Source organism: Roseateles flavus, from assembly GCF_039872765.1.
GTDB classification, from domain to species: domain Bacteria; phylum Pseudomonadota; class Gammaproteobacteria; order Burkholderiales; family Burkholderiaceae_C; genus Roseateles_B; species Roseateles_B flavus.
Window position 1 is genome coordinate 1 of sequence record NZ_JBDPZC010000010.1, and the last position, 54360, is coordinate 54360.

Genomic DNA, 54360 nt, shown 5'->3' on the forward strand with positions numbered 1-54360 from the left:
CGTGATGGACCACCCCCTACCGGCTTCGCCGGCCCCCTCAAGGGGGCAACACCGGCCGCCCGGCGGAGCCGGATCGGCGGTGTTCGCGCGGGGCGAGCGCCGGCTGCGCCGAGCGCTCTTTGCGTGGAGCGAGGTGACTGGCCATGAGTGATGAGACTGGCGTGATGGCCCCCCTACCGGCTTCGCCGGCCCCCTCAAGGGGGCAACACCGGCCGCCCGGCGGAGCCGGATCGGCGGTGTTCGCGCGGGGCGAGCGCCGGCTGCGCCGAGCGCTCTTTGCATGGAGCGAGGTGACTGGCCATGAGTGATGAGAGCTGGGGATTCGCGCTGCCGGCCTTCAAGCCGGAGGAGGCGCTTCTGAAACTGCGGCGGGACCTGCGCGAGCTGGGCCTGACGGAACGGGACGGGTGCTTCGAGCGGCGCGGCTCGGCGATCGCCCGGGCAGCGGTGGACGGCTCGACGCTGAAGGTGGCGATCGTGAAGCGGCCGGCGCGCACGCCCGAATGGACTGAGAAGACGGTCAAGGACAGCGCGCAGCAGCGCGACTTCCTGGCCCTGGTGAAGAAAAACCTCTCTGGCTGGAGTGATGCCGATGAGTGAGTTCTACGATGCCCTGGAGGCCCGCGACCCGCAGCTGCGCGAGGCCGCGCTGATGGCGGCGCTGCCGCGGCAGGTGGCGCAGGCGCAGGCGAACACAAGGGCCTTTGCGGAACTGCTGGCCGGCGTTGACGCCGCCCGCATCGATTCCCGTGCAGCCCTGGCCCGGCTGCCGGTCACGCGCAAGTCCGAGCTGCTGGCGCGCCAGCAGGCGGTGCGCGCCGGGGGCGGCGATGCCTTCGGGGGCTTCTCGGCCATCGGCTGGGGCGCGGCGCGGCGGGTGTTCCAGTCGCCCGGCACGATCTATGAGCCTGAAGGCGCGAGGCCCGACTACTGGCGCATGGCTCGCGCCCTGCATGCCGCCGGCCTGCGCGGCGGGGAGCTGCTGCACAACTGCTTCAGCTACCACCTGACCCCGGCCGGCTCCATGATGGAAGGCGGCGCGCATGCGCTGGGCTGCACGGTCTTCCCGGGCGGCGTGGGCAACACCGAGCTGCAGCTGCAGGCCATGGCCGAGCTGCGGCCCACCGGCTACATCGGCACGCCCAGCTTCCTCAAGATCCTCGTCGAGAAGGCCGCGGAGTCTGGCCAGGCGCTGAGCCTGCGCAAGGCCCTGGTCAGCGGCGAGGCCTTCCCCTCGGCTCTGAGGGACTGGTTGCTGGAGCGAGGCATTGCCGGCTACCAGTGCTATGCCACGGCCGATCTGGGCCTGATCGCCTACGAGACCCCGGCCCGCGAAGGCCTGGTGCTGGACGAGGGCGTGATCGTCGAGATCGTGCGCCCGGGCACCGGGGATCCGGTGGCCGAGGGCGAGGTGGGCGAGGTGGTGGTGACCACGCTGAACCCGGACTATCCGCTGATCCGCTTCGGCACGGGTGATCTCTCCGCCCTGATGCCCGGCACCTGCCCCACGGGCCGCACGAACGCCCGCATCAAGGGCTGGATGGGCCGAGCGGACCAGAGCGCCAAGGTGCGCGGCATGTTCGTGCACGCCGGTCAGGTGGGCGAGGTGCTCAAGCGCTTCCCCATGCTGGGCCGGGGCCGCCTGGTGGTGGAGGGCGAGCTGGCCCAGGATCGCATGCGCCTCGAAGTGGAGCTGGCCAGCGTGCCGGAAGGCCTGGCGGATCTGCTGGTCTCGGCCCTGCGCGACGTCACCAAGCTGCGCGGCGAAGTGCAGTTCGTGCCTCCCGGCCGCCTGCCCAATGACGGCCGGGTGATCGAGGACCGGCGCAAGTTCGACTGAGGGACCCGCGGCGGGCATCCGGCCGTCGCTTGTGTGCACTAGGTGCCCACATTCGTAGTTTCCGATGTGCGGATCAGCAGCGGCTCAACTAGCATGTCGCTGCCCCTGGCCACAACAAAGGAGACAGCCATGCGAACCCGTCCGACTGCCCTCGGCATGATCACCCTTGCCAGCCTGATGGCGCTGCCCCTGGCTGCCCGGGCCGACTACCCCGAGAAGCCCATCACCATCGTCGTGCCCTTCTCGGCCGGCGGCCCCACCGACAAGGTGGCCCGCGACCTCGCGGAGTCCCTGCGCAAGACGCTCAATGCCACGCTGGTGATCGAGAACGTCGGCGGCGCCGGCGGCACCCTCGGCGCCACCAAGGTGGCCAAGGCCGCGCCGGACGGCTATACCGTGCTGCTGCACCACATCGGCATGGCGACCTCGCCGGCCCTCTACCGCAACCTGCAGTACAAGACCCTGGACGACTTCGAGTACCTGGGCCTGATCAACGAGGTGCCCATGACCCTGGTGGCCAAGCCCACCATGGCCGCCGCGAACTACGGCGAGCTGGCCAAGTGGATCGCCGCCAACAAGGAGAAGGTCAACCTGGCCAATGCGGGCCTGGGCTCGGCCTCCCATCTGTGCGGCCTGCTGTTCCAGAGCACCATCAAGATCGACATGACCACCGTGCCGTACAAAGGCACCGGCCCGGCCATGACGGACCTGATCGGCGGTCAGGTCGACATCATGTGCGACCAGACCACCAACACCAGCTCGCAGATCGAAGGCGGCAAGATCAAGGCCTATGCCGTGACCTCCACCAAGCGCCTCGGCAGCCCGGCCCTGGCCAAGCTGCCCACGCTGGACGAGCTGGGCCTCAAGGGCTTCAACGTGGCCATCTGGCACGGTCTCTATGCGCCCAAGGGCACGCCCAAGCCCGTGCTGGACAAGCTCAATGCCGGCCTCAAGAAGGCCCTGCAGGACCCGGATCTGCACAAGCGCCAGGAGGCCCTGGGCGCGGTGATCGTGCAGGACGGGCGCGTCAACCCGGCCGAGCACAAGAAGTTCGTGACGGACGAGATCGCCAAGTGGGGCGTGGTGATCAAGGCGGCCGGCCAGTACGCAGATTGAGGGGCCGCGTCCCGATGAGCGCTTCTCTTCACGCCAGCGACGTGACCGATGCGGCGAGGCTGCCGCGTCGCCACTGGCTGGGCCTGAGCCTGGGCCTGGGGCTGGCGCTGGCCGCGCGGGGCGGCCTGGCCACCCCCGCTGCCGGCGTGCCCGCCACCGACAAGCGCCTGCCCGCCCTCATTCCCGACGACGTGCTGCTGGACTACCAGCGCTTCCTGGCGGGCCGGGACGCTGTGGGCATCAGCGACTTCGGCGGCCCGCATGCGCGCCGTGACGTGATCGAGGTGCTGCTGATGCAGCAGGCCCTGGCCCTGCAGGACAGCGAGCTGCGCCTGGGCCTGACGCCCATGCCCACCAGCCAGCGCCTGCAGGCCGAGCTGCGCTCCGGCCATGCCGCCTGCAGTGCGACCAGCTACTGGCGCGAGGACTTCCCCCAGGCGGACGGCCTGCTGTTCAGCGACGCCCTGCTGGGCGAAGGCGAGTTCGAGGTCGGCTTCTACACCACGCCGGAGAACGAACGGGCCCTGTCCGCCCGCAGCCTGCGCGATCTGCAGGGCCTGCGCGTGCTCAGCAACCGCAGCTGGCGCGTGGACTGGCTGACGCTGGAGCAGCTGGGCTTCACCGAGCTCCAGCACGTGGCCAGCTGGAATCTGATGCCGCGCATGGTGCAGCAGGGCCGCGCCGACCTGCTGCTGGCGCCCTTCCAGCCCACGTCGGATCTCTCCATGACCGTGGAGGGCGTTCGCCTGGTGCCGGTGCCCGGCCTGAAGCTGCGCATGCGGGGCACGCGGCATTTCCTGGTCTCCCGCACGCACCCGCTGGGGCCACGGCTGCGCGAGCAGCTCAATGCGGGCCTGGCCCGGCTGCGGCAGCAGGGCGTGGTCCGCCGCGCCTACGAGCAGTGCGGCTTCTTCAATGCCCGCGTGGCGGGATGGGCGCGGCTCTGAGCCGCCCGCTGCCGCAGGTCTTCAGCCCGGCAGCTCCACCAGCACGAACTGCTTTCGCACCGGCTCGATCACCTCGAACTCGCCACGAAACCCGGGCGGGATGACCGCACCTTCGCCAGGACCCACCTCGGTGCGGCTGCCGTCGGTGCCATGCAGGCAGACGCGGCCCTCCAGCACGTGGAAGTACTCCTGCTTGCCGGGCGCGAACTCGATGCGCCAGCGCCCCACCTCGCAGGCCCACACGCCCGCGCTCATGGGGCCGGCCTCGTGCATCAGCCAGGTCTGGCGCTGCGGCGCGCCCTCGACGCGGCGGTCCTCGCGCGGCTGGTCCCGTTGCGGGGGCAGGCCCTCGGTGCCGGTGATGGGGATGATGCGGGGAGCGGTGCTCATGGGATGCGCCTCCTCTCAGGCCTCGGCCGCGGTGCAGACCACGGCGAGCTTGTTGCCGTCGAGGTCGCGGAAGTAGGCGGCGTAGAAATTCGGGGCGTAGTCACGCAGGCCCGGCTTGCCCTCGCAGCGGCCGCCAGCGGCCAGGGCGGCCGCGTGCACCGCGTCCACCTGGGCGCGCGTGGCGGCGGCCAGGGCCAGCATGCTGCCATTGCCCGCCGTGGCGGGGGCGTCGTCGTAGGGCTTGCAGATCCAGAGGAAGGCCTTGGCATCGGGGGCGTCCGGGCCGTAGCCGCAGAACTCGTCGTCGGCATAGGTGGACTTGAGGCCCAGCGGTGCCAGCACGGCGTCGTAGAAGCGCCGGGCGGCCTGGCGGTCGTTGCTGCCCAGGGTGGCGTAGGAAAGCATGGCGGGTCCTTCTGAAACGGGAGCAGGCGGAGAGGGGGTCAGGTCATGCGCAGCGGAATGGTGACCGGGCCGTCGTTGACCAGGTGCACCTGCATGTCTGCGCCGAACTCGCCGCTTTGTACCAGCGGGTGCTGGCCGCGCGCGAAGCTCAGGCAATGCTCGTAGAGCCGGCGGCCCAGCTCGGCCGGCGCGGCGCCGGTGAAGCTGGGGCGGTTGCCGCTGCTGGTGTCGGCCGCCAGGGTGAACTGCGAGACGATCAGCAGGCCGCCGCCGACGTCCTGGACGCTGCGGTTCATCTTGCCCGCCTCGTCGCTGAAGACGCGCAGCTTGAGCACCTTCTGGACGAGCTTCTCGGCGACGGCCTCGGTGTCGCCAGGCTCGGCGCAGACCAGCACCAGGAAGCCGGCACCGATCTGGCCCGTGATGCGGCCGGCCACTTCGACGCGCGCTTCGCGCACGCGCTGCAGGATCGCGATCATGGGCCGATGCCCTCCTGGTCCTTGGGGTCGTTGAAATGCGCCTCGACGTCCATGGGCAGCAGCTGGATGCTGGCCCGCAGGCCCGGCACGGCGGCCATCAGCGCGCGCTCCACGGCGCCGCGCTCGGCCGCCGCCTGGCCCAGGGACCAGCCGGCGGGCATGTGCATGTGCATGTCCACGTAGCGGCGCGCGCCCGAGACGCGGGTGGCGATGTGGTCGAAGCGCACCTGCTGGTGGCTGCAGCGCTCCAGCACCGCGTGAATGGCGGCCTGGCTCTCGGCGTCCAGGGCCTCGTCCATCAGGCCCGCGGCGGATTCCATCACCAGCAGCGCGCCCTCGCGCAGGATGTTCAGGGCCACCAGCACCGCGATCACCGGGTCCAGCCACAGCCAGCCCGTGAGCATCACGCCGATCAGGCCGGCGACCACGCCGATGGAGGTCCAGACGTCGGTGAAGAGGTGGCGGGCGTCGGCCTCCAGGGCCATGGAGCGGTGCTCGCGGGCCTTCTTGAGCATGGCCCAGGCCAGGCCGCCGTTGAGCGCCGAGCTGACCAGGGACAGCACCATGCCCAGCCCCAGCTGTTCCACGGGCTGCGGGCTCAGCAGCCGGTGCACGGCGGCCCAGATGATGCCGGCCGCCGCCGCGAAGATCAGCACGCCCTCGAAGCCGCTGGAGAAGTACTCGGCCTTGTGGTGGCCGAAAGGGTGGTCCTCGTCCGGCGGGCGCTGGGCCACGGTCACCATGGCCAGCGCGAACATGGCGCCGGCCAGGTTGACCAGGGACTCCAGGGCGTCCGAGAGCAGGGAGACGGAGTCCGTCCAGTACCAGGCCCCGGTCTTCAGGGCGATGGTGACGGCGGCCACCGCGATGGAGAGCTTGAGGTAGCTGCTGACTTGCATGATGGACCGGATTCTCGCCGCAGGCAGGCTTGCCTTTTTGCAATGCGAACGGTTCGTCTTTCGTGAATGCTGCGTCCGCTGCCGCCAAGGTGGCGGTCCTACAATCGCCGCGAGTTCCGCGGGCTCGTCTGTCCCTCCCGCGTTTTCTGCCGAGCAGCCCCATGAAGAACGATCCCGCCCTGCACACCGACGTGTCCCACATCGCCCCGCGCGAGAAGGCCGAGATCCTGTCCCAGGCGCTGCCCTACATCCGCAAGTTCCACGGCAAGACCATCGTGATCAAGTACGGCGGCAACGCCATGACCGACCCGGTGCTGCAGCAGGACTTCGCCGAGGACGTGGTGCTGCTCAAGCTGGTCGGCATGAACCCCGTGGTGGTGCATGGCGGCGGCCCGCAGATCGAGGAACTGCTGACCAAGCTGGGCAAGAAGGGCCACTTCATCCAGGGCATGCGCGTCACCGACAAGGAGACCATGGACGTGGTCGAGTGGGTGCTGGCCGGCGAGGTGCAGCAGGACGTGGTCGGTCTGATCAACGCCGCCGGCGGCAAGGCCGTGGGCCTGACCGGTCGTGACGGCGGCATGATCCGCGCCAAGAAGCTCAAGGTCCAGGACAAGGACGACCCCAGCAAGGAGCACGACATCGGCCAGGTCGGGGACATCGTCTCCATCGACCCCAGCGTGGTGAAGGCCCTGCAGGACGACCAGTTCATCCCCGTCGTCAGCCCCATCGGCTTTGGCGAGAACAACGAGAGCTACAACATCAACGCTGATGTCGTGGCCGCCAAGCTCGCCACCGTGCTGCAGGCCGAGAAGCTGCTGATGCTCACCAACATCCGCGGCGTGCTGGACAAGGAAGGCCAGTTGATGACCGAGCTCACGCCCCGCCGCATCGACGAGCTGGTGGCCGATGGCACCATCAGTGGCGGCATGATCCCCAAGATCGCCGGCGCCATCGACGCGGCCAAGAGCGGCGTCAACGCGGTGCACATCATTGACGGCCGCGTGCCGCACGCCATGCTGCTGGAGATCCTGTCCGACCAGGCCTACGGCACCATGATCCGCTCGCACTGAGCCGCGGGCCTGATGCGGCGCCCACCCCTGCGCCACGCCGGCCGGGCTCGCCAGCATGGCGAGGGGCCGGTCTGGCTCTTCGATCTGGACAACACCCTGCACAACGCCTCGGACCGGGTGTTCGCCGCGCTCAATGTGGCCATGACGGCCTACATCGAGCAGCACCTGGGCGTCGACACGGCCGAGGCCAACCGCCTGCGCCGCCTCTACTGGGCCCGCTACGGCGCCACGCTGACCGGCCTGGTGCGCCACCACGGCGTGAACGCCGCGCACTTCCTGGCGCAGACCCACGCGCTGCCCGGCATGGAGGCGCACCTGCACGGCCATGCCCATGACCTGGCGGCACTGGCCCGCCTGCCCGGCCGCAAGTTCCTGCTGACCAACGGGCCCGGCGCCTATGCCTGGCGGGTGCTGCACGCGGTGGGCCTGGCCCATGCCTTCGAGGGCGTGATCGCGCTGGAGCAGATGGCCATGTTCGGCCAGCTGCGGCCCAAGCCGGATCGGCGCATGTTCCGCCATGTCCTGGCGCGTCTGAAGCTGGAACCCACGCGCTGCGTACTGGTCGAGGACAGCCTGATGCACCAGAAGGCCGCCCGCTCGCTGGGACTGCGCACCGTCTGGATCCAGCGCTGGACCAAGGCCTCCGTGCATGGCCCCGAGGCCCACCTGCCGCTGCGGCGCCGTCCGGCCTATGTGGACCAGCGCATCCACGGCCTGGGCGATCTGCGCTGGCGTGCACTCGTCCACGCTCCCGGCCGGCACGGAGGGGGTTTTCCATAGCCCCCCGATCACCCGATGCCAACGGCCTGTTTTTGACGGTAGCATCCGCCACGCAGAAGCAGCGGTGCGTCTGCCCCGCACAGCCGGGTACAGAAGAACGACAAGCCCATGTCATTGTTCAGCGTTCTGATCGTCGAAGACCAGGTCCGGTTCCGGGAAGCCTTCGAGAAATCCCTGTCCCAGGCCAGTGACATCCGTCTGCTGGGCATGGCGTCCGACCTGCAGCAGGGCCGGCGCATGTTCGACCAGCTGCGCCCCGACGTGCTCCTGGTGGACCTGGACCTCCCCGGCGGCAGCGGCATCGAGCTCATCCGCCATGCGGCCCAGGCCCATCCCGACTGCGAGGTCATGGTGATCTCGGTCTTCGGTGACGAGCAGCACGTGCTGTCCAGCATCGAGGCCGGCGCCACCGGCTACCTGCTCAAGGACAGCCTTGCCCTGGACCTCCCCGACCAGCTGCGCGCGCTGCGCAGCGGCGGCAGCCCCATCAGCCCCGTCATCGCCCGCCGGCTGCTGCTGCGCCTGAATGCCGGCACCCAGCATCTGCAGGGCCTGCCGCCCGAGACGGGCGCGGCGCCGCTGGACGAAAACGTCATCGCCCTGTCCGAGCAGGAATCCCGCGTGCTGCACCTGGCGGCCAAGGGCTTCACCTTCGACGAGATCGCGCAGTTCCTGCAGGTCTCGCCGCATACCGTCATGACCTATGTCAAGCGCATCTACCGCAAGCTGCAGGTGCGCTCCAAGGTCGAGGCCATCTACGAGGCGCGCCGCCTGGGCTGGCTGCGCGACTGAATCGACGGACCCACACAGGCCCGCGAGGGCCTGAAGATGGCCGAGGGCGCCACGGGCCTGTGCCAGAATCCACAGCGCCATGCACGTCGCCGCCTCCCCCGATCTGGACCCCGAAGACCCTGCCGCCGGTGCCCCCGAAGCGGCAGCGCCCGAGACCAAGCGCCGCACCCGCCCGAAGCCGGGCGAGCGCCGGGTGCAGATCCTGCAGACCCTGGCCAGCATGCTGGAGCAGCCCGGCGCCGAGCGCGTGACCACCGCCGCGCTGGCCGGCCGCCTGGAAGTCAGCGAGGCCGCGCTGTACCGCCACTTCGCCAGCAAGGCCCAGATGTTCGAGGGTCTGATCGAATTCATCGAGTCCAGCATCTACACCCTGCTGAACCAGATCACCGAGCGCGAGGCCACCGGCCTCGTGCAGGCGCAGCGCATCGTCTCGGTGCTGCTGCAGTTCGGCGAGCGCAACCCGGGCATGAGCCGGGTGATGGTGGGGGACGCCCTCGTCTACGAGAACGAGCGGCTGATCCAGCGCATGAACCTGTTCTTTGATCGCGTCGAGGCCACGTTGCGGCAGGTGCTGCGTCAGGCCGCCGAGGCCGAGGGCTCCGAGACCCCGACGGTGCAGGCCAATGCCCAGGCCTCGGTGCTGGTGAGCTTCATCATCGGCCGGCTGCAGCGCTATGCCCGTTCAGGCTTCAAGCGCATGCCCACCGAGCAGCTGGACGTCGCCCTGGCCCTGCTGACGCGTTGAGTCAGTGGCCCGCGCGGGCCGCTTGGGCCGCTTGGGCCGCTTGGGCCGCTTGGGCCGCTTGGGCCGCTTGGGCCGCTTGGGCCGCGTTTTACCTCTCATGCCCCGGTCCGCCGGGAAGACTGCCATGTCCACCGATGCCCTTGCCCAGTTCCTGAACCGCGCGGAAAGCCTGCTGGCCCGCGCGGAGTCCCTGCTGCCGCCGCAGCTCGGCGCGCCCGACTGGTCCGCCTCCAGCGCCTTCCGCTACCGCCGCCGGCGCGGCGTGCCGGTGCTGGAACCGGTGCGCCATGTGGCCACCATCCGGCTGGAGGCGCTGAAGGAGGTCGACGCCCAGAAGGAGCGCCTGTTGCAGAACAGCCGCCAGTTCGTTCAGGGCCGCCCGGCCAACAACGTGCTGCTGACCGGCGCGCGCGGCACGGGCAAGAGCTCGCTGATCAAGGCGGTGCTCAACGAGTTCTCGGACCAGGGCCTGCGCCTCATCGAGGTGGACAAGGCCGACCTCGTGGACCTGCCCGACCTCGTCGACCTGGTGGCCGAGCGCCCCGAGCGTTTCATCATCTTCTGCGACGACCTCAGCTTCGAGGAAGGCGAGGCCGGCTACAAGGCGCTGAAGTCCATGCTGGACGGCTCCATCGCCGCCGCGAGCGACAACGTGCTGATCTACGCCACCAGCAACCGCCGCCATCTGCTGCCCGAGCAGATGCGCGACAACCTCGCGGCCCGCGTCGACGAGAACGGCGAGCTGCACCCCGGCGAGGCCATCGAGGAGAAGGTGAGCCTGTCCGAGCGCTTCGGCCTGTGGATCAGCTTCTATCCCTTCAGCCAGCAGGAATACCTGGCCATCGCGGCCCAGTGGCTGCGGCACTTCGGCCTGGACGAGGCCGCCATCGCGGCCGCACGCCAGCCGGCGCTGGTCTGGGCCCTGGAGCGCGGCTCGCGCTCCGGCCGCGTGGCCTACCAGTTCGCCCGTGACCTGGCCGGGCGAGGGGGCCCCGACGCCGCGGCAGCGGCCCCTGCGGGCGACGCGCCCATCCCCGATGACCTGGACCAGGCCTGACCCCATGAAGAACGAATCGACGACGACCGCCTACCCCGCCGACCGCGTGCCCGTGGACGTGGCGGTGGGCGTGCTGGTGCAGCGCGACGCGCAAGGCCGCGAGGCCGACTTCCTGCTGACCTCCCGCCCCGAGGGCAAGGTCTACGCCGGCTACTGGGAATACCCGGGCGGCAAGCTGGAGGCCGGCGAGACCGTGGAGCAGGCCCTGCGCCGCGAGCTGCACGAGGAGCTGGGCATCACCATCGGCGCGGCCCACCCTTGGAAGATCGAGGTGATGGACTACCCCCACGCCCGCGTGCGCCTGCACTTCTGCAAGGTCTACGACTGGCAGGGCGAGTTCGAGATGCGCGAGGGCCAGCAGATGGCCTGGCAGGGCCTGCCGGTGACGGTGCAGCCCGTGCTGCCGGGCACCATTCCCGTGCTGCAGTGGTTCGCCGCCGAGCGCGGCTTTCAGGGGGCCACCCACCATGGCTGAGTACACTGCCGCCATGGATTGGCTGGATCAGATCAAGTGGGACGAGCAGGGCCTGGTGCCCGTCATCGCCCAGGAGCGCGACACGGGCGATGTGCTCATGTTCGCCTGGATGAACCGCGAGGCCCTGCGCCTCACCGCGGAGAAGGGCGAGGCCGTCTACTGGAGCCGCTCGCGCCAGAAGCTGTGGCACAAGGGCGAGGAGTCCGGCCACATCCAGCAGGTGCACGAGATGCGCCTGGACTGCGACAACGACGTCGTCCTGCTCAAGATCACCCAGCGCGGCCACGAGCCCGGCATCGCCTGCCACACCGGCCGCCACAGCTGCTTCTTCCAGCGCCTGGACGGCCAGCAGTGGACCGCCGTGGAGCCAGTGCTCAAGGACCCACACCAGATCTACAGCAAGTGAGCGCGATGAACGGCAATGACATCCTGGCCCGCCTGGGCGAGACCATCGATTCCCGCAAGCCCGAGGCCGGCGGCGACCCGTCGGCGAGCTATGTGGCCAAGCTCTTCCACAAGGGCCTGGACAGCATCCTGAAGAAGATCGGCGAGGAAGCCACCGAGGTCGTGCTGGCCGCCAAGGATGGCGACCCCGCCAAGCTCACCTACGAAGTGGCCGACCTCTGGTTCCACTCCATGATCGCCCTCAGCGCCCTGGGCCTGAAGCCGGCGGACGTGCTGAACGAGCTGGCGCGGCGCGAGGGGCTGTCGGGGTTGGAGGAGTTTGCGGCGCGGCCCAAGGGCTGAGCGCAGGCGCAAGGGGACGGAACGAGCTGAAGAACAGGCCGCCGTCGAGGATCAGCACAGTCCAGGGAGGACACGCGATGGAACACACACTGCACCGGCCGGCCCGGCCCGAGATGACGGCACAGCGGGAGCAAAGCCTGCGCCAGCTGACGCTGACGATGTATCTGCTCTACGGCTTCAGCCTGTTCACCGGCCTGCCGGTGGTGGTGGCGCTGATGCTGAACTACGTGCGCCTGTCGGAAAGCCGGGGCACGATCTATCACAGCCATCTGCGCTGGGCGCTGCACACCTTCTGGTGGGGCATGGCCTGGACGCTCCTGGGCTGGTGCATGCTGGCCCTGGGTGCAGGCAGCATCCTGAACCTGATCTACGGCGGCCTTGAGCCTTCCGACCTGGTCCGGCACTTCGCGGGCTTCAGCGGAACCGGCATGGTTGTGCTGGCGTTGAACTGGCTCTGGCTGCTGTCCCGCCTTGTGCGCGGCTTGCTGAACTGGAACGAATATCGCCGCATGCGGTAACGGACCGCATGCCCAGCCCTGCAAAGAGGAACCCATGTCCCACGACCCCAACTGCATCTTCTGCAAGATCATCGCCGGCCAGATCCCCTCGAAGAAGGTCTACGAGGATGAGGAGCTGCTGGCCTTCCATGACATCCACCCCTGGGCGCCGGTCCATGTGCTGATCATCCCCAAGCTGCATATCGCCAGCATGGTGGAGCTGACGGAGGCTCATGCGCCGCTGCTGGGCAAGATGAGCGTGCTCGCACCCAAGCTGATGAAGGAGTTGGGCGTGAGCAACGGTTTCCGCACGGTGATCAACACCGGGCCGGACGGCGGGCAGGAGGTCTACCACCTGCACATGCATGCCATGGGCGGGCCCAGGCCGTGGCTGAAGGGCTGACGGCGCCTTCTTGAAACTTTGATGAATCAGGGGCATCTGTCCAGTCGCAAGGGACTGTCATGGCAGGCGCCTAGAATCGAGCATTCGCTTTTGAGGAGACCACGATGGGTGGACTGAGCATTTGGCACTGGCTGATCGTGCTGGTGGTGGTGGTGATGGTGTTCGGCACCAAGAAGTTGCGCAATGTGGGCTCGGACCTCGGCGCGGCGGTCAAGGGCTTCAAGGACGGCATGAAGGACGGTTCCGCCGCTGACGCCCCCGCTCAGCAGGTGAGCCACAACAAGGCGCAGGACCCGAACACGGTCGACGTCGACGCCAAGACCAAGTCCTGAGCTGAGCACGGATGATTGATTTCGGCTTTGACAAGCTGGCGCTGATCGGCGCCGTGGCCCTGATCGTGATCGGACCGGAGCGCCTGCCCAAGGTGGCGCGCACGGCTGGTCATCTCATGGGCAAGGCCCGGCGCTATGTGGCCGAGGTCAAGGCCGAGGTCAACCGCTCCATGGAGCTCGAAGAGCTCAAGAAGATGAAGGGCCAGTTCGAGGACGCTGCGCGCGACGTCGAACAGAGCGTCCAGCAGGAAGTCAATTCCGCCACCCAGGCCTTTGACCAGACCTGGCAGAGCATTGGCGGCGAGGGCAGCAGCTATGAGCCGCTGCCGCCCAGCTATCGCCACCCGGGCAAGAAGTGGCGCGTCAAGCGCGGCGCGGTGCCGCTCTGGTACAAGAAGCAGCAGGGAGTGCGCCGCCATGTGCAGTCCGGTGCGGCGCGCGTGGCCCGGTTCCGCCCTTCCTCGCGATTCTGATCCTGCCCTGACAAGCCGAGAAGGCGTCCCTTCCCATGAGTTCCTCTCCCGAAGACGAACTGGCTGGCACCGAGCAGCCCTTCGTGTCGCACCTGATCGAGCTGCGTGATCGCCTGATCCGCGCGCTGCTGGCCATCGGCGTGGCCTTCGGCCTGCTGTGCCTCTATCCCGGCCCTGCCGGCCTCTACGACCTGCTGGCGGCGCCGCTCGTGGCGCATCTGCCCAAGGGCTCGTCGATGATCGCCACCAATGTGCTCTCGCCCTTCCTGGTGCCGCTGAAGATCACGATGCTGGCGGGCTTCCTCGTGGCGCTGCCGGTGGTGCTGTACCAGGTCTGGGCCTTCGTGGCGCCTGGGCTCTATTCGCACGAGAAGCGTCTGGTCCTGCCCCTGGTGGTCTCCAGCACAGTGCTCTTCTTCATCGGCGTGGCCTTCTGCTATTTCTTCGTCTTCGGCCAGGTCTTCAAGTTCATCCAGGGCTTTGCGCCCAAGAGCATCATGGCGGCGCCGGACATCGAGGCCTACCTGGGCTTCGTGATGACCATGTTCATCGCCTTCGGTGCGGCCTTCGAGGTGCCCGTGGTGGTGGTGGTGCTGGCCCGCATGGGCCTGGTGACGGTCGAGAAGCTGCGCGAGTTCCGGGGCTACTTCATCGTGCTGGCCTTCGTGATCGCGGCCATCATCACGCCCCCGGACATCGTCTCCCAGCTGGCCCTGGCCATCCCCATGTGCCTGCTGTACGAGCTGGGCATCTGGTCCGCCGGCGCCTTCATTCGCGCCACCAAGGCCCCCGACGACACCGACGACGCCAAGGACGCCGCGGGCTGACCGCCCGCCCCGGCAAACGGCCAAGCGCGGGCCTTCCCGCTGCCTGACGCCTCAGTTCGGGTTGTCTTCCGCCTTGGGCCGCGGCCGCTGGCCGACCTTCAGCACGAAGGCCTTGCGCTCGGCGCCGCGCTGTACTTCCAGCCTGGCCTGGCTGCCGGGTGTCAGGGCCGCCACGGTCGTCAGCAGCTCGTTGGGGCTCTGCACGGTCTTGCCGGCCACGCTGAGCACCACATCGCCCGGCTTGATGCCGGCCTGTTCCGCCGGCCCCTTGAGGATCACGCCGCTGACCATCACGCCGCGCAGCTGCGGCAGATGGAAGGCCTCCAGCACCTCGGGGGTGATCTCGCGCGTCTGCACGCCCACCCAGCCGCGCAAGACCTGACCCTGCTTGATCAGCGCCTCCATCACCTCGCGGGCCAGGCTCACGGGGATGGCGAAGCCGATGCCCATGCTGCCGCCGCTGCGCGAGTAGATGGCGGTGTTGATGCCCAGCAGCTGGCCTTGCGTGTCCACCAGGGCGCCGCCGGAGTTGCCGGGGTTGATGGCGGCATCGGTCTGGATGAAGTTCTCGAAGGTCGACAGGCCCAGCTGCTTGCGACCCAGGGCGCTGACGATGCCCGAGGTCACCGTCTGGCCCACGTTGAAGGGGTTGCCGATGGCCAGCACGGCGTCGCCCACCTGCAGGCTGTCGGCTTCGCCCAGGCGCATCACCGGCAGATTGGGCAGGCGGATGCGCAGCACGGCGAGGTCGGTGTCGGGGTCGGTGCCGATCAGCTCGGCGGTGGTCTCGCGGCCGTCGCTGAGCTGGATCAGGATCTCGGTGGCGTTCTCGACCACATGGTTGTTGGTGAGCACATAGCCTTCGGGCGACACGATGACGCCGGAGCCGGTGCCGCGCGGGCCATCGGGCTCGTCCTCGTCGGGGCTGCCGCCGTGGTAGCGCAGCCAGGCTTCCTCCTCCTCGCTGAGCGGCTGGCCGGGCTTGCTGGCGCTGATGCTCACCACGGCCGGCGCCGCCAGGCGGGCGGCCTCCGCATAGCCGGGGCGCTTGCCGCTGCTGGCGCCTTGCTGCAGGCTGGGGGCCGGATGCAGGCTGCCCTGCAGCCATTGCGGCTTCAGCGTGGCCACCACGAAGTAGCCGGCCAGCGCCACGGTCGTGGCCTGGGAGAAAATCAGCCAGGACCGGCGCAGGGGCGAGGGCGCTCCCGCAGGCTGGGAGGAAGACGAGGACGATGTGGACATGAAGGAAGACATTGCAACGACCGGGCGGATCAGGCCCCAGGCCCTGCCGCGCGAGGCACTGCTGCGCTTGCTGGACGGCTGGCTGGAGCCGGGTCGTTTCAAGGATTATGGGCCCAACGGTCTGCAGCTTGAGGGTAAGCCCGAGGTGCGGCGCGTGCTGTGTGGCGTGACCGCCAGCCTGGCCCTGATCGAGGCGGCCATCGAGCGCGGCGCTGATGCGCTGCTGGTCCACCACGGCCTCTTCTGGCGCGGCCAGGAGCAGCGCTTGACGGGCTGGATGAAGACCCGCGTGCAGCGCCTGCTGGCCCACGACATCAACCTGATCGCCTACCACCTGCCACTGGACGCCCATGCCGAGCTGGGCAACAACGCGCAGCTGGGCCGCCAGTTCGGCTGGACGGCGGATGCCCGCTTCGGTGACCAGGACCTGGGCTTCTCGGGCCCCCTGCCCGAAGGTCAGCAGACCCTGGCCGGCCTGACGGGCGTGCTGGAACGGCAGCTCGCGCGCCCCGTCCTGGCCATCCCGGGCGATGGGCGGCCGCTGCGCCGCGTGGCCTGGTGCACCGGTGGGGCGCAGGGCTACTTCGAGGCGGCGATCGCCAGCGGGGCCGACGTCTTCCTGACCGGCGAGATTTCCGAGCCCCAGGCCCATTACGCGGCCGAGACCGGCGTGGCCTTCGTTGCCGCCGGCCACCATGCCACGGAGCGCTACGGTGTGCAGGCCCTGGGCCGGCGCCTGGCCGATGAAGCCGGCCTCGACGTCGAGTTCCTGGACCTCCCCAACCCTGCATGAAGCCGCGAGCGATGAGCCATCTCAAGCCCTTGCTGATCACCCAGGGCGATGCCTGCGGGATCGGTCCCGAAGTCGCCGTGGCAGCCTGGGCTGCCGAACAGACCGCGCCTGGCGCCCGCCCCCTGTGCCTGGTGGGCGACGCCGCCGTCTGGCGCCGGGCCCTGCGCCTGGCCGGCCTGGAACGCCCTGTGGCCCTGCTGGACGATCCGTCGGAGGCCGCGGGCGCGCCCGTGCGCTGTCTGCCCGTGTGGCAGCCGCCGGGCCTGCCCCCGGGGCTGGTGGACGAGCCTCTGGGGCGGATCAGTGCCCAGGCTGGTGCAGCCGCGGCGTGCTGCATCGAGGCGGCGGTGGCCGCCGTGCAGGCGGGGCAGGGCGCCGGCATCGTCACCGCGCCCATCCACAAGGAGGCCCTGCATGCGGCGGGCGTGCCATTTCCCGGCCACACGGAGATGCTGCAGGCCCTGGCCACCGCGCCGGGTGCCGAGCCGCCTGCGGTGCGCATGATGCTGGCCAACGAGGAGCTGCGCACGGTGCTGGTGACCATCCACGTGTCCCTGCGCCGCGCCATCGAGCAGGTCACGCGGGAAGCCGTGCTGCAGACCCTGCGCATCACCCAGGACTCGCTGCGCCGCTTCGGCCTCGCGGCGCCGCGCATCGCGGTGGCGGGCCTGAATCCGCATGCCGGCGAAGGCGGCCTGTTCGGTGACGAAGAGATCCGGGAGATCATCCCCGCCATCGCCGCGGCCCGCGCCGAAGGCATCGACGCCCAGGGGCCGTTCCCGCCGGACACCATCTTCATGCGCGCCCGCCACGCGCCCCCGCATCACCCGGGCGCCTTCGACGTGGTCGTGGCGATGACGCACGACCATGGCCTGATCCCCGTGAAGTACTTGGGCGTGGAGCAGGGCGTCAACGTCACCCTGGGCCTGCCCTTCGTGCGCACCAGCCCGGACCATGGCACGGCCTTCGACATCGTCGGCCAGGGCCGGGCCGATCCGGCGAGCATGCGGGCGGCGTTGCGGATGGCGTGGCAGCTCTGCGGTGCCTGAGCGCGAGGGCTCCGCCTCGGCAGGGGTGGGGGGACCACGTGCACGGATCAGGCGGCTCTGAGGTCCTGATCGAGCGCCGCAGGGGGGCGACGCCAGTCGCCCCGCCGCCGACTCACTGCTGGGTATTGAGCGCCGCCAGCTGCTTGCGTGCACGCGCGGTGGCGCGCTCGAGCAGGTAGGCGTTCTCGAAGGCGCGCAGTCGGCCGGTCTCGCAGAGCTTGCGCAGCATGCGGGCGGTCATGGTGACCGTCTGCTGGTGCTTGTGGCCCTGGGTGAAGATGAAGAAGCTGCGGCCGGCGCTGATGTGGGCCAGGCGCACCTTGCGCCAGTGCTCGCCGGTGTTCATCTGGTAGGCGAAACCCAGCTGGAGGTGGTCGATCAGCAGGACGCCGGAGCTGGGCTCGGGCTCCTCGGTCGCGGAGGGCAGGCCGTCGATGCTGATGTCCACGGCCTGCAGGGGGGCCTCCTGGGCGGTGATGTCGATGTCGACCTCGCCCTTCCAGTCCACCGAGGCCTCCTGGACCAGGCCCAGGCTGGACGCTTCCTTGGCATTGAGGCCCTGGGCCAGGTCGATGTCGACCTCGCCGGATTCGGTGTCCCGGAATTCGTCCGGCTGCACCGGGGGCAGGTCTTGCTCCTTGGGGGCCTCGATGCCGAAGACCGCCTCCAGCTGCTTGACCAGCAGGTTGTAGTCCAGGGCGGACAGGCCCTGGCCCTTCAGCGATTCGGCATGCACAGGCAGCAGCTGGCCGATGAAGGGCTTGCGCAGGGCCTCGGGCCAGGCGATCAGGTCCAGGCCCTCGTTGAGCGTCTGCATCATGCGGGGCAGGGCGCTCAGGAAGGCCTGACGCTGCGGCCCCGGGGCCTTGGGCTGCACGCTCAGGACCAGGTCGCGCCCGAACTGGCGGAAGCGCTTCTCGCGGTCCACGCTGCCGCCCTCGTGGCGGGAGGCCTGCACGATCGCACCGCTCCAGGTCTGGGAGAGGAACTCACGCAGGAAATCCGGCATGGGCACCTTGGCCAGGTTCTGGGCCAGCTGCTTGGCATAGCGCTGCTGCAGGCGGAGATCGGTTTCCTTGCGCTCGACCAGGGCCGCGGCATCGCCGTGGGCCTGCAGCACCTCGGCGGTCTGGGCGCTGACGAAGGCCTCGAGGTCGTCGAGCTTCTGTTCGTAGATCTCGATGCGCTCGAAGTCGCCGCCGCTGACGTCATGGACCAGGGCGCGCACATGCTCCAGGAATTCCTTGCCCGGGGACTCGGCGAAGTCGTCGTAGGCGCAGGCCAGGGAGGCCAGGCGGTTGATGAAGCGGCGCACCGGATGGCGGCGCGAGGAGAAGAAGGTGTTGTCCCCCAGCGCGGCGCGCAGCACGGGCAGCTGCAGCTGGGCCAGCAGGCGCGCCATCTGGGGCGGTACCTTGGCATCGGAGAGGATGTGGTCGAAGAGGCTGCCCACCACGTCGATCACCATGTGATCCAGGGAGCCGGTGGCGGCCTGGCGCAGGGCGTCGCGGTGCAGGTGGATCAGATTGGGGGGCAGGGGCAGGGCGCCGCCCGGGACGGTGTCGTCGCCCCATTCCCCGGCACCCAGTGGCATGCCGGCACTGCCTGCGGCGCCGCCGGTCAGGGTGCCCGGCACCGTGCTGCCGCCAAAGCCGGAGCCCATGCCGCCCGTCAGGGTGCCCGTCATGCCGCTGCCTGCCGGCATGGGCAGGCTGGACAGGCGCCGCAGCAGGTCCATCAGCTGGGGGTCGACGCTGCCCATCACGCCCGCCGGCGCATAGCCGCCGCCATAGCCCGGGGCATAGCCGCCAACGCCCGTGCCGTAGCCGCTGGGCACATTCATGCCGCCGCCGAAGCCACCACCCTGCATGGGCGCGCCATAGCCCGGCGCGCCATAGGTGCCCACGCCGCCGAAGCCGCTCTGGCCCGCCGGCCCGAGGCCACCGAAGCGCGAGTTGCCGATGGGGCCGCCGAGGTCGCCGGCCACGCTGTTGGGGCCGCCCATGCCGCCCATCGCACCGGCCGGGTTCATGGCCCGCACGCGCAGGTCCTGCTGGCGCAGGCCGCGGTTGCGGAAGAGGGTGGCGATGTCGGCGTAGCAGGCGCGCATCTCCGTGGTGAAGGCGCGGGTGAGCTCGTCGACCAAGGCCTGGCGGATGTCCTGCTCCTCGGTCAGGCTGTGGATGCCGTCCAGCAAGGCCTGCGCGATCAGCTCGGGGCGCAGGGGGTTGCGGTCCAGACCGCCTTCGGACGAGCTGAGGCCGGCCAGGAAGGATTCGACGTCCCGCAGCTCCCACTCGCTCTGGTGGCCGATGGCCATGCCGATGCGATCGGCCGCGACCATGGCATCGACCTGCTCGTCGTCCATCAGCGAGAGCTCGCCCCAGGCCTTTTTGGCGGCGGGGGCGGCCTTGTCGCGCTGCTCGCCGGCCATCTGGCGGCGCAGGCTGGCCTGGAACTCCTGGATGAACTTCGGCAGGTTCTCGCGGAACAGGTACTGGGCGGCCAGCAGCGCGTCGCGGCGCTTGGCATAGCCGGCCGAGAGCGCCGCCAGCCCCAGGCCTTCGGCGCAGCGCTCAGCCGCCTGCTCGGCGGCTGCCCGGACGCGCTGGAAGGCGGCTTCGAGATGCGGGTTGAGTCGTGACTCGGGCTGGTTCATGGACGAGGGGGCCGGGCGCGCGCCACGTCAGGGCACACGACGCTTGCCAAGTATCCGTGGATTTGAGGACTCATGTTGTGACCAAGCGCAGCCTGCACGCGCCGGAAGGCACGGTACCGCAATTCCCGGGCCGGCAGGCGTGAAGGCTTTCTCAGCGCTTGAGCGAATCGCGGATCTCGCGCAGCAGCACGATGTCCTCGGGGGTCACCGGCTCGGCCGCGGGGGCCGCTGCAGGCTCGCTGCGCTTCAGGCGATTGATCTGCTTGACCATCATGAAGATGATGAAGGCCAGGATGATGAAGTTGAGCAGAACGGTCAGGAAGCTGCCGTAGGCGAAGAGCGGCACCCCGGCCTTGGTCAGGGCCTCGTAGGTCTGCGGGCCCTTGAAGTCCGCTGGCACATTGCCCAGCACAAGGAAGTAGTTGGAGAAATCCAGGCCGCCGACGACCTTGCCCACCAGGGGCATGATCAGGTCCTTGACCATCGAGTCGACGATCTTGCCGAAGGCGCCGCCGATGATCACGCCCACGGCGAGATCCACCACATTGCCCTTGACGGCAAACTCCTTGAACTCGCTCAGCATTCCCATCTTCATCTACTCCTGCGGGAGGATCCCGGCTGTGTTGTGGCGCTATTGTCTACGTTTGCAGGCGTCGCAAATCGGGCCAAACACGGGGATTTCCGTCGCTGATGCCTGCGGTAGCGCCGAACTGATGCCTTGGCGAGACGATTTGCGTATTCCCGGAGGTGCATCAAGTCAGGGTGGGGGTGGGCGTCCGCTAGAATCCGCGGTTGCTCCCGATCAGAAGTCTCCTTTGAGGACCCTCATGAGTGACCAGCAAGTGGATCAAGGCAAGCGCACGTGGCTCATTGCCACGAGTTGCGCCGGTGCCGGTGTCGGCGTCGCGACCGCCGTGCCCTTTGTCAGTACCTTCGCGCCGTCCGAGCGCGCCAAGGCTGCCGGTGCAGCCGTGGAAGTCGATATCAGCAGCCTGAAGCCGGGCGAGAAGCTGACGGTGGAGTGGCGCGGCAAGCCGGTCTGGATCGTCCGCCGCACGCCCGAGCAGCTGGAAGCCCTGAAGAAGAACGATCCGCAACTGGCTGATCCGGACTCCAAGCGCACCGCCTACCCGACGCCTGATTACGCCAAGAACGGCTACCGCTCGATCAAGCCCGAGTACTTCGTTGGCGTGGGCATCTGCTCGCACCTGGGCTGTTCTCCCTCCGACAAGTTCCAGGCCGGTCCGCAGCCCTCGCTGCCCGATGACTGGAACGGCGGCTTCCTCTGCCCCTGCCACGGCTCGACCTTCGACCTGGCCGGCCGCGTGTTCAAGAACAAGCCCGCACCCGACAACCTCGAGGTGCCGCCCCACATGTACCTGTCCGACACCAAGCTTCTGATTGGTGAAGACAAGGCTGCCTAAGCGAGAGGACAGAGGTCGATATGGCTGAATTCAAAGAAGCTCCCGCGGGCGCGTCCGTGGGCGAGCAATTGCTGACCTGGGTGGACAACCGCTTCCCGCTCAGCAAGATGTACCGGGAGCACATGTCGGAGTACTACGCTCCGAAGAACTTCAACTGGTGGTACATCTTCGGCTCGCTGGCCATGCTGGTGCTGGTGATCCAGATCGTCACCGGCATCTTCCTGGTGATGCACTACAAGCCGGATGCCGCCGTGGCCTTCGCCTCGGTCGAGTACATCATGCGCGACGTGCCCTGGGGCTGGCTGATCCGCTACATGCACTCGACGGGCGCCTCCGCCTTCTTCGTGGTCGTGTACCTGCACATGTTCCGCGGCCTGCTGTACGGTTCCTACCGCAAGCCCCGCGAGCTGGTCTGGATCTTCGGCTGCGCCATCTTCCTGTGCCTGATGGCCGAGGCCTTCATGGGCTATCTGCTGCCCTGGGGCCAGATGTCCTACTGGGGCGCCCAGGTGATCGTGAACCTGTTCGCTGCCGTGCCCTTCGTCGGCAACGACCTGGCCCTGATGATCCGCGGCGACTACGTCGTCGGTGACGCCACCCTGAACCGCTTCTTCAGCTTCCATGTGATTGCCGTGCCCCTGGTCCTGCTGGGCCTGGTGGTGGCGCACATCATCGCGCTGCACGAAGTGGGTTCGAACAACCCGGACGGCGTCGAGATCAAGGCCAAGAAGGATGCGCAGGGCCGCCCGCTGGACGGCATCCCCTTCCATCCCTACTACAGCGTGCACGACATCTACGGCGTGGGCCTGTTCCTGATGGTGTTCTCGGCCATCATCTTCTTCGCGCCTGAGCTGGGCGGCTATTTCCTGGAGTACAACAACTTCATCCCGGCCGACCCGCTGAAGACCCCGCCGCACATTGCGCCGGTCTGGTATTTCACGCCGTTCTACTCGATGCTGCGCGCCACGACCGACGTGATGGTCAACGTGCTGTCGGTGATCGTGGGCCTGGGTGCCGTGCTGGCCGTGCTGAAGGGCACGTTCTCCGGCAAGGGCAAGATCGCCACGCTGGTGATCGCCGCCGTCGCCATCTTCCTGCTCAAGACCTTCGACGCGAAGTTCTGGGGCGTGGTCGTGATGGGTGGCGCCGTGGTGATCCTGTTCTTCCTGCCCTGGCTGGACCACAGCCCGGTCAAGTCGATCCGCTACCGCCCGGACTGGCACAAGTACGTGTACGGCATCTTCGTCGTGGTGTTCCTGGTGCTGGCCTACCTCGGCATCCAGCCCCCGACCGAGATCGGCACCCTCGTCGCCCAGATCGGCACCCTGTACTACTTCGGTTTCTTCCTGCTGATGCCGTGGTGGAGCAAGCAAGGCGTGTTCAAGCCTGTGCCTGACCGCGTCACCTTCCACCCCCACTGATCAGTCCAGGAGTTGCATCTCATGAAGAAATTCATCGCTACGCTGCTGATCGGTCTGGGCCTGGCCTCGGGTGCCATGGCCAACACCGGCGGCATGGAGTGGGACAAGTTCCCCAAGGAAAAGATGACGGACGTGGCGTCCCTTCAGAACGGCGCCAAGATCTTCGTCAACTACTGCCTGAACTGCCATGCGGCCGCGTTCATGCGCTACAACCGCCTGCGGGACATCGGCCTGACCGAAGCGCAGATCAAGGGCAACCTGATGTTCGCCACCGAGAAGGTGGGCGACGTCATGAAGGTCTCGCTGGACCCGAAGCAGGCCAAGGACTGGTTCGGCGCCACCCCGCCGGACCTGACCGTGATCGCCCGCTCGCGCGCTGACGGCGCCAAGGGCTCCGGCGCCGACTACCTCTACACCTACATGCGGACCTTCTACCGCGACGAGACCAAGGCCACCGGTTGGAACAACCTGGCCTTCCCCAGCGTCGCCATGCCGCATGTGCTGTGGGAGATGCAGGGCCAGCGTGCCGCCAAGTTCGTCGAGGAAGCCGACCCGCATGACCACACCAAGAAGGTCCACGTCTTCAAGGGCTTCGAGCAGCTGACCCCCGGCACCATGGACGCACGCGCCTATGACAGCGCCGTGGGTGACCTGGTCGCCTACCTGCAGTGGATGGGCGAGCCGGCGCAGGCTCAGCGTTTCCGCCTGGGTGTGCTGGTGCTGCTGGGTCTGGGCATCTTCACGCTGTTTGCCTGGCGCCTGAATGCGTCCTACTGGAAGGATGTGAAGTAAACCTTCGGGCCCTGGCCGCCAGCCGGGCCCTGTTGCGCAGTGGGAGGCCTTTGCGGGCACCCACTGCGTTTGCCTTTTGTGTGCCGCTACCATGTCGGGCACACGGAATCGATTGTTGACCTGAACTCAGGAGTCCGCCGCCATGATGGTGCTTTATTCTGGAACCACTTGCCCCTACTCGCACCGTTGCCGCTTCGTGCTGTTTGAAAAGGGCATGGACTTCGAAATCCGTGACGTCGACCTGTTCGCCAAGCCGGAAGACATCGCGCTGATGAACCCGTACAACGAGGTGCCCATCCTCGTCGAGCGTGACCTCATCCTGTATGAGTCGCACATCATCAACGAGTACATCGACGAGCGCTTCCCGCATCCCCAGCTGATGCCCGGCGACCCCGTCGCCCGTGCCCGCGTGCGCCTGTTCCTGCTGAACTTCGAGAAGGAGCTGTTCGCCCACGTCAATGTGCTGGAGAACCGCGGCCAGGCCGTCAAGCCGACGGACAAGCAGCTGGAGAAGGCCCGTTCGCAGATCCGCGATCGCCTGACCCAGCTGGCGCCCATCTTCCTGAAGAACAAGTACATGCTGGGTGACGACTTCTCCATGCTGGACGTGGCCATCGCCCCGCTGCTGTGGCGCCTGGACTACTACGGCATCGACATGTCCAAGAACGCCCTGCCGCTGCTGAAGTACGCCGAGCGCATCTTCTCTCGCCCCGCCTACATCGAGGCGCTGACGCCCTCGGAAAAGGTGATGCGCAAGTAAGTCGCTACTGCCATGGACCAGACCCCTGACGGTGGCGCACCCACCGGCACCCCCACGAGGCCCTATCTGATCCGGGCCCTGCATGACTGGTGCACCGACAACGGCTTCACGCCCTACATCGCGGTGCAGGTCGACCGTTCGGTGCAGGTGCCGCTGGAGTACGTCAGCAACAACGAGATCGTGCTCAACGTGGGCTTCGATGCCACCAATGGCCTGGACCTCGGCAACGAGTTCATCCAGTTCAAGGCCCGCTTCGGCGGCGTGGCGCGCGAGATCATCGTGCCGGTGGACCATGTCGTGGCCATCTATGCCCGTGAGAACGGGCAGGGCATGGCCTTCCCCGCGCCTTCCGTCGAGACGGATGCGACGGCGGTGAAGCCCGCGCCCAGTGCCGTGCCGAAGCCGGCGTCCAAGCCTGCCTCCGCGGGCCTGCGCCTGGCGCCGGCGCCCGCGGTGCAGGGGGCGGACGAGTCCACTCCTGAGGTCGCGGCGCCGGAGTCCTCGGGCGAAGGGCCGGACCCGGGGCCGGGCGACGGTCCGGGCTCGCGCCCCACGCTCAAGCGCATCAAGTGAGGACTGCGGGGTGCGCTGCGACAGGTGAGCAAGCCTTCGAATTGCCCCTACAATGCGCGCCTGCCAGGGACTCCGGTCCCGGGCGTTCACGAAAGCCGGCTTAGCTCAGTTGGTAGAGCAACCGCCTTGTAAGCGGTAGGTCATCAGTTCGAATCCGATAGCCGGCACCAGACCCCATGAAGACACAGGCCTCGCGCCTGTGTTTTTATTTGTGGCGCCGAAAGGGGCCAGTGCTGGCCAGAGGCGGGTGCTGGCACATGGCCAGAAATGGCCGAACGGGGCTTCAGCCCTGCACCTTGATCCGCACCCGGCTGGGCTGCAGCCCCTGCTCCTGCAGGCGGGCTTCCAGCCGAGGCTGCAACTGGCGCAGCTTGGCGGCCACGGCGGCATTGGCGGCGAGCAAGGTCCAGCCGTCCTCGTCAATGGGGCCGGGCTTGACGAAGCGGGTCATGGCGCCGGGCAAGGCGGGTGCCACCAAGGCCATGCGCCGCTGTGACTCCTGCATCAGCAGACCCAGGCGCGCCAGACCCTGGTGCTGGGCCAGCGCCTGGCTGATGGGCGTGGGGTCGGGCACCGCAGGGCCGCCGGGTTTGGGGGCGGGAGGGGCGTCGGTTCTGCGCATGGCGCTCAGTGTAGACCCGGAGGGCGGGGCGGGCGTCCGGACGCAAGGGGAGGGGAGCCGGATGCTAAACTCCGCCGGTTGTCCTCCGCCCTGGTCCAGCTGCCTGGCGGGCCTTTCGGGCTGATCCCTCCCGCGCCTCCTGCGACCCAGGTCGGGCGCCGCGCCTGGGGCTGTCGCGATGGGCCTTGCAAGTGGCCGCTGCGCCCCGAGATGGAGGAACGGAAATGTTCCCGGGTCTCTTGCGCGCAGGCGCAGCGGGCCTGCCGTGCCAGCCCGCCTGCCCAGCACAGAAAAACCACGAGCCTGGCGGGCCTGGTGCCACCTTCTTACCGTCCAAGAATCACTGCATGTTGCCCTCGCTTCTCACCAAGATCTTCGGTAGCCGCAACGAGCGTCTGCTGAAGCAATACCGTCGCATCGTCCAGCAGATCAATGCATTGGAGCCCCAGATGGAGGCCCTGGACGACGACGCGCTGCGGGCCAAGACCCAGGCATTCAAGGACCGCATCGCCAAGGGCGAGACGGTGGACCAGATCCTGCCCGAGGCCTTTGCCGTCGTGCGCGAGGGCGGCAAGCGTGCCCTGAAGATGCGCCACTTCGACGTGCAGCTGATCGGCGGCATGGTGCTCAACGCCGGCAAGGTCGCCGAAATGCGCACCGGCGAAGGCAAGACGCTGATGGCCACGCTGCCCGTCTACCTCAATGCCCTGACCGGCAAGGGCGTGCACGTGGTGACGGTCAACGACTACCTGGCCCGCCGCGACGCGGAGTGGATGGCCAAGCTCTACAACTTCCTGGGCCTGACGGTGGGCATCAACCTGCCCCAGATGAGCCGGGAAGAGAAGCAGGCCGCCTACGCCGCCGACATCACCTACGGCACCAACAACGAATACGGCTTCGACTACCTGCGCGACAACATGGTCCACGACGTGCGTGACCGTGTGCAGCGCCAACTGGCCTATGCCATCGTCGACGAGGTGGACTCCATCCTGATCGACGAGGCCCGCACGCCCCTGATCATCTCCGGCCAGGCCGAGGACCAGACCGAGGTCTACCTGGCCATCAACCAGGTCGCGCCCAAGCTGAAGAAGCAGATCGGCGAGATGGACCCGCGCACGGGCGAGGGCGTCATCGAGCCGGGTGACTTCACCGTGGACGAGAAGTCCCACCAGATCTACCTGACCGAAGACGGCCACGAGAACGCCGAGCGCCTGCTGGCCGAGGCCGGCCTGCTGGCCGAGGGCGCCAGCCTCTACGACGCTGGCAACATCACGCTGATGCACCACCTGTACGCAGCCCTGCGTGCACACCATGTGTTCCACCGCGACCAGCATTACGTGGTGCAGAACGGCGAGGTCACGATCGTCGACGAGTTCACCGGCCGCCTGATGACGGGCCGCCGCTGGAGCGACGGCCTGCACCAGGCCGTGGAAGCCAAGGAAGGTGTGGCCATCCAGGCCGAGAACCAGACAATGGCCTCCATCACCTTCCAGAACTACTTCCGCATGTACGGCAAGCTGTCCGGCATGACCGGCACGGCGGACACGGAAGCCTACGAGTTCCAGGAGATCTACGGCCTGGAGACCGTGGTCATCCCGCCCAACCGCCCGACCATTCGCAAGGACGAGCTGGACCTGGTCTACAAGACCGCCCAGGAGAAGTTCAACGCCGTCATCCTCGACATCCGCGACTGCCACGAGCGTGGCCAGCCGGTGCTGGTGGGCACGACCTCCATCGAGAACTCCGAGCTGATCTCCCAGCTGCTGACCCAGGCCAAGCTGCCGCACCAGGTGCTCAACGCCAAGCAGCATGCCAAGGAGGCCGAGATCGTCGCCCAGGCCGGCCGCCCGGGCGTGATCACCATCGCCACCAACATGGCCGGCCGTGGCACTGACATCGTGCTGGGCGGCAACGTCGAGAAGCAGATCCAGTTCCTGGAGGCCGACGACTCGGTGCCTGCCGAAGAGAAGGCCGCCCGCATCCAGCAGCTCAAGGACGAGTGGGCCGACCTGCATGCCAAGGTCAAGGCCGAGGGGGGCCTGCGCATCATCGCCACCGAGCGCCATGAGAGCCGCCGCATCGATAACCAGTTGCGCGGCCGTTCCGGCCGCCAGGGCGATCCGGGCTCCTCGCGCTTCTACCTGTCGCTGGACGATCCGCTGATGCGCATCTTCGCCGGCGACCGCGTGCGCGCCATCATGGACCGGCTGAAGATGCCCGAGGGCGAGGCCATCGAGGCCGGCATCGTGACCCGCTCCATCGAGGGTGCCCAGCGCAAGGTCGAAGCCCGCAACTTCGACATCCGCAAGCAGCTGCTCGAGTACGACGACGTGTCGAACGACCAGCGCAAGGTCATCTACCAGCAGCGCAACGACATCCTGGAAGCCGAGCAGCTGACGGCCCAGATCGGCAACCTGCGCCGCAGCTCGCTGGAGGACGTGGTCCGCACCTTCGTGCCCGCCGAGAGCCTGGAAGAGCAGTGGGACCTGCCCGCCCTGGAGCGCGTGCTCAAGGACGAATGGCAGCTGGATGTGCCCCTGGTGGCCGAGGTCGCCAAGCGCGATGCCGTGACCGACGAGGACATCGTCGAGATGGTCGTGAAGGCAGGCGATGCGCTGTTCGAATCCAAGCTGGCCCTGGTCGGCGAAGAGCAGTTCACCCCCTTCATGCGCATGGTGCTGCTGCAATCCATCGACCAGCACTGGCGCGAGCACCTGGCCTCGCTGGACTACCTGCGCCAGGGCATCCACCTGCGCGGCTACGCCCAGAAGAACCCCAAGCAGGAGTACAAGCGCGAGGCCTTCGAGCTGTTCTCCGCGCTGCTGGACGTGGTGAAGATGGAAGTCACCCGCGTACTGATGAACGTACGCATCCAGTCGCAGGAAGAGGCCAGTGCCGCCGCCGAAGCCATCGAGCAGCGGGCCGAGAACGTCAGCAACGTCACCTACACCCATCCCAACGAGGATGGCTCGGTGTCCCAGGACATCGACCCCGCCACCATCGCCGAGCAATTCGGCCATGTGGGCCGCAACGATCCCTGCCCCTGCGGCAGCGGCAAGAAGTTCAAGTCTTGCCACGGCAAGCTGAGCTGATCGAGGGGAGGCGGATGTCGTAATAAGGTCGACCCCCGTCAAAAGCGTGCGTTATTTGGCGGCTTTTCAAGGGCCGCCACACGCTTGAGGGGGATGCGAATTGTTGCAACTCCTCTACAGTCGGGCCATCGCAAAGGCAAGGAGTACAGCCCTTGCGATGCCAAAAAACTGAATCGTTGGGTTTACGAAATGTCGATCAAGACCTTTGTTGCTGCCGCTGCGTTCGCCGGCTTCGCGCCCCTGGTGCATGCTGATCCGGTCTACACCCCCCTGAGCCCGACGGCCGCGGGTGTCGATTTCAGCGTCCTGGGCCTCGCCAAGGGTGCCTTCACCCAGTACTACAGTTTCAATGTGCTGACGAAGCAGACCTACCACGGCGAGCTGCACACTTTCAGCAAGGTCGAGGACGACGTCCACATCAGCAGCATCGTGCTGAGCAATGGCGTCCAGTCCTTCGCCTTCACGCCCGCTGCCGCCCTGAGCACCGGCACCGAATTCTGGAAGCTGGCCCCCGTCGACCTCAGCGCCGGTGAATGGCACCTGACGATTTCCGGCGTGGACACCGTGAAGAAGGCCGCTGGCAACTTCCAGGGCTTCCTGCACGTTCCCGAGCCGGGCTCCCTGGCCCTGGCCGGCCTGGCCGCCGCCGCCCTGGTGGGCGCGCGTCGCCGCCGTCAGGCCTGAGCAGGCACGCCTGCCTGTGTGAGTGAGGCCTGGATTCTTCGGAATCCGGCCGTGTCTCAGCCTGCTGTCGGGGATCGATGATGAATGTCACGAAATTTGCTGTGTCCTGTGGCGTGGTGCTTACCGCGCTCGCGGGACTGAGCCTGTCTGCGCGGGCCCAGTCCGTGTCCCTGCTCTTCGATAGCACCCAGCCGGCATCGATCAACCTCACCACGAGCGGGTCCGACGTCTACGACACCGGCATCCTGAACTACACCTCTTCCACCGGGGCGAGCTTCGCCGCCTTCTGCGTGGAGCTGAAGCAGGATTACGCCACCCACGACAACGGCTACCAGACCTTCACCTTCGGCAGCTTCTCCGGCCGTGAGGCCTCTGCGCTGCAGGGTCTGTACTCCACCACCTGGACCAGCGTGGACACGGACGTCGAACGCGCCGCCTTCCAGACCGCCATCTGGGAGATCACGCACGAGAAGAGCAGTGGCGCCTTCAACGTGTCGACCGGGGCCGGCTCCTTCTACTTCAAGGAGCTGACCGACGGCACGTCGGCCGACAACAGCAGCTTCGTCAACCTGGTCAACGGCTATCTGCACAATGCCGAGGCCTATCACGGGCCGGCACTCTACGAGCTGAGCCGCCTGAGCAATCCCACCTACCAGGACCTGATCGTCGCCCAGATCGCGCCGGTGCCGGAACCCAGCCGCATGGCCATGATGCTGGCAGGCCTGGGGGCCGTCGGCTTCATGGCCGGGCGCCGCCAGCGCCGCTGAGCGCCGCGGCGGGTCAGCCTGCCAGACTTCAGAAGGGCGGCGCTCGCAAGGGCGCCGCCCTTTTCCTTTGCCCTTCCTTTTTCCATGCTGCGCTGCACCCATGCCGCCGAGGTGCGGTCCTACAATCGCCGGCGAACGGCGCCATGGGGCGCCACCTGAAGCCTGCCGCACCATGCCCGTCAATCTCACCGCTCCCGATCCTGCCTCGCTCCACCCTGTTCCCGGCGTTCGCCTGGGCATCACCATGGCGGGCATTCGCAAGGCCAACCGCCGGGACCTCAGCGTGATCGCGCTGGATGAAGGCAGCTCGGTCGCCGGCGTGTTCACCAAGAACCGCTTCTGTGCGGCGCCGGTGCAGATCTGCCGTGAGCACCTGGCCGCGGGGCAGGGCATCCGTGCCATCCTCGTGAACACGGGCAATGCCAACGCCGGCACCGGTGAGGACGGCCTGGCGCGCGCGCGCCAGAGCTGCGAGGCTCTGGCCGGCTTGATGGGTCTGCAGCCCGCGCAGATCCTGCCCTTCTCGACCGGCGTCATCATGGAGACCCTGCCTGTGGACCGCATCGTCGCGGGCCTGCCCAAGGCCGTCGAGGCCCTGCGCGCGGACGCATGGGCTGAGGCCGCCGAAGGCATCATGACCACGGACACCCTGCCCAAGGCCGCCTCGCGTCAGGTGCAGATCGGCGGCCGCACCGTGACGGTCACGGGCATCTCCAAGGGCGCCGGCATGATCCGCCCCAATATGGCCACCATGCTGGGCTATGTGGCCACCGACGCCCACATTGCGCCCGAGCTGCTGCAGGGCCTGGTCCGCGACGCGGCCGATGCCTCCTTCAACCGCATCACCATCGACGGCGACACCTCCACCAACGATTCCTTCGTGCTGATCGCCACGCACAAGGCCGGCCATGCGCGCATCGAGTCGCTGGCCTCGCCCGAGGGTCAGGTCTTGCGTGATGCCGTCATCGCGGTGTCCCAGCAGCTGGCGCAGGCCATCGTGCGCGACGGCGAGGGTGCGACCAAGTTCATCACCGTCAAGGTCGAGGGGGGCCGCGACGAAGCCGAGTGCCAGCTGGCCGCTTACGCCATCGCCCACTCGCCCCTGGTCAAGACCGCCTTCTTCGCCAGCGACCCCAATCTGGGCCGCATCCTGGCCGCGGTGGGCTATGCCGGCATCGCCGACCTGGACCAGACGCTCATCGACCTCTTCCTGGACGACGTGCACGTGGTGCGCCAGGGCGGCCGCCATCCGGACTACCGCGAGGAAGACGGGCAGCGGGTGATGAAGCAGTCCGAGATCACGGTGCGCGTCACGCTGCACCGCGGCCTGGCCCAGGCCACGGTCTGGACCTGCGACCTCAGCCACGACTACGTCACCATCAACGCTGACTACCGCAGCTGACCGGCGCGGGCCGGGCTGGCCCGGTCGCGCTCAGAAGTCCACGGCGCGGGTGCGCAGGCCTCGGGCCACCAGCATGGCGTTGATCAGCTGGGCTTCCTCGCGGCTGGCGAAGGGCCAGACAGCGGCACGCCAGCCTTCGGGCGTCTGCAGCACCTGCTGCTCGAGCTGCTTCCTGCCCACCAGGGGCTGGATGAGGGGCTGCATCTTCTGCAGATAGGCCTCGGCCTCGGCCTTGCTGCCCATGACGGGGCCCACCAGGGCCACCAGCGGTGCGTTGTCGGGGCCGCTGGTGCGCGCACCCGTCTCGCGTGACTTGCCAGCCGGACGCTGCGAGAGCGTCTCGGCCGCGGTGGCCGCCTCGCGGCTCGCGGCGGCGGCCGCGCTGGGGGCGTCCTTGGCGTTGCCGTCCCTGCTGCCTTCGCTGAGCCGCAGGGGCGGGCGTTCGATCTTCATCGCCGGGCGCACGACCGCCGGCGCCCTCACCGAGGGGCCGGCGCTGTTGGCGCGCTCGATGATCTGGTCGGTGGTGCGGGCTTCCTTGGGCGCGTCCTTGGCGGCCGCCTGGGTGGGCTCGCGGGCCGCATCCTCGGACTTGCGCGCGGTGCCGGCCTCCCGGGGCGGCACGGCCGAGCTGCCTTCGGGGCGGGTGACCAGGTGCGGCCGGATGTCCGGGGCCGAGGCCATGGTGTCCGGGAGCTGGCTGGCGCTCAGCAGGGGGCGCGGGGCCTGCCCCTCGCCGGGCCGGACAGCGCCCGGGCTGCTCGCTCCTGCCTCGCCGGCCTCCGGGGACGCAGCGCTGGCCGCGGCCATGGGCGCTGAGGCCGCCGTCATGCCCGCAACTGCACTGCTCGCCGCGCTGCTCGCCACACTGCTCGCCGCACTGCTGGCTGAGGCCGGGGCGGCCGGCGCCGGGGTGTCCGGGCGAGCCGGTGTCTTCTTCGATCCCATGCCGGCCAGCAGCACCAGACCCAGCAGCAGCGCCATCAGCAGGCCGAAGGCGCCGACCTTCAGCGGGTGCAGGCAGCGTGGACCGCGGATGTAGAGCCGCAGGCCGGCGCCCTGGGCGACCAGCACGCGGGTGCGCCCGGGGCCGGCATCGATGGCGGCGCTGAGCACATAGATTTCCTCCGGCCAGGCGCCGCCGCCGTCCACCGGTCCCTGGGCGGCCAGGGCTTCGTCGACGGGGATGTTGCGCAAGGGCCAGCTGCCATCGTCTGGGCGCTGGCTGTAGCCGTAGCGGCGTGCAAACTCACCCGCCTGCGCGGCCGACACCCCGACCACGAACTGCTCGCTGAACACCGGCCAGCGCTCCCGCGACGCCTTGCCGCCCGGCCGCCAGGCCAGCAGGCGCTGCAGCAGGCCGGGCCTGGGGGGCTGCGTGAAGGAGGGGGCCGCCGATTCGGTGCCGGGCTCGCCCAGCACCGGTTCCTGGGCCTCGCGCGGCGGGCCGCTGCGCATGAAGGGCAGGGCCACCACGCCCATGGTGTGCACGTCCTGGGCCCGCACATGGCGCGCCAGCGGATGCCTGTTGTGCCAGGCGGCCAACTGGGTGGACAGCAGCGTTTCCAGGGCTTGCATGGCGGGTGGCAGGTGTCCGGGGCGGCAGGATTGGGAGAGACGACAGGGCGTGCGCGCGGTGCACGGCGCGATATCACGACGCGACACAGGCCCCGTTCGAGGGCATTGTCGCCGCAGTGTCCCAGCCGGCGCGCAGGGCCTAAGCCATGAATAGCCGGCAAGGCAACGCCCAGATCCGGTCTGGCCGGCCCCCGCTTGCGACGCTGCAGGGGCGCATCGGGGACAATCCGGCATCCGTCCGGATTGCAACGGACCTCCGCTGTCCCAACCGCCCTCCCATGTTCAGCCACCTGATTGCCCCCGCCGCCCCGGCCCCCGATGCCGACGATGCCGTCGCCCGCTTCCTGCACAGCCTGCGCAGCGTGCTGGCGGGGCGCCAGGGCTTCAGGCTGAGTCTCTCCAGGCCCGAGGGCGGCGAGCCGGACCTGGAGCGGCTGATGGTGCGCGAGATCGAGCTGCGCGGCGAGCGCGCCCTGAGCTTTCTGTGGCGTTACAAGACCCGCGACATCACCAAGAACCACGGCCTGGAGGCCGGCCTGGACGAGCTGGCCCGCCTGCTGGGCCAGCCCTTCCAGAACGCCCACCTGCTGACCGACAGCCGCGAGCTCCAGCTGGCCTACAGCCGCAAGGGCCGGCCCACGCTGCGGGTTGGCAAGCTCAAGCCGGCGACGGCGACTGACGCGGCGCCCGACTCGACGTGCGACTCGACGCCCAACGCGGCCGCCCCGGAGGCCGCCAGCCACGACCGCAGCAAGCAGCGCCATCTCGCGATGGAGCGCCCCGTCTGGCGTGACCTGGGCCTTACGCACGAAGGGCGCCAGGGCCTGGAGCTGGTGCCGGCCATGTCCCGCAAGTGGAAGCAGATCAACAGGTTCATCGAGATCTTCGGCAAGGCCCTGTCGCAGTCGGCGCTGGCCAGCTCGCCCGATGTGCATGTGGCGGACTTCGGCTCGGGCAAGGGCTACCTCACCTTCGCCATGCACGACTACCTGCGCGAGCTGGGCAAGACCACCCAGGTGCTGGGCGTGGAGCTGCGCGAGGACATGGTGCGCCTGTGCAACGAGGTCGCCACGCGCAACGCCTGCGAGGGCCTGCGCTTCGACCAAGGCGATGTCCGCGAGTACCGGCCCGAGCGCCTGGACGTGATGATCGCCCTGCATGCCTGCGACATCGCCACCGACTTCGCCATCCACCTGGGCCTGCGGGCCAGGGCGCAGATCATCATGTGCTCGCCCTGCTGCCACAAGCAGCTGCGACCGCAGATGCAGAGCCCGTCCCTGCTCAAGCCCCTGCTGCAGCACGGCATCCACATGGGCCAGGAGGCCGAGATGATCACCGACGGGCTGCGGGCCCTGTTGCTGGAGTCCGAGGGCTACGACACCCAGGTCTTCGAGTTCATCTCGCTGGAGCACACCAGCAAGAACAAGATGATCCTGGCCGTGCGCCGCCCGCAGGGCATCAGCGCCGAGCGCCGGGCCCAGCTGCTGGCCCAGATCGAGGACATCAAGCGCTTCTACGGCATCCGCGAGCAGGCGCTGCAGGCCTTGCTGGCGGCCTGAGCCCCGCCATGAAGAAGGGGCCCGCTCGGGCCCCTTCCTGCCTGTGCAGACGCGCCGCGCAGGCTCAGTCCTCGCGGTGCAACGAGGCCCAGGAGCGCGCCGCCAGGCCCAGCAGGGTCAGGCCACCCAGCACCGGCCCCAGCAGGATCAGGGCTTCGGCCGCCTGCTGCAGCACGGGCTGGGCGTCCAACAGGGCCAGGTCCTTGCGGAAGTACACGGCCAGCAGCAGCAGCGCGCACGCGAGCGCCGGGCGGCGCAGGCGGCCGATGTCCGCCCCCATCACCTCGCGGGCGGCGAGCAGGAAGAGCGCCGAGGCCACGAAGACCAGGGTGAAGAAGGTCTGCATCAGCGGCGCGCCTTGGCCCAGCTGGCCGCGGTGCAGCCAGGCCGGCACCCAGACCAGGCACAGCAGGCCCAGCACCACGGCCGACTTGCGCGCCCGGCCCTCGGTCTTGTCATCGCTGATGCGGTCGCCTTCGGGCTTGCTCATCATAGGCAGCACCAGCAGGCAGATCAGGCCGGTGGCCACGTCGATCAGCAGGGTCCAGCGGTAGCCGAAGGCTTCGGACACCACGCCCTGCCAGGTGGCGGCGATGGCGATGGCCAGGTTCATCAGCGCCATGTAGGCGGTGAACTGGGTGGCGGCGACTTTGGGGTTGGTCACGTCCATGAAGATGGCCGCGCGCGTGCCGTACATCATGCCGTTGAAGACGTTGTAGCTGATGGACGCGATCCACAGGGCCGTGATCAGGGCCGGCACGGCCGGGCTGTTCGAGGGGCGGGGCATGTCGTAGCCGTTCAGGCGCATCTGCCACCACAGATAAAGCACCGGGCCGCTCATCAGCACGATGTACAGGCCCAGCATGCGGCGGCGCCCCAGCTTGTCGGACAGCATGCCGCCGACCACCATGGAGACGGCCCCGACGATGGTGCACCACAGATTCAGTAGGGCCACGCCCGCGTCGTCCATGCCGAACTCCACGGCCAGGTTGGACTGCAGCGCCAGGCCCAGGCACATGGCCCCGACCGGCAGCAGGCCGAAGAACATGGCCGAGAAGGCACCGCGCGAACCCAGGAAGGAGCGGAAGGACTGCACGGCGAAGGCCTTCATCTCGCTCGCGGCCTGGCTCAGGCTGGCGCGGGGCGGCTCGACGCTCGCGCCCGCATTCCCACCCTGCTGCTCCAGCTGCTGCGCCAGCGCTTCCTTCATGGGCAGCACGATGAAGCCCGTCACCAGCAGGATGGACAGGGCCACCATCACGAAGCTGGGCTGGAAGCCCACGGTGCCCATCAGGAAGAGCACGCCGCTGCCGCCGACGGCCTGGCCGACATTGGCACCGGCGAACATGAGGCCGTTGGCCAGCCCGCGCTCGTCCTCATGCAGGGTGTTGCAGGCCAGGGAGTCGATGGCCACGTCCTGCATGGCGCCGAAGGTGTTGTGGACCAGCAGCACGCTGGTGAACAGGGCCAGGCCGGTGGGCAGGGGCACGGCCATCAGCGCGAGGATGGTCAGGGCCATCATCAGCTGCGTGAAGAGAATCCAGGCGCGGCGATGGCCGAAGCGCTTGGAGCGGAACACATCGATCACGGGGCCGAAGGCCCACTTGAAGGCCCAGGGCAGGTAGAACGACGCCACGAAGGCGCCGATGGCGGCCGGGCCCACGCCCATGCGGCGAAGTTGTGTCGCCACCGCGATGGCGGCGAAGCCCAACGGGATGCCCTCGGTGACGTACAGCGCGAAGAAGGCGCCCAGGCGGCCATTGCGGGTGGCCAGCAGGTTGGGTAATGTCATTCTTGTCCTCGACGCCGCGGTGCGGCGTTCCTCATTCCAAACGGACGCGATTATCCGGCGCCTCGGCAAGCGCCCAATGCGCGTGATCCCGGCCATGACCTTTGGCGGGGCTGCCTCAGATCAAGGCAATAAAAAAGGCGGCCCCGGGTGAGGGGGCCGCCAGGAGGCGCCGACGAACGCTGCCCGAGAGACATGGCAGGAGCGATCCTGCCTGTGGGGCCGCAGCGTGGGATGGTGAGCCTGGGCGCCGAGCCGCGCAGATCAGGCGAGCCCCTGAGGGCACGCGGTCCGGGCGCGGTCGTGTGAGGAGCGGACGACTCAGCCCGACGGACAGGCCCGGGCGCAGGGATCCGCCCCGTGGGGGCAGGTCTTGCGGCCAGGGCCGCGGCGCAGGGCTTGTGGTGTGTGTCGAGGCGTCATGCATGGCATCTTCGCGCGGCGGGCGTTTTGCAAAAGCCTGAAGAAGGCGGGTCGGCAAGGCCACTTAGATGCGGGCGAGTTCCGGTGCTATTCCACGCTTTCCTGTCGGCACCCCGGCAGCCTCGCTCCCGCGGCCCGGCGTCTCAATGCGCGTGCTCGCCGCTCCCTGCCGCCTTGAGCATCAGCCGTACGGCGGGCGCCTTGAGCCCGGCCGTGCTGGAGCCGCTGGCGGGCAGATCGGCCCAGTTCCATTCGCCCTCTGTGCAGCGCTGGTGGACCTTGAACCAGACCGGTCCCACGGACTCGGGCAGGCCGCCGCGCAGCACGAACTCCTCGTACCAGCCGTCCTGCAGGTAGTGGGCCTCGTCGCGGGCCGTCCAGCTGATCTCGGTGACGTCCTCGCGGATGGTCTTGCCGTGGCTGTCATAGGGCTGGGCCAGGGGCTTCTTGCGGATGGCCAGGATCCAGCCTTCCTTGGGCTGGGGCTTGGCGCCGCGCAGGCCCTCGGGCAGGGTCACGGTGACCTGGGTCGTCGGTGCGCCGTTGCAGCCGTGGCCAATGCGCAGCACGGCCTTGTAGGGGCTGCCGGCGATGGCTTCGCCCTGCTCGAGCGAGACGTGGGCCTGGGCCTGGCTGCCCATCAGCAGGCCCAGGGCGGTGAAGAGGAAAGTCTTGGATTGCATGGTGTGCCTTGGTGCTGGGCCTTGCGGCCGTCAGAGGTCGAACTTCAGTTCCGCGTGGAAGGTGCGCTGCGGATAGGGATGGAAGTTCCAGTACCGGTAGTTGTTGAGGTTGTCGATGCCGCCGGCCAGGCTCCACTGGCGGTTGATGCGCCACTGCAGGCGCAGGTCCGTCGTGAAGTACTTGCTGGCGCCCTGGTAGGCGAAGCCGTTGGGGTCGCTGTTGTCCAGGGTGCTGTACTGGCGGCCGCTGTAGCGCGCGCCGTAGCTCAGGCTGAGCTCGGGGCTGAGCTGCCAGCTCGCCAGCAGGGTGGCACGCCAGCGCGGCACGCGGGGCTGCCACTTGCCGATCACGTCCCCCGGCACGCTGACATAGCCGCTGCTGGCGAGGATGCGCGAATCGGCGTAGGTGAGGCTGCCGCTGAGGCCCAGGCCCTTGAGCAGGCGCTCGGTCCAGCCGCCGGCGGTGTTGAAGGACAGCTCCACGCCGTTGGTGCGCACGTAGTCCACGTTCTGCACGGTGCTGGCGTTGGTCGCCACGTTCAGCAGCGAGTAGAGCGCATCACGGGTGTCCTCGCGGAACCAGGTGATGCGCAGCTGGCTGCAGGCCTCGCCCCATTCGGCGCTGAGCTCGGTGGTCCAGCCCTTCTCGGGGCGCAGGTCGGGGTTGTTGTTGATCACGCCGCCGGTCTTGCTGTCGAAGCCGCCCTGGTAGAGCTCGCTGACGGTGGGGAAGCGCACGGCGCGGCCGGTGCTGGCCTTGAGCATCCAGTTCTCGCTCAGCTGATGAGACAGCGCGGCCTTGGGCGAGAGGGCCTGCAGGCTGCGCTCGGCATGGCCCAGCACGCAACGCTGGGTGGCGGGGTTGCAGGCGCCCTTGTCGAAGGTGCCGGTGTAGGCGGCCTCTGTGCGGCCGTCCAGCGCCTGCCAGTGCTCGGCGCGCAGACCCAGCACGGCCTGCCAGTCGCGGCCCAGCTCCCAGCTGTCCTGCAGGTAGAGGGCATCGCTGCGCGTCTTGCCGGCGAAGAGCGAGGCGAAGCTGGCCGCGTCGCCCGAGCGCCAGTCGGTGGTGTTGTCCACGCGGGTGCTGAGCCTGCCTTCCTCGCGCGAGAGGCCGGCCTCCAGCACATGGGCGCCGCCCGGGCGCCAGACACCGCGGGCGCTCCAGGTCTTCCAGCCGGTGCCCTGCTGGTCGGTGAGGCGGCCGGCCTCGGGCTGGGCCTTGCTGCTGGGGGCGTAGCTGCGGGTCTGGTCGCTGAGGTAGTCGTACTGGCTCCAGGCCAGGCTGTAGTCGAAGAAGCCCATGGTGTGGGACTTCAGCGTGAGGGCCTGCATGCGGTGCTCCAGCGCGTCACGGCTGCGGCTGAAGTCCGAGGCGGCCAGGGTGTAGCGCCTGCCGTCGATGATCACGCCCTGGCTGATGTCGCCGCCGTAGCGGTGGTCCACCGTACGGCCCTGCTCGTCGCGCAGATAGCTGCGGGAACTGCCCTCGCTGCGGTTCTTCCAGTCGGCCAGCACATAGCTCAGGCGCAGGGTGGCATTGAAGTCCCAGGCGAGCTTGGCCTTGAGGTGGTCCTGGGTGGTGTCGTACTCGGTGGCGCTGCCAACCAGGTACCAGTCCTGGTTGCTGCGGTTCTTCTCCAGCACCGCGCCAGTGACCACGGGCAGGCCAGCCCCGGGGGCCGCGCCGGTGCTCGAGAGCTTGCTGGCGAAGACCAGGGGCTGGCCATGGCTCTGGCTGCGGCTGCCGTGCAGCCACCAAGCCAGTGCGCCGTCGCGGCTGCCGACCGAGAGGCTGCCCTGCGTGGCGCGGTAGGTCTCCTCCTGGCCGTACATGCGGTTGGGCTGCACGGCGGTGGCCACGCGGCCGTGGGCCTCGAAGGACTGGGGCATGCGGGTCTGGTAGTCGACCACCGCGCCGACGGCATTGCCCGAGTAGCCGGCCGAGAAGGGCCCGTAGAGCACGTCGACCCGGGCGATCTCCTCCGGCGTCACCAGGCCCCAGCGCGGGGCGAAGGTGGCGCCGTTGCCCAGCAGGTTGGACAGCTGGATGCCGTCTGCAAAGACCAGGGAGCGGGCGCTGTTGCCTGTGCCCGAGGCGCGGGTGGAGAGCACGGCGTGGTTGTAGTCGCCGATGTAGCGCTTGCGCACCAGCAGGCTGGGGAAGTACTTCAGCGCATCCTCGGCATCGGTGGCGTTGACGGTGCGGGCCAGGGTGGCGGCGTCGATGCCCTCGATGGTGGTCGGGATGGTGGTGGGCAGCGAGGTGGGCGAGTTGCCATGCACGGTGACCACGCCCAGCTGCTTGGTCTGGGAGTCGCCCTGGTCGGCGGCGGGGGGCGTGGCGGGCGGGGTGGCGGTGTCGGTCGTCTGGGCCTGGACGCTCGTGGCGAGACAGGCCAGGGCAAGGGCCTGCAGCAGGGGCTGCAGCGGGAAGGGCTTGTTCATGATGGTGGCACAGCGGTGCGCGGGGGCCCGGGCCGGCTCAGGGCGGGGGCGGCCACGCAGTCCGTCGCGACCGGCCTGGGCCGAGGGGCACGGGCAGGGCGGGACTGGGAGGGAGTTGCCGGCCGGCTGCCGCAAGACGCGGCGCCGGCGCGGGTGTCAATCAGAGAAGCAGGCTTCCCTGGGGCGGTCCGCGGGAGAGGGCGGGCTGCCAGACGCTGCGCTGTGCAGGCGAGGAGAGAAATCGTTCGGGCACCAGGGCCAGCACCCGGGCAGCCGTGGGCCGCACCTGGAGGCCCGTCGGCAGCGGGGCGAGGTCCTGCTGATGGGCTGCGCAGAACTTGCAGTGGGCCGAAAGCCCGTGGTCCTCGACGCCGCTGCGGCCACCATCGGGCCACTCGCCCTGCTGGGCGCGGGGCGAGACCAGGCTGGCACGGCAGACCTGGGTGAAGGGCGTCAGCTCACCCCGCTGGGCCGCCACCACCTGCGACAGCGCAGGCGCCAGCGCGCCGAACCAGAGGCTCAGCAGCACGAGGTAGCGCATCAGCAGGGAGGGGTGGCGGGTGATCACGGGGCGAAGTGTAGCCAAAGGCTTCCGCCAGGAACACGAACTGGATCAAGCCCGGAGGACAGGTTCAGGACAGGGTGGGATCGACGCCGTGGTGCTGCAGCAGCTCCCGCCAGGCGGGATCCTGCAGCAGGCCGGCCACGGTCCGGCGCAGCCATTCGCTCTGCTCGGCGGGCATCAGCGGCGACAGCAGCAGGCGCCGCTGGTAGCGCTGGCGGGGCGTCTCGGCAACATGGAGCCGGGCATCGAAGCCCGGCAGGCGCTGGCGCCAGCCGGCCAGTCCGCTGCGGGAGAGGAAGATGGCGTGCACCCGCCCCATCAGCAGCATGCGCAGGCAAGCCTCCTGGCTGAAGGAGTCCAGGCGCTGCACCTCGCCCGACTTCACCAGCGCTTCAGTTTCCGGGTAGACGTGGCCGAAGACGCCGCCCAGGGTCAGGCCTTTCAGCGAGGTCGGGCCCTGGTAGTCCACGGGGTAGGACCTCAGCGAGGCGACGAGGTCCTCGTCCTGCATCAGCGGCTCGGTCCAGAGGAAGCGGTGGCGGTCGGGGTCCTGGAACCAGGCCGGGCTCACCCAGGGCACCAGGCCTATCCAGTCGCTGCGCCCGACCAGGGCGGCCACCCGGCGGCGCGGTAGCAGCTCTTCATGCATCGGCGGCAGCAGCGGTCCGGCCCGCTCCTGCAGCAGTGCCAGCAGCGACTGCGTCAGGCCCTGGCCCGGGCCAGTGGAGAAGGGCGGGTAGTCGTAGTAGCTCAGGACCGGCAGGACCGACGGGCCCGCCGCCCGCGCCGGCCCGCTGCCCACCCCGGCCAGTGGGGCCAGGGCGAGGGCGAGGCAGTGTCGGCGTCGCAGGGCGGACTCGGGCATGACGGCTCCAGCGTGGGCAGGGACCCGTCTTTGGGAGTTATGCCCCTGCAGGCCCGCAGTATGCGCTCAAACCCCTGGCTGGCGACCCGCTGGCAGTGCGCCCCTGCAACGGCGGCGGTATCAGGCGCAGAGCAGATCCAGCAGCGTGCGGGCCACGACCTGGGTGGCCCGCCGCAGGTCGTCCAGCACCAGGTGCTCGTCGGCCCGCTTGGCATTGGACTCCAGCACGGTGCGCGGCCCGGCGCCGTAGATGGCGGCCGGGATGCCCTGCTCGCCATAGAGGCGCACATCGGTGTAGAGCGGCGTGCCGGAGGTCGGGATGGGCTCCCCGAACAGGGCCTGGCCATGGCGCTGCAGGGGTTCCACCAGGCGCTCGTGCCCCGGCAGCGGCTTCAGCGAACGGGCCAGCAGCAGGCGCCGGATCTCCACCGTGCCCGCAAAGCCCCGGGCCGCCTCGGCGATCACCTGGCGCAGCTCGGCCTCGACCTGCACCGGGTCCTCCTCGGGAATCATGCGGCGGTCCAGCTTCAGCACCACCTTGCCGGGGACGACGTTGGTGTTGGTCCCGCCCTCGATGCGGCCCACGTTCAGGTAGGGATGCTGGATGCCGGGCACCTGGCTGCAGAGCTGGCGGTAGCGCTCGTTCTGGGCATACAGGGCGTTGAGGATCGTCACCGCGCCCTGCAGGGCGTCGATGCCGGTGTCGGGGATGGCGGCATGGGCCATGCGGCCGTGCACCGTGAGCTCCATCTGCAGGCAGCCGTTGTGGGCGGTCACCACCTGGTAGCTGAAGCCGGCGGCCAGCAGCAGATCCGGGCGGGTGAGGCCCTGCCTGAGCAGCCAGCCCGGGCCCAGCTCGCCGCCGAACTCCTCGTCGTAGGTGAAGTGCAGCTCCACGCCGCCGCGCAGGGGCTGCTGCAGGCTCTCCAGTGCGCGCAGGGCGAAGGTGTAGGTGGCGAAGTCGCTCTTGCTGACGGCGGCGGCGCGGCCATAGAGCCGGCCATTCGCCACCTCGCCGCTGTAGGGACCGTGGGTCCAGCCCTCGCCGGGCGGCACCACGTCGCCATGGGCATTGAGCGCGATCACCGGGCCGCCCTCGCCGTAGCGGCGGCGCACGATGAGGTTGGTGATGCTCTGCAGCCCGGCGGCCTCGACCTCCTCCTGCGGCACCGCATGCGGCTCGGCCTGCAGCCCCATGGCGGCCAGCAGCTCCGCCGTGCGCTGGGCATGGGGCGCGTTGTTGCCGGGAGGCGTGTCGGTGGGGACCTGGACCAGGGCCTGCAGATAGGCCACCTCCTCCTCAAAGTGGGCGGCGATCCAGGCGTCCAGCTGCGCGTAGAGCGCCTGCCTGTCAGGGGCGGGGGGGATGATGGGGCTCATGCCTTGTGTTCCTTGCTCAATCCATCCAGCAGCGCCAGCAGGGCGCGCACGGCGAGGTCGGCATCGTCGTTGCTGACCGTTTCCAGCGGGTTGTGGCTGATGCCCAGATTGCCGCCGCGCACGAAGAGCATGGCCTGGGGCAGCGCCTCGTGGATCTTCATGGCGTCATGGCCGGCGCCCGAAGGCAGGCGGTGCACGGGCAGGCCCAGGCTCTGCACAGCGGCTTCCCAGCGTGCCTGCCAGGCCGCGTCGCTGGGCGCGGCCGAGGCGACGACGGTCGGGGTGAGCGAGCCCTGCAGGCCACGGCGCTCGCAGATCGACTGGAGGCGGGCGCGCACGGCGGCGTCCAGTGCATCGCGCTGGGTGTCGTCGCCAGCGCGGAGGTCCAGGCTGAAGCGGCAGCGGCCGGGCACCACATTGATCGAGCCGCCCGGCACCTCCAGCAGCCCCACGGTGCCCACGGTGCCAGGTCTTGCCTGCGCCTCGTGCTCGACGGCCAGCACCAGCTCGGCCGCGGCCGCGGCGGCGTCGCGGCGCCGGTCCATGGGCGTGGTGCCGGCGTGGCTGGCCAGGCCGGTGATCTCGCCCAGGTAGCGGCGGCTGCCGTTGATGGAGGTGACCACGCCCAGGGGCAGGTCCAGCTCGCACAGCACGGGGCCCTGCTCGATGTGCAGCTCCACATAGCCCCCGTAGCGGGCGGGATCGCGCCGCAGGGCCTGGATGGAGGCCAGCGTGCCGGGATGGCCGGCGGCGCGCAGGGCGTCCTGCAGGCGGATGCCCTCGGCGTCCTGCTGATCCAGCCAGGCCGGGTCGAAGCGTCCCACCAGCGCGCTGCTGCTGAGGAAGGTGGCGGCGAAGCGCTGGCCCTCCTCCTCGGCAAAGGCCACCAGCTCCAGCGTGAAGGGCAGGCGGCGGCCCTGCTGCTTCAGCTGGCGCACGGCCTCGATCGTGGCCAGCACGCCCAGCCGGCCGTCATGGCGGCCGGCGTTGCGCACGGTGTCGTAGTGGCTGCCGGTGAGCAGCCAGGGCGCGTCAGCCTGAATGCCATGGAGGACGCCCACCACATTGCCCAGCGCGTCGACGCTCACGTCGTCGAAGCCAGCTTCCTGCATCGCCAGGGTCAGGTCTTGCGCGACGGCCTGGTGGGCAGGCGTCATGTAGGTCACGCAGAGCTGGCCCTGCTCGGCGAAGGGCGGCTCGGAGTGACGGGCCAGGTGATCGGCGGCGTCCAGCACCGCGTTGCCCAGCAGGGGCGGCGCGGCGAACTTGTCGTCCAGCCGGATCTCGGCGATGCGGTGGATGTTGCGCAGGCACTCGGCGCGCTCCACATCGGGCGGTGCGTGCAGGCGGCGCTCGAAGGCCTCGATGATGGCCTGGCGCGAGAGGCCCAGGCCCCGCGGCCCGCGCACCGCCAGGATGAAGGGCCAGCCGAAGCGCTCGCCATAGGCCTTGTTCAGTGCCTGCAGCCGTTCGAACTCGGTGGGGCTGCAGTGCTGCAGGCCGGCGCGGCTTTGCTCGTCGGTGGATTCGGCGGTCAGCTGGCCCGCGACGGCGGCCTTGCCGGCCAGCTCCGGGTGGGCGCGGATCAGGCCCAGCTGCTCCTGCGGCGAGGCCTGGCTCACCGCCTGAGCCAGGGCCAGCTTCAGGGCGGCCAGGCTGGCGAAGGGCCGCCGCGCGGCGGCGCGGCGGGCGATCCAGGGCGAGTGCTCGTAGACGCCGTCCAGCGCGGCCACGAAGGCCTCGCCGTCCAGGGTGTTGAGGTGTTGGAGGTCCAGGCTCACGGCTCACTCCCAGACAAAGGCGGTGGCGGGATCGAAGGGATGCATGGCGCGCCAGTGCCGTGCGATGTCGAGGCGGCGGCAGATCCACACCTGCTCATGCGACTGCACGTGGTCCAGGAAGCGCTGCAGCGCCTTCATGCGGCCGGGACGGCCCAGCAGCCGGCAGTGCATGCCCACGCTCATCATGCGCGGGGTCTCGGCGCCCTCGGCGTACAGCACATCGAAGCTGTCGCGCAGGTACTCGAAGAACTCGTCGCCATGGCTGAAACCCTGCGGCAGGGCGAAGCGCATGTCGTTGCAGTCCAGGGTGTAGGGCACGACCAGATGCGGTGCCAGCGTGCCGTCGGACTTGCGCACTTGCAGCCAGAAGGGGAGGTCGTCGCCGTAGTAGTCGCTGTCATAGGCGAAGCCGCCGTGCTCGGCCACCAGGCGGCGGGTGTTGGGGCTGTCCCGCCCGGTGTACCAGCCTTCGGGGCGCTGGCCGGTCAGGCGCTCGATGATGGCCATGCCGCGCTGCAGGTGCTCGCGCTCCTGGGCCTCGTCCATGCCCTGGTAGTGGATCCAGCGCCAGCCGTGGCAGGCGATCTCGTGACCCAGCTCGACGAAGGCCTGCGTCAGCTCGGGATGCCGCTCCAGCGCCATCGAGACGCCGAAGACGGTCAGCGGCAGGCCGCGTCGCTCGAACTCGCGCAGCAGGCGCCACACGCCCACGCGCGAGCCGTATTCGTAGATGCCTTCCATGCTCAGGTGCCGCGCGGGGTAGGCCGCAGGGTTGAACATTTCGGAGAGGAACTGCTCGGAGCCCGCATCGCCGTGCAGCACCGAGTTCTCCCCGCCCTCCTCGTAGTTCAGCACGAACTGCAGGGCGACGCGGGCCTGGCCCGGCCATTGCGCCTGGGGCAGATTGCGGCCGTAGCCGATGAGGTCGCGGGGATAGCGTGCGTTCATAGCTGCAGGGCGGTCCTGAGGTCGGAAGAGGGTTGCTGCAGGCGCAGATGGGCCTCGACATGGCCCAGGTGGTCCAGCATCAGCTGCTCGGCGCGGGCGGCATCACCGGCCTCGAGGGCATCGACCAGGGCCTCGTGCCCGGCCTGGCTCTCGGCCGCCGAGTGGCTGCTCTGGTACATCAGCGCGATCAGGGAGGAGCGCGAGAGCAGCTCCTGAAGCAGGTCGGCCATCACCTCGTTGCCCAGCAGGCGGGCGAGCAGCACGTGGAAGTCGGCCAGCAGGCGGGTGCGGCCGCTGACGTCCTGGCGCTTCACCGCGGCGCGTTCCTCGCGCAGATGCGTGCGAAGCGCGCGGACCTGCGCGGGCGTGATGCGGCCGGCCAGCTCACGCGCCAGCTGCGCCTCCAGCATGCGGCGCAGCTCGAAGACCTGGCGGGCCTCCTCCACGCTGGGCTCGGCCACGCAGGCGCCGCGGGCAGGGGTGAGGGTGACGAGGCGGTCGCGGCTCAGCTGGTTCAGGGCCTGTCGCACCAGGGTGCGCGAGACCTGGAAGAGATCCGCCAGCTTCTGCTCCGCCAGGCGCGTGCCCGGCATCAGGCGGCGTTCGATGATGGCCTGGGTCAGGGCGGTGGCGATGCGGTCGGTGGCGCTGTCGCCGTCCTGGGAAGGGGCGGGCGCCTTGCGGCGAGACGGGCTGGGCATGTGAATTCGCTGGCTGTGTGCTGGAGTGTATACACTTTGCCCAACGCCGCAGGACGGCACCCCTGACCAGGATCGAGGAACTCCATGGGCAAGCTCACCACCCACGTGCTGGACACCATGCACGGACGACCCGCCGCCGGCATGCAGCTGCGGCTCTACCGACTGGATGCTGCGCCCGGTGGCACGCTGCAGCTGCTCAAGTCCCTGCATCTCAACGCCGACGGCCGCGTCGACGGCCCGCTGCTGGAGGGCGATGCCCTGCTGGCGGGCCGCTACCGCCTGGTCTTTGCCGTAGCGGACTATTTCCGGAGCCAAGGCGCCGTGCTGCCCGAGCCGGCCTTCCTGGACGAGGTGCCGCTGGATTTCGGCATCGCGGACACGGCCGCTCACTACCACGTGCCCCTGCTTGCCAGCCCCTGGAGCTACTCCACCTACCGCGGCAGCTGATCGATGAGCGTCTGGCAGGAACTGGCGCGGTGGCTGACCCGCGGGCCCGCGGTGCTGGTGCGTGTGGCGCAGGTGGAGGGCAGCGGGCCGCGTGAGGTCGGGGCCTGGATGGCCGTCAACGCTTCAAGCCTGCTGGGCACCATCGGCGGCGGGCAGCTGGAGCACGAGGCCATGGCCGAGGCCCGCGCCGGCCTGGCCGCAGGGCATGTGCTGCAGGCGCGTCGGCGCTTCGCGCTGGGCCCCAGCCTGGGCCAGTGCTGTGGCGGTGTCGTCCACCTGGATTTCGAATGGCTGGACGCCTCGCACATCGCCGGCCTGCGCGAGCGCCTGGGCGGCGAGGCGCAGTGGCGGCCCGTTGCGCTCTTTGGTGGCGGCCATGTGGGGCGGGCTCTGGTCGAGGTGCTGTCGCGCCTGCCGATGCGCATCCACTGGATCGACAGCCGGGACGAGATCTTCCCCGGCGGTCTGGCCGAGCGGGTGCGCACCGAGCATTCGGAGCCGGTGCAGGGCGCGGTGCCAGGTCTTGCCCCGGGCAGCCGGGTGCTGATCATGAGCTTCTCGCACGCCGAGGACCTGGACATCCTCGCCGCCTGCCTGAAGCGCCGGCGTGAACACGCGGACCTGCCCTTCATCGGGCTGATCGGCAGCCGCAGCAAGTGGGCGAAGTTCCAGGCCCGGCTGCGCGAGCGCGGTTTCAGCGAGGCCGAGCTGGCGGCGGTGCACTGCCCCATCGGCCTGCCGGGCATTGCCGGCAAGCAGCCGGAGGTCATCGCCATCGCCGTGGCCGCCCAGCTGCTGGGCCTGCCGGACGCCTGAGCTCAGTGCTTGTGCTCTTGCGGCGCAGAGGCTGCGCCGTGCTTGTGGCCGGAGCCCATGCCCATGCCGCCCTGCATCATGCCCATGCCGCGCACGCTGGCCTTGATCTCCATGGTCTCGCGCTTCTTGTCGGCGCCTTCGAAGACCAGGCTCAGGGGCACGGTGTCACCGTCCTTGACGGGGCCCTTCAGCTCCATGAGCATCAGATGGAAGCCGCCAGGCTTGAGCTCCACGGCCTGGCCCGCGGGCAGGTCCAGGGCCTCGACGGGGCGCATCTTCATCACGCCGCCGTCCATCTTCATCTCGTGCACCTCGGCCACGCCGGCCACCGGGCTGCTGACACTCACCAGCTTGACCGCCTTGGCGCTGCTGAGCTGCATGAAGGCACCGGTGCTCTTCTGCTGGGCAACGGTGGCACGCACCCAGGCGTCCTTGACGCTGACCTGGGCCTGCGCGGCCAGGGCCGCGCTGCAGAGGGCCAGGCCCAGCAGGGGGCGGGCGAAGGCGTGACGGAGAGACGTGGGGAAGGATGTCATCGACAGGGCTCCTGTGGAGGGTTCAATGCCCTCAGTATGCCGTCAGGGCGACCCGGGCCCCTGCGGCGGGTTCAGCCTTCGCACGGACGCTGGTGCGCAAGAAACTGTATACACTTTCGCTTCGGTCGCCGCGGCCGCCTGCTGCCCGATGGCAAGACATCCGGCAGCACATCCGCGACCTTCCCGGTTCACAGGGCCCGCTGTGGTGAGCCGCACTGGAGCTGATACCGCATGGAAAGCTATCTGCTGGACTGGGCCAATCTGCTGCTGCGCTGGCTGCACATCGTGACGGCCATCGCCTGGATCGGCGCCTCCTTCTACTTCGTCTGGCTCGACAACCACCTGCTCAAGCCGGAGGCGCCGGAGCTCAAGGCCCGCGGCGTGGACGGCGAGCTGTGGGCCGTGCATGGCGGCGGCTTCTACAACCCGCAGAAGTACCTGGTCGCGCCGCCCAACCTGCCTCAGCACCTGCACTGGTTCTACTGGGAGAGCTACTGGACCTGGATGAGCGGCTTCGCGCTGTTCACGGTCCTGTACCTGTTCAATGCCGAGAGCTTCCTGATCGACCGGCGCGTGCACGACTGGTCGGCGCCCGCGGCCATTGCCAGCGCGCTGGGCTTTCTCGCGGCGGGCTGGCTGGTCTACGACCAGATCTGCCGCCGCTTCGGCCACCGCAAGGACGGCAGCATTGGCAACGACGGCCTGGTGCTGGGCCTGATCGCCGTCTTCGTCGCCTTCGCGGCCTGGGCGGCCTGCCAGCTCTTCGCGGGGCGGGCGGCCTTCCTGATCGTGGGGGCCATGATCGCCACCATCATGAGCGCCAACGTCTTCTTCTGGATCATCCCCGGCCAGAAGCAGGTGATCGCGGACATGCGCGCGGGCCGCCCGGTGAGCCCGGTCTACGGGCAGCGCGGCAAGCAGCGCAGCGTGCACAACACCTTCCTGACGGCACCGGTGCTCGTCAGCATGCTCTCCAACCACTACGGCATGCTCTACAGCCATGACTGGAACTGGCTCGTGCTGATCCTGCTGATGCTGGGTGGCTCGCTGACCCGCACCTGGTTCGTCAAGCGCCACAAGGGCGTCAATGCCTGGCCGCTGCTGGTCGTCGTGGCGCTGATGCTGGCGGCCCTGCTGTGGCTGGTGAGGCCGGCGCCGCCGGTGGCCGCGGCCGGCAGCGCGGCGCCCAGTCTGGCCCAGGTGCAGGCGGTGGTGACGCAGCGCTGCGTGATGTGCCACGGCGCGGAGCTGGCCCAGAAGGGCGTGCGGCTGGACAGCGCCGAGGCCCTGCGGGCGCAGGCCCCCCAGGTCTACCAGCAGGTAGTGCTGCAGAGGACCATGCCCCTCAACAACGCCACGCAGATCACCGAGGACGAGCGCGCTCTGATCGGCCGCTGGGTGCAGGGCGGCGCGCGGCCCTGACCCCCGCGGCGGCCGGCCTACACTGGCCCGATGGACCTGACCCCCCGTGAACTGCTGACCCGGCTCTACCAGGCCGCGGTCGACCAGGCTGCGCCGCTGGAGCTCTTCCAGCCCGGCCGCATCGACTGGACCGATCTGCTGGGCGCCGAGCCGCAGGCGCTGCCCGGCCGCTGCCTGGTGATCGGTGCCGGCAAGGCCTCGGCCGCGATGGCGGCGGCCCTGGAGGCCCACTGGCCGGCCGCGGCGCCGCTGGAAGGCCTGGTCATCACCCGCCGCCTTCACACCCCACCCTGGGCGGCCTGCCGTCGCATCGAGATCGTCGAGGCCTCGCATCCGGTGCCCGATGCCGCAGGGGCGCAGGCTGCGGCCCGGATCCTGACCCTCGTGCAGGGCCTGCGGCCCGAGGACCGGGTGATCTGCCTGATCTCCGGCGGCGGCTCCGCGCTGCTGAGCCTGCCCCAGCCGGGCCTGAGCCTGGCGGACAAGCAATCGCTCAACCGCCAGCTGCTGGCCTCGGGCGCCTCCATCCAGGAAATGAATTGCGTGCGCAAGCACCTCTCGGCCATCAAGGGCGGGCATCTGGCGGCGGCCTGCGCGCCGGCGCGCGTCGCGACTCTGCTGATCTCGGACGTGCCGGGTGACGATCCCGCCGTGATCGCATCCGGCCCGACGGTGCCGGATGCCACCCGCTGCGAGGACGCCCTCGCGCTGTGCCAGCGCTACGCGCTCGAGCTGCCCGAGGCCGCCTGGGCGGGCCTGCGCAGCGGCGCCTTCGAGACGCCCAAGCCGGGCGATGCCTGCTTCACCGGCCACCGCGTGCAGATGCTGGCCACGCCGCGCCTGAGCCTGCAGGCCGCCGCCGCGCTGGCCCGCAGCCTGGGGCTGGCGGCCCATGTGCTGTCGGACCAGATCGAAGGGGAGTCGCGCGAGATCGGCCGCATGCACGCAGCCCTGGCGCAGTCGGCGGCCCGGCATGGCGAGCCTTTCAGCCGGCCCTGCGTGATCCTCTCCGGCGGCGAGACCACGGTGAGCATGGCCGCCGGTCTGCAGGGCCGCGGTGGCCGCGCCACCGAGTTTCTGCTGGGTTGCGCCCTGGGCCTGCAGGGCGAGCCGGGCGTTCATGTGCTGGCGGCCGACACCGACGGCATCGACGGTTCCGAGGCCAATGCCGGGGCCTTCATCGGGCCGGACAGCCTCGCCCGCGCGCAGGCGCTGGGCCTGTCCGCGGCCGACCTGCTCGCCCGGCACCGGGCCTACGACTTCTTCGAGGCCCTGGGAGACCTCTTCAGCCCGGGGCCGACCTTCACCAACGTCAACGACTTCCGCGCGCTGCTGTTGCCTTGATCCGGCGCAAGAGAGGCCTCAGCGGGGCTGACGCAGCTCCAGGCCGCGCCGTGCCGCCATCTCCTCGCCCATGGCCTGCTGCTGCGCCGTGCTGAGGCCGTGCTGCGCGCTGGGGAAGACCAGCTGGTTTTCCAGGCGCACATGCTCCTTGTGGATGTCGACGAAGGCGTCGCTGGCCCGCCAGAGCACCTCCTGCTGCAGGGTGGGCAGAGGGCCGTCCGGCAGGCCGTCGAGCTGGGCCAGCAGGGTGCGCAGCACCTGCCATTGCGCGTGGATGCGCTGGTGGTCGTCCCGCAGCCGGGTGCAGACTTCCTGCAGGGCTTCGTCGTCCAGCTGCTCCAGCACGGGGAAGACATGCAGTTCCTCGTCCTGGTGATGCAGGGGGGCAGCGAGGTCGAAGTAGCGCCGGATGTCCCGGGCGGCGTCACGGGCGCTGGCATCCACGCCCTGGACCTTCAGATGCTGGCACAGGCGCATCAGCAGCTGCAGGCTGCGCTCCACCCGTTCATGGCAGGCCTGCAGCAGCTCGAAGGGCTGCTCATAGCTGCTGCCGAAGCGCTGCTCCGGCGTCTGGCTCTGCGGAGCCTGGAATTTGATCTGGGCCATGCGTCCCATTGTGGCCGCGCCGGGCTGCCCCTTGCAGCCATGTCCCTTTGATTCAGCGCAAGGACGCCGGCCGGGCCATGCGGGACAGTCTGCCCATCATCCTGGCACCCTGACCAACACGTGGACACCCTCGACAGCCGCAGCCTGCAATCCGCCCACGCCACCGTGCGTCCGGCCGGCTTTGACGCCGGCGCCGTGCTGTGCCTGCCCTCCGACTGGACGCCCCTGCTGGGCTCGCCGGCACTGAGCACCTCCGAGCTGCAGGCCCTGCAGGGCATGGCGACCCAGCAATGGGTGCCGGCCGGCAGCTTCGTGTTCACCCGGCAGCAGCCGGCCACGCAGCTCTATGCCGTGCTCGACGGTTCGGTGGGCCTGGGCCTGGCCCGTGCCGACGAGCCCTTTCACCTCGAGCGCACCGTGCGCGGCCCGCAGTGGCTGGACCTGGCCAGCGCCTGGCTGGGTGCCGAGCACGCGCAGGACGCCCGGGCGGTGAACGATGCTCGCGTCGTCGGCCTGCCGCTGCAGCCCCTGCGCAGCCTGCTGATGCGCCAGCCGGCGCTGCAGGAACGGCTGCTGGTGGCCCTGGCGGGCACCGTGCACAGCCTCACCAGCGTCACCCATGACCTGATGCACAAGGACGCCGAACGGCGCCTCGCGGCCTGGCTGCTGCAGTCCTGCGAAGCCGTTGACGAACGCGAGGGTCGCGTGGCGCTGAAGGAACGCAAGCGGGACATCGCCGCCCAACTGGCCATCACGCCGGAGACGCTGTCGCGCATGATGCGCCAGCTCAACCGCAAGGGCCTGATCGAGGTGCAGGGCTACCAGGTGCGCGTGCTGGACCTGCCGGCGCTGCGCGCGCTCGCGGGCGACTGAACCTCGCCGCGCCGATTGAGGCTGCTGCGCCGCAGCATGCCTCCCGCGCCCGCCGCAGGCCGGTGGTTCCGCGGCCTGGGCCATATTCAAGCGCACCTCAAGCGTGACATTTCACAGCGTCTGCGCGGAAAAGCGTGGTGCGCCGGCGATACCTGCGCGGCACCTGCTCATCTAGACTGGATCGACAGTCTGACCCAGACCTCATCTGTCCTGGAAGGAGCGCCCCGTGCTTGCAGCCGCAGAAAAGTTCTTCTCGAACCACAACGCCCTGCCCACCATGCCCGAGGTCGCCAGCAGGCTGCTGCGCAGCTTCGACGACGACCGCATCAGCCTCGGTGCCATCGCCGACCTGGTGGCCAAGGACGCCTCGCTGGCTGCCAAGGTGCTGCGCCTGGCCAACTCGGCGCGCTACAGCCCCTCGCACACCATCGCCACCCTGCAGGACGCCGCGGCCGCGCTGGGCATGGACAGCCTGCGCAACCTGTCGCTCGCCGCCTGCATGTGCGGTGCCTTCCCTTCGGTGCCGGGCCTGGACCGGACCCTGTTCTGGCGCCACAGCCTGGCTACCGCCGGCTATGCGCGCATCCTCGGCCGCATGCTGCAGCTGGATGCCGACACCACCTATCTCGCGGGCCTCATGATGCGGACCGGGCAGTTGATGATGGCCCTGTCGGATCCCGGCCAGGTGGCTGACGTGGAGAAGCATGCCGCCGAACCCGGCAGCCGCTTCTCGCTGGAAATGCACCGCTTCGCCTGCACCCATGCCGACGTGACGGCCTCCCTGGCCCAGCACTGGCATTTCCCGCCGGCCATGGTCGAGGCCTTCAAGGATGCCAACGCCCCGATGGAGATCCGGCCTTTCTCGCTGATGGCCGCTGTCCTGCACATGGCGGAGGTGCTGGCTGATGCACAGCAGGCGCACGAGGACCCGGTCAAAGCCCTCAACGCGGCCGTGCCTGAGCTGGTGGGCCATGTCCATCTGGACCTGGACTATCTGCGCGCCCGGCTCGAGGCGGCCGGCGACCTCAGCTCAGACGCCGACCTGCTGCTGCACTGAGGTCCCCTGCCCGCCGCCCGGCTTGACCGGGCGAGGGGGTCAGGTCTTGCCGACCGGCTTGCCCATCGCGGCCAGGCGCTTGCGCGCATCCTCGGCGCCGTCGAACTTCGCGCCCGACTTGAGCGACTCCTGGTAGGCCTGCGCTGCCTGGGCCGTCTGGCCCAGCTTCTCCAGGGCCAGGCCCTGGCGGTACTTCAGGTAGGGCAGCTGCGGTGCCAGCTTCTGGGCCTGCTGGATCGAGCGCAGCGCCGCCTCGGCGTCGCCGCTGGCCAGCTGCACGGCGGCCAGGGTGTCCAGGAAGCCGAAGTTGCGCGGTTCCAGTTCCACGGCCTTGCGAGCCCATTCCTGCGCCGGACCGAGGTCCTTCTGCTGCTGGGCGGCCAGCCAGGCCATGTTGTTCCAGGCGCCTGCCAGCTTCGGATCGGCCTCGCTGGCCTTGCGATAGGCCGCCATGGCTTCCGCGGTCTTGCCCTGGCCTTCCAACAGGTTGCCCCACTTGAGGTGAAGCGCGGCGGTGTCCTCGCCCTTGCCCTGCGCGGCGAATCGCTCGTAGTCCTGCTGGGCGGCCGGCCAGCGCCCGGCGCCAGCCTGCAGGTCCAGCAGGAGCAGCTTGCTGCGAGCCAGGGCGGGGTCCAGGGACTCTGCCTGGCGGGCCAGCTCGATGGCCTTGTCCCAGCTGCGCTGGGCGGCATGGATTTCGGCGGCGGCCAGCAGGGGCAGGGGGTTGCGGGGCGCGAGGCCGCTGCACTGCTCGAAGGCCTTCAGCGCGCCGGCCAGGTCCCGTTGGGCCACCAGGGCGCGTCCCAGGCCGAAGGCAGCGGCGGGATGCAGGGGATCGGCCTGGCTGGCCATGCGGAAGCTGGCGGCAGCTTCCTTGGCCTTGCCCAGGCTGAGCTGCAGCTCGCCGAGGTCGAGCTGTGCCGGCGCGTACTTGGCATCCGACCGGGCGGCAAGCTGGAACTGACGCTCCGCATCGGCCGCCTTG

General features: G+C 69.3%; 56 protein-coding genes and 1 tRNA gene (1 of these 57 only partly in view). 36 read left to right on the forward strand and 21 right to left on the reverse strand.

Annotated features, from left to right (window positions below; translation table 11 throughout):
• Positions 1-300: 300 nt before the first annotated feature.
• From ABDJ40_RS18875 to ABDJ40_RS18890, 4 genes are all read left to right on the forward strand, one after another.
• Complete coding sequence (locus ABDJ40_RS18875) at positions 301-600, forward strand: hypothetical protein (RefSeq protein WP_347611929.1); 300 nt, start codon at positions 301-303, stop codon at positions 598-600.
• Complete coding sequence (locus tag ABDJ40_RS18880; protein WP_347611930.1) at positions 593-1840, forward strand: phenylacetate--CoA ligase family protein; 1248 nt, start codon at positions 593-595, stop codon at positions 1838-1840. The genes ABDJ40_RS18875 and ABDJ40_RS18880 overlap by 8 nt, the downstream gene beginning before the upstream one ends.
• Positions 1841-1996: 156 nt before the next feature.
• Entirely contained in the window at positions 1997-2956 is a 960-nt protein-coding gene (locus tag ABDJ40_RS18885; RefSeq protein ID WP_347612205.1) for a tripartite tricarboxylate transporter substrate-binding protein, read from the forward strand.
• A 14-nt stretch (positions 2957-2970) separates the two neighbouring features.
• Entirely contained in the window at positions 2971-3903 is a 933-nt protein-coding gene (locus ABDJ40_RS18890) for a hypothetical protein (RefSeq protein ID WP_347611931.1), read from the forward strand.
• 21 nt (positions 3904-3924) lie between these two features.
• On the opposite strand, the gene ABDJ40_RS18895 is transcribed toward ABDJ40_RS18890, so the two are convergent.
• From ABDJ40_RS18895 to ABDJ40_RS18910, 4 genes are read right to left on the reverse strand one after another with little or no spacing between them, the layout of a single operon-like run.
• On the reverse strand, positions 3925-4293 hold the full coding sequence (locus ABDJ40_RS18895; RefSeq protein ID WP_347611934.1) for a cupin domain-containing protein: 369 nt from the start codon (positions 4291-4293) through the stop codon (positions 3925-3927).
• 15 nt (positions 4294-4308) lie between these two features.
• Positions 4309-4698: a VOC family protein gene (locus ABDJ40_RS18900; RefSeq protein WP_347611936.1), complete on the reverse strand. Its 390-nt coding sequence runs from the start codon at positions 4696-4698 to the stop codon at positions 4309-4311.
• Between the two features lie 38 nt (positions 4699-4736).
• Complete coding sequence (gene dtd, locus ABDJ40_RS18905; protein WP_347611937.1) at positions 4737-5177, reverse strand: D-aminoacyl-tRNA deacylase; 441 nt, start codon at positions 5175-5177, stop codon at positions 4737-4739.
• Complete coding sequence (locus ABDJ40_RS18910; RefSeq protein WP_347611938.1) at positions 5174-6076, reverse strand: cation diffusion facilitator family transporter; 903 nt, start codon at positions 6074-6076, stop codon at positions 5174-5176. Before ABDJ40_RS18910 ends, dtd begins: the two co-directional genes overlap by 4 nt.
• A gap of 161 nt (positions 6077-6237) precedes the next feature.
• Between ABDJ40_RS18910 and argB the strand changes: the two genes are divergently transcribed.
• From argB to tatC, 13 genes are all read left to right on the forward strand, one after another.
• On the forward strand, positions 6238-7149 hold the full coding sequence (gene argB / locus ABDJ40_RS18915; RefSeq protein WP_269629953.1) for an acetylglutamate kinase: 912 nt from the start codon (positions 6238-6240) through the stop codon (positions 7147-7149).
• A 12-nt stretch (positions 7150-7161) separates the two neighbouring features.
• On the forward strand, positions 7162-7929 hold the full coding sequence (locus ABDJ40_RS18920; protein WP_347611940.1) for a pyrimidine 5'-nucleotidase: 768 nt from the start codon (positions 7162-7164) through the stop codon (positions 7927-7929).
• Positions 7930-8037: 108 nt separating this feature from the next.
• Positions 8038-8721, forward strand: a complete 684-nt coding sequence (locus tag ABDJ40_RS18925; protein ID WP_347611941.1) for a response regulator — start codon at positions 8038-8040, stop codon at positions 8719-8721.
• Between the two features lie 79 nt (positions 8722-8800).
• Positions 8801-9466 (forward strand): nucleoid occlusion factor SlmA, encoded by a 666-nt coding sequence (gene slmA / locus ABDJ40_RS18930; protein ID WP_269629951.1) that lies wholly within the window; start codon positions 8801-8803, stop codon positions 9464-9466.
• Between the two features lie 124 nt (positions 9467-9590).
• Positions 9591-10523, forward strand: a complete 933-nt coding sequence (locus ABDJ40_RS18935; protein ID WP_347611943.1) for an ATP-binding protein — start codon at positions 9591-9593, stop codon at positions 10521-10523.
• A 4-nt stretch (positions 10524-10527) separates the two neighbouring features.
• Positions 10528-10998: an NUDIX domain-containing protein gene (locus ABDJ40_RS18940; protein WP_347611944.1), complete on the forward strand. Its 471-nt coding sequence runs from the start codon at positions 10528-10530 to the stop codon at positions 10996-10998.
• A gap of 13 nt (positions 10999-11011) precedes the next feature.
• Complete coding sequence (gene hisI / locus ABDJ40_RS18945; RefSeq protein WP_347612207.1) at positions 11012-11404, forward strand: phosphoribosyl-AMP cyclohydrolase; 393 nt, start codon at positions 11012-11014, stop codon at positions 11402-11404.
• Positions 11405-11409: 5 nt separating this feature from the next.
• The gene (locus tag ABDJ40_RS18950; protein ID WP_183104954.1) at positions 11410-11745 is read left to right on the forward strand and encodes a phosphoribosyl-ATP diphosphatase; all 336 of its coding nucleotides are present in this window, start codon (positions 11410-11412) and stop codon (positions 11743-11745) included.
• 77 nt (positions 11746-11822) lie between these two features.
• A complete protein-coding gene (locus tag ABDJ40_RS18955; protein WP_347611945.1) occupies positions 11823-12263 on the forward strand; it encodes a DUF4870 family protein in 441 nt (146 codons plus the stop codon).
• Between the two features lie 34 nt (positions 12264-12297).
• Complete coding sequence (locus tag ABDJ40_RS18960; RefSeq protein ID WP_347611946.1) at positions 12298-12645, forward strand: histidine triad nucleotide-binding protein; 348 nt, start codon at positions 12298-12300, stop codon at positions 12643-12645.
• A 104-nt stretch (positions 12646-12749) separates the two neighbouring features.
• Positions 12750-12977 carry a Sec-independent protein translocase subunit TatA gene (gene tatA, locus ABDJ40_RS18965; protein ID WP_269629947.1) on the forward strand — a complete coding sequence of 76 codons (228 nt, stop codon included), beginning with the start codon at positions 12750-12752 and terminating at the stop codon, positions 12975-12977.
• A gap of 11 nt (positions 12978-12988) precedes the next feature.
• A complete protein-coding gene (tatB, locus tag ABDJ40_RS18970; protein WP_347611948.1) occupies positions 12989-13450 on the forward strand; it encodes a Sec-independent protein translocase protein TatB in 462 nt (153 codons plus the stop codon).
• Positions 13451-13485: 35 nt separating this feature from the next.
• Positions 13486-14277, forward strand: coding sequence for a twin-arginine translocase subunit TatC (gene tatC, locus ABDJ40_RS18975; RefSeq protein WP_347611951.1), 792 nt, complete (start codon positions 13486-13488; stop codon positions 14275-14277).
• Between the two features lie 51 nt (positions 14278-14328).
• Here the strand turns inward: tatC and ABDJ40_RS18980 are convergent, their stop codons facing one another.
• The gene (locus tag ABDJ40_RS18980) at positions 14329-15468 is read right to left on the reverse strand and encodes a S1C family serine protease (protein WP_430765662.1); all 1140 of its coding nucleotides are present in this window, start codon (positions 15466-15468) and stop codon (positions 14329-14331) included.
• A 49-nt stretch (positions 15469-15517) separates the two neighbouring features.
• On the opposite strand from ABDJ40_RS18980, the gene ABDJ40_RS18985 reads away from it, so the two are divergent.
• Together ABDJ40_RS18985 and pdxA are read left to right on the forward strand one after the other, a co-directional pair.
• Positions 15518-16312 carry a Nif3-like dinuclear metal center hexameric protein gene (locus tag ABDJ40_RS18985; protein ID WP_347611955.1) on the forward strand — a complete coding sequence of 265 codons (795 nt, stop codon included), beginning with the start codon at positions 15518-15520 and terminating at the stop codon, positions 16310-16312.
• 11 nt (positions 16313-16323) lie between these two features.
• Positions 16324-17361 (forward strand): 4-hydroxythreonine-4-phosphate dehydrogenase PdxA, encoded by a 1038-nt coding sequence (gene pdxA / locus ABDJ40_RS18990; protein WP_347611958.1) that lies wholly within the window; start codon positions 16324-16326, stop codon positions 17359-17361.
• 112 nt (positions 17362-17473) lie between these two features.
• On the opposite strand, the gene ABDJ40_RS18995 is transcribed toward pdxA, so the two are convergent.
• Together ABDJ40_RS18995 and mscL are read right to left on the reverse strand one after the other, a co-directional pair.
• Positions 17474-20020: a DUF1631 family protein gene (locus tag ABDJ40_RS18995; protein ID WP_347611959.1), complete on the reverse strand. Its 2547-nt coding sequence runs from the start codon at positions 20018-20020 to the stop codon at positions 17474-17476.
• 151 nt (positions 20021-20171) lie between these two features.
• Entirely contained in the window at positions 20172-20609 is a 438-nt protein-coding gene (gene mscL / locus ABDJ40_RS19000) for a large conductance mechanosensitive channel protein MscL (protein ID WP_269629940.1), read from the reverse strand.
• Positions 20610-20847: 238 nt separating this feature from the next.
• On the opposite strand from mscL, the gene petA reads away from it, so the two are divergent.
• The 6 genes from petA (at position 20848) to ABDJ40_RS19030 (ending at position 25160) form a co-directional block, all read left to right on the forward strand.
• Positions 20848-21444, forward strand: a complete 597-nt coding sequence (petA, locus tag ABDJ40_RS19005; RefSeq protein WP_269629939.1) for a ubiquinol-cytochrome c reductase iron-sulfur subunit — start codon at positions 20848-20850, stop codon at positions 21442-21444.
• A gap of 20 nt (positions 21445-21464) precedes the next feature.
• Positions 21465-22865, forward strand: a complete 1401-nt coding sequence (locus ABDJ40_RS19010) for a cytochrome b (RefSeq protein WP_347611961.1) — start codon at positions 21465-21467, stop codon at positions 22863-22865.
• A gap of 21 nt (positions 22866-22886) precedes the next feature.
• The gene (locus tag ABDJ40_RS19015) at positions 22887-23657 is read left to right on the forward strand and encodes a cytochrome c1 (RefSeq protein WP_347611962.1); all 771 of its coding nucleotides are present in this window, start codon (positions 22887-22889) and stop codon (positions 23655-23657) included.
• A gap of 142 nt (positions 23658-23799) precedes the next feature.
• Complete coding sequence (locus ABDJ40_RS19020; protein WP_183103385.1) at positions 23800-24417, forward strand: glutathione S-transferase N-terminal domain-containing protein; 618 nt, start codon at positions 23800-23802, stop codon at positions 24415-24417.
• Positions 24418-24429: 12 nt separating this feature from the next.
• Positions 24430-24990, forward strand: a complete 561-nt coding sequence (locus tag ABDJ40_RS19025; protein ID WP_347611964.1) for a ClpXP protease specificity-enhancing factor — start codon at positions 24430-24432, stop codon at positions 24988-24990.
• 94 nt (positions 24991-25084) lie between these two features.
• Positions 25085-25160 (forward strand) — tRNA-Thr (locus ABDJ40_RS19030).
• A gap of 113 nt (positions 25161-25273) precedes the next feature.
• Here ABDJ40_RS19030 and ABDJ40_RS19035 read toward each other — a convergent pair.
• Positions 25274-25612, reverse strand: a complete 339-nt coding sequence (locus ABDJ40_RS19035; RefSeq protein ID WP_269629934.1) for a hypothetical protein — start codon at positions 25610-25612, stop codon at positions 25274-25276.
• A 347-nt stretch (positions 25613-25959) separates the two neighbouring features.
• On the opposite strand from ABDJ40_RS19035, the gene secA reads away from it, so the two are divergent.
• From secA to argJ, 4 genes are all read left to right on the forward strand, one after another.
• Positions 25960-28704, forward strand: a complete 2745-nt coding sequence (secA, locus tag ABDJ40_RS19040; protein WP_347611966.1) for a preprotein translocase subunit SecA — start codon at positions 25960-25962, stop codon at positions 28702-28704.
• 189 nt (positions 28705-28893) lie between these two features.
• The gene (locus tag ABDJ40_RS19045; protein WP_347611968.1) at positions 28894-29388 is read left to right on the forward strand and encodes a PEP-CTERM sorting domain-containing protein; all 495 of its coding nucleotides are present in this window, start codon (positions 28894-28896) and stop codon (positions 29386-29388) included.
• Positions 29389-29468: 80 nt separating this feature from the next.
• On the forward strand, positions 29469-30155 hold the full coding sequence (locus ABDJ40_RS19050; RefSeq protein ID WP_347611970.1) for a PEP-CTERM sorting domain-containing protein: 687 nt from the start codon (positions 29469-29471) through the stop codon (positions 30153-30155).
• A gap of 172 nt (positions 30156-30327) precedes the next feature.
• Positions 30328-31557 carry a bifunctional glutamate N-acetyltransferase/amino-acid acetyltransferase ArgJ gene (gene argJ, locus ABDJ40_RS19055; RefSeq protein ID WP_269629930.1) on the forward strand — a complete coding sequence of 410 codons (1230 nt, stop codon included), beginning with the start codon at positions 30328-30330 and terminating at the stop codon, positions 31555-31557.
• A gap of 30 nt (positions 31558-31587) precedes the next feature.
• Here argJ and ABDJ40_RS19060 read toward each other — a convergent pair whose 3' ends face one another.
• Positions 31588-33135, reverse strand: a complete 1548-nt coding sequence (locus ABDJ40_RS19060; RefSeq protein ID WP_347611972.1) for a hypothetical protein — start codon at positions 33133-33135, stop codon at positions 31588-31590.
• Between the two features lie 278 nt (positions 33136-33413).
• Here ABDJ40_RS19060 and ABDJ40_RS19065 point away from each other — a divergent pair, with 278 nt between their 5' ends.
• Entirely contained in the window at positions 33414-34694 is a 1281-nt protein-coding gene (locus ABDJ40_RS19065; protein ID WP_347611975.1) for a class I SAM-dependent methyltransferase, read from the forward strand.
• A gap of 64 nt (positions 34695-34758) precedes the next feature.
• On the opposite strand, the gene ABDJ40_RS19070 is transcribed toward ABDJ40_RS19065, so the two are convergent.
• The 9 genes from ABDJ40_RS19070 to ABDJ40_RS19110 all read right to left on the reverse strand — a co-directional run bounded on the left by ABDJ40_RS19070 (position 34759) and on the right by ABDJ40_RS19110 (position 46274).
• Positions 34759-36486, reverse strand: coding sequence for an MFS transporter (locus ABDJ40_RS19070; protein ID WP_347611977.1), 1728 nt, complete (start codon positions 36484-36486; stop codon positions 34759-34761).
• A gap of 563 nt (positions 36487-37049) precedes the next feature.
• Positions 37050-37589 carry a YcnI family copper-binding membrane protein gene (locus ABDJ40_RS19075; RefSeq protein WP_347611979.1) on the reverse strand — a complete coding sequence of 180 codons (540 nt, stop codon included), beginning with the start codon at positions 37587-37589 and terminating at the stop codon, positions 37050-37052.
• Between the two features lie 30 nt (positions 37590-37619).
• Complete coding sequence (locus ABDJ40_RS19080; RefSeq protein WP_347611981.1) at positions 37620-40034, reverse strand: TonB-dependent receptor; 2415 nt, start codon at positions 40032-40034, stop codon at positions 37620-37622.
• A gap of 160 nt (positions 40035-40194) precedes the next feature.
• Positions 40195-40620, reverse strand: a complete 426-nt coding sequence (locus tag ABDJ40_RS19085; protein ID WP_347611982.1) for a DUF2946 domain-containing protein — start codon at positions 40618-40620, stop codon at positions 40195-40197.
• Positions 40621-40666: 46 nt separating this feature from the next.
• The gene (locus ABDJ40_RS19090; RefSeq protein WP_347611984.1) at positions 40667-41464 is read right to left on the reverse strand and encodes a substrate-binding periplasmic protein; all 798 of its coding nucleotides are present in this window, start codon (positions 41462-41464) and stop codon (positions 40667-40669) included.
• A gap of 120 nt (positions 41465-41584) precedes the next feature.
• Positions 41585-42844: a M20 family metallopeptidase gene (locus ABDJ40_RS19095; protein WP_347611986.1), complete on the reverse strand. Its 1260-nt coding sequence runs from the start codon at positions 42842-42844 to the stop codon at positions 41585-41587.
• Positions 42841-44625 carry a 2-oxo-4-hydroxy-4-carboxy-5-ureidoimidazoline decarboxylase gene (uraD, locus tag ABDJ40_RS19100; protein ID WP_347611987.1) on the reverse strand — a complete coding sequence of 595 codons (1785 nt, stop codon included), beginning with the start codon at positions 44623-44625 and terminating at the stop codon, positions 42841-42843. Before uraD ends, ABDJ40_RS19095 begins: the two co-directional genes overlap by 4 nt.
• Positions 44626-44628: 3 nt before the next feature.
• Positions 44629-45573, reverse strand: coding sequence for an allantoinase PuuE (gene puuE / locus ABDJ40_RS19105; protein WP_347611989.1), 945 nt, complete (start codon positions 45571-45573; stop codon positions 44629-44631).
• Positions 45570-46274: a GntR family transcriptional regulator gene (locus tag ABDJ40_RS19110; RefSeq protein WP_347611991.1), complete on the reverse strand. Its 705-nt coding sequence runs from the start codon at positions 46272-46274 to the stop codon at positions 45570-45572. The genes puuE and ABDJ40_RS19110 overlap by 4 nt, the downstream gene beginning before the upstream one ends.
• A gap of 84 nt (positions 46275-46358) precedes the next feature.
• Between ABDJ40_RS19110 and uraH the strand changes: the two genes are divergently transcribed.
• Positions 46359-46721: a hydroxyisourate hydrolase gene (uraH, locus tag ABDJ40_RS19115; protein ID WP_347611994.1), complete on the forward strand. Its 363-nt coding sequence runs from the start codon at positions 46359-46361 to the stop codon at positions 46719-46721.
• 3 nt (positions 46722-46724) lie between these two features.
• Positions 46725-47537, forward strand: a complete 813-nt coding sequence (xdhC, locus tag ABDJ40_RS19120; protein ID WP_347611996.1) for a xanthine dehydrogenase accessory protein XdhC — start codon at positions 46725-46727, stop codon at positions 47535-47537.
• Positions 47538-47539: 2 nt separating this feature from the next.
• Here the strand turns inward: xdhC and ABDJ40_RS19125 are convergent, their stop codons facing one another.
• Positions 47540-48073 (reverse strand): copper chaperone PCu(A)C, encoded by a 534-nt coding sequence (locus tag ABDJ40_RS19125; RefSeq protein ID WP_347611997.1) that lies wholly within the window; start codon positions 48071-48073, stop codon positions 47540-47542.
• 231 nt (positions 48074-48304) lie between these two features.
• Here ABDJ40_RS19125 and ABDJ40_RS19130 point away from each other — a divergent pair, with 231 nt between their 5' ends.
• Both ABDJ40_RS19130 and ABDJ40_RS19135 read left to right on the forward strand, forming a co-directional pair.
• Positions 48305-49495, forward strand: coding sequence for a urate hydroxylase PuuD (locus ABDJ40_RS19130; RefSeq protein ID WP_347612000.1), 1191 nt, complete (start codon positions 48305-48307; stop codon positions 49493-49495).
• A 30-nt stretch (positions 49496-49525) separates the two neighbouring features.
• A complete protein-coding gene (locus ABDJ40_RS19135) occupies positions 49526-50839 on the forward strand; it encodes a glycerate kinase type-2 family protein (protein ID WP_347612001.1) in 1314 nt (437 codons plus the stop codon).
• 18 nt (positions 50840-50857) lie between these two features.
• Here the strand turns inward: ABDJ40_RS19135 and ABDJ40_RS19140 are convergent, their stop codons facing one another.
• The gene (locus ABDJ40_RS19140; protein WP_347612004.1) at positions 50858-51445 is read right to left on the reverse strand and encodes a hemerythrin domain-containing protein; all 588 of its coding nucleotides are present in this window, start codon (positions 51443-51445) and stop codon (positions 50858-50860) included.
• A 120-nt stretch (positions 51446-51565) separates the two neighbouring features.
• Between ABDJ40_RS19140 and ABDJ40_RS19145 the strand changes: the two genes are divergently transcribed.
• A complete protein-coding gene (locus ABDJ40_RS19145) occupies positions 51566-52318 on the forward strand; it encodes a Crp/Fnr family transcriptional regulator (RefSeq protein ID WP_347612005.1) in 753 nt (250 codons plus the stop codon).
• A gap of 226 nt (positions 52319-52544) precedes the next feature.
• Complete coding sequence (locus ABDJ40_RS19150; RefSeq protein WP_269629911.1) at positions 52545-53375, forward strand: HDOD domain-containing protein; 831 nt, start codon at positions 52545-52547, stop codon at positions 53373-53375.
• A gap of 39 nt (positions 53376-53414) precedes the next feature.
• Here the strand turns inward: ABDJ40_RS19150 and ABDJ40_RS19155 are convergent, their stop codons facing one another.
• Positions 53415-54360 carry the 3' portion of a tetratricopeptide repeat protein gene (locus tag ABDJ40_RS19155; RefSeq protein ID WP_347612007.1) on the reverse strand. Its footprint extends 422 nt past the window's final position, so the window shows 946 of its 1368 coding nt (coding positions 423-1368); the start codon falls outside the window, past its right edge — the gene reads right to left on this strand; it ends in the stop codon at positions 53415-53417.

Excerpts from the sequence above, each read along its gene's own strand:
- ABDJ40_RS18875 (WP_347611929.1), top strand. The coding sequence starts at position 301 with ATGAGTGATGAGAGCTGGGGATTCGCGCTGCCGGCCTTCAAGCCGGAG.
- ABDJ40_RS18880 (WP_347611930.1), top strand. The coding sequence starts at position 593 with ATGAGTGAGTTCTACGATGCCCTGGAGGCCCGCGACCCGCAGCTGCGC.
- ABDJ40_RS18885 (WP_347612205.1), top strand. The coding sequence starts at position 1,997 with ATGATCACCCTTGCCAGCCTGATGGCGCTGCCCCTGGCTGCCCGGGCC.
- ABDJ40_RS18890 (WP_347611931.1), top strand. The coding sequence starts at position 2,971 with ATGAGCGCTTCTCTTCACGCCAGCGACGTGACCGATGCGGCGAGGCTG.
- ABDJ40_RS18895 (WP_347611934.1), bottom strand. The coding sequence starts at position 4,293 with ATGAGCACCGCTCCCCGCATCATCCCCATCACCGGCACCGAGGGCCTG.
- ABDJ40_RS18900 (WP_347611936.1), bottom strand. The coding sequence starts at position 4,698 with ATGCTTTCCTACGCCACCCTGGGCAGCAACGACCGCCAGGCCGCCCGG.
- dtd (WP_347611937.1), bottom strand. The coding sequence starts at position 5,177 with ATGATCGCGATCCTGCAGCGCGTGCGCGAAGCGCGCGTCGAAGTGGCC.
- ABDJ40_RS18910 (WP_347611938.1), bottom strand. The coding sequence starts at position 6,076 with ATGCAAGTCAGCAGCTACCTCAAGCTCTCCATCGCGGTGGCCGCCGTC.
- argB (WP_269629953.1), top strand. The coding sequence starts at position 6,238 with ATGAAGAACGATCCCGCCCTGCACACCGACGTGTCCCACATCGCCCCG.
- ABDJ40_RS18920 (WP_347611940.1), top strand. The coding sequence starts at position 7,162 with ATGCGGCGCCCACCCCTGCGCCACGCCGGCCGGGCTCGCCAGCATGGC.
- ABDJ40_RS18925 (WP_347611941.1), top strand. The coding sequence starts at position 8,038 with ATGTCATTGTTCAGCGTTCTGATCGTCGAAGACCAGGTCCGGTTCCGG.
- slmA (WP_269629951.1), top strand. The coding sequence starts at position 8,801 with ATGCACGTCGCCGCCTCCCCCGATCTGGACCCCGAAGACCCTGCCGCC.
- ABDJ40_RS18935 (WP_347611943.1), top strand. The coding sequence starts at position 9,591 with ATGTCCACCGATGCCCTTGCCCAGTTCCTGAACCGCGCGGAAAGCCTG.
- ABDJ40_RS18940 (WP_347611944.1), top strand. The coding sequence starts at position 10,528 with ATGAAGAACGAATCGACGACGACCGCCTACCCCGCCGACCGCGTGCCC.
- hisI (WP_347612207.1), top strand. The coding sequence starts at position 11,012 with ATGGATTGGCTGGATCAGATCAAGTGGGACGAGCAGGGCCTGGTGCCC.
- ABDJ40_RS18950 (WP_183104954.1), top strand. The coding sequence starts at position 11,410 with ATGAACGGCAATGACATCCTGGCCCGCCTGGGCGAGACCATCGATTCC.
- ABDJ40_RS18955 (WP_347611945.1), top strand. The coding sequence starts at position 11,823 with ATGGAACACACACTGCACCGGCCGGCCCGGCCCGAGATGACGGCACAG.
- ABDJ40_RS18960 (WP_347611946.1), top strand. The coding sequence starts at position 12,298 with ATGTCCCACGACCCCAACTGCATCTTCTGCAAGATCATCGCCGGCCAG.
- tatA (WP_269629947.1), top strand. The coding sequence starts at position 12,750 with ATGGGTGGACTGAGCATTTGGCACTGGCTGATCGTGCTGGTGGTGGTG.
- tatB (WP_347611948.1), top strand. The coding sequence starts at position 12,989 with ATGATTGATTTCGGCTTTGACAAGCTGGCGCTGATCGGCGCCGTGGCC.
- tatC (WP_347611951.1), top strand. The coding sequence starts at position 13,486 with ATGAGTTCCTCTCCCGAAGACGAACTGGCTGGCACCGAGCAGCCCTTC.
- ABDJ40_RS18985 (WP_347611955.1), top strand. The coding sequence starts at position 15,518 with ATGAAGGAAGACATTGCAACGACCGGGCGGATCAGGCCCCAGGCCCTG.
- pdxA (WP_347611958.1), top strand. The coding sequence starts at position 16,324 with ATGAGCCATCTCAAGCCCTTGCTGATCACCCAGGGCGATGCCTGCGGG.
- ABDJ40_RS18995 (WP_347611959.1), bottom strand. The coding sequence starts at position 20,020 with ATGAACCAGCCCGAGTCACGACTCAACCCGCATCTCGAAGCCGCCTTC.
- mscL (WP_269629940.1), bottom strand. The coding sequence starts at position 20,609 with ATGGGAATGCTGAGCGAGTTCAAGGAGTTTGCCGTCAAGGGCAATGTG.
- petA (WP_269629939.1), top strand. The coding sequence starts at position 20,848 with ATGAGTGACCAGCAAGTGGATCAAGGCAAGCGCACGTGGCTCATTGCC.
- ABDJ40_RS19010 (WP_347611961.1), top strand. The coding sequence starts at position 21,465 with ATGGCTGAATTCAAAGAAGCTCCCGCGGGCGCGTCCGTGGGCGAGCAA.
- ABDJ40_RS19015 (WP_347611962.1), top strand. The coding sequence starts at position 22,887 with ATGAAGAAATTCATCGCTACGCTGCTGATCGGTCTGGGCCTGGCCTCG.
- ABDJ40_RS19020 (WP_183103385.1), top strand. The coding sequence starts at position 23,800 with ATGATGGTGCTTTATTCTGGAACCACTTGCCCCTACTCGCACCGTTGC.
- ABDJ40_RS19025 (WP_347611964.1), top strand. The coding sequence starts at position 24,430 with ATGGACCAGACCCCTGACGGTGGCGCACCCACCGGCACCCCCACGAGG.
- ABDJ40_RS19035 (WP_269629934.1), bottom strand. The coding sequence starts at position 25,612 with ATGCGCAGAACCGACGCCCCTCCCGCCCCCAAACCCGGCGGCCCTGCG.
- secA (WP_347611966.1), top strand. The coding sequence starts at position 25,960 with ATGTTGCCCTCGCTTCTCACCAAGATCTTCGGTAGCCGCAACGAGCGT.
- ABDJ40_RS19045 (WP_347611968.1), top strand. The coding sequence starts at position 28,894 with ATGTCGATCAAGACCTTTGTTGCTGCCGCTGCGTTCGCCGGCTTCGCG.
- ABDJ40_RS19050 (WP_347611970.1), top strand. The coding sequence starts at position 29,469 with ATGAATGTCACGAAATTTGCTGTGTCCTGTGGCGTGGTGCTTACCGCG.
- argJ (WP_269629930.1), top strand. The coding sequence starts at position 30,328 with ATGCCCGTCAATCTCACCGCTCCCGATCCTGCCTCGCTCCACCCTGTT.
- ABDJ40_RS19060 (WP_347611972.1), bottom strand. The coding sequence starts at position 33,135 with ATGCAAGCCCTGGAAACGCTGCTGTCCACCCAGTTGGCCGCCTGGCAC.
- ABDJ40_RS19065 (WP_347611975.1), top strand. The coding sequence starts at position 33,414 with ATGTTCAGCCACCTGATTGCCCCCGCCGCCCCGGCCCCCGATGCCGAC.
- ABDJ40_RS19070 (WP_347611977.1), bottom strand. The coding sequence starts at position 36,486 with ATGACATTACCCAACCTGCTGGCCACCCGCAATGGCCGCCTGGGCGCC.
- ABDJ40_RS19075 (WP_347611979.1), bottom strand. The coding sequence starts at position 37,589 with ATGCAATCCAAGACTTTCCTCTTCACCGCCCTGGGCCTGCTGATGGGC.
- ABDJ40_RS19080 (WP_347611981.1), bottom strand. The coding sequence starts at position 40,034 with ATGAACAAGCCCTTCCCGCTGCAGCCCCTGCTGCAGGCCCTTGCCCTG.
- ABDJ40_RS19090 (WP_347611984.1), bottom strand. The coding sequence starts at position 41,464 with ATGCCCGAGTCCGCCCTGCGACGCCGACACTGCCTCGCCCTCGCCCTG.
- ABDJ40_RS19095 (WP_347611986.1), bottom strand. The coding sequence starts at position 42,844 with ATGAGCCCCATCATCCCCCCCGCCCCTGACAGGCAGGCGCTCTACGCG.
- puuE (WP_347611989.1), bottom strand. The coding sequence starts at position 45,573 with ATGAACGCACGCTATCCCCGCGACCTCATCGGCTACGGCCGCAATCTG.
- ABDJ40_RS19110 (WP_347611991.1), bottom strand. The coding sequence starts at position 46,274 with ATGCCCAGCCCGTCTCGCCGCAAGGCGCCCGCCCCTTCCCAGGACGGC.
- uraH (WP_347611994.1), top strand. The coding sequence starts at position 46,359 with ATGGGCAAGCTCACCACCCACGTGCTGGACACCATGCACGGACGACCC.
- xdhC (WP_347611996.1), top strand. The coding sequence starts at position 46,725 with ATGAGCGTCTGGCAGGAACTGGCGCGGTGGCTGACCCGCGGGCCCGCG.
- ABDJ40_RS19125 (WP_347611997.1), bottom strand. The coding sequence starts at position 48,073 with ATGACATCCTTCCCCACGTCTCTCCGTCACGCCTTCGCCCGCCCCCTG.
- ABDJ40_RS19130 (WP_347612000.1), top strand. The coding sequence starts at position 48,305 with ATGGAAAGCTATCTGCTGGACTGGGCCAATCTGCTGCTGCGCTGGCTG.
- ABDJ40_RS19135 (WP_347612001.1), top strand. The coding sequence starts at position 49,526 with ATGGACCTGACCCCCCGTGAACTGCTGACCCGGCTCTACCAGGCCGCG.
- ABDJ40_RS19140 (WP_347612004.1), bottom strand. The coding sequence starts at position 51,445 with ATGGCCCAGATCAAATTCCAGGCTCCGCAGAGCCAGACGCCGGAGCAG.